General features: G+C 56.5%; 57 protein-coding genes (1 of these 57 cut by a window edge). 14 read left to right on the top strand and 43 right to left on the bottom strand.

Features of this window, described 5'->3' with window-relative positions; genetic code table 11:
- Positions 1-198: 198 nt before the first annotated feature.
- A complete protein-coding gene (locus AC2IBB_RS32895) occupies positions 199-561 on the bottom strand; it encodes a helix-turn-helix transcriptional regulator (protein WP_083769846.1) in 363 nt (120 codons plus the stop codon).
- Positions 562-767: 206 nt separating this feature from the next.
- Between AC2IBB_RS32895 and AC2IBB_RS32890 the strand changes: the two genes are divergently transcribed.
- The 3 genes from AC2IBB_RS32890 to AC2IBB_RS32880 all read left to right on the top strand — a co-directional run bounded on the left by AC2IBB_RS32890 (position 768) and on the right by AC2IBB_RS32880 (position 5071).
- Complete coding sequence (locus AC2IBB_RS32890; RefSeq protein ID WP_486330835.1) at positions 768-1682, top strand: LysR family transcriptional regulator; 915 nt, start codon at positions 768-770, stop codon at positions 1680-1682.
- 345 nt (positions 1683-2027) lie between these two features.
- Positions 2028-3530, top strand: a complete 1503-nt coding sequence (locus tag AC2IBB_RS32885; protein WP_486330834.1) for an AMP-binding protein — start codon at positions 2028-2030, stop codon at positions 3528-3530.
- Positions 3527-5071: an amidase gene (locus AC2IBB_RS32880; RefSeq protein WP_486330833.1), complete on the top strand. Its 1545-nt coding sequence runs from the start codon at positions 3527-3529 to the stop codon at positions 5069-5071. Before AC2IBB_RS32885 ends, AC2IBB_RS32880 begins: the two co-directional genes overlap by 4 nt.
- Positions 5072-5093: 22 nt before the next feature.
- On the opposite strand, the gene AC2IBB_RS32875 is transcribed toward AC2IBB_RS32880, so the two are convergent.
- From AC2IBB_RS32875 to AC2IBB_RS32825, 11 genes are all read right to left on the bottom strand, one after another.
- On the bottom strand, positions 5094-5759 hold the full coding sequence (locus tag AC2IBB_RS32875; RefSeq protein WP_486330832.1) for a ChrR family anti-sigma-E factor: 666 nt from the start codon (positions 5757-5759) through the stop codon (positions 5094-5096).
- Complete coding sequence (locus AC2IBB_RS32870; protein WP_486330831.1) at positions 5756-6409, bottom strand: sigma-70 family RNA polymerase sigma factor; 654 nt, start codon at positions 6407-6409, stop codon at positions 5756-5758. The genes AC2IBB_RS32875 and AC2IBB_RS32870 overlap by 4 nt, the downstream gene beginning before the upstream one ends.
- 104 nt (positions 6410-6513) lie before the next feature.
- A complete protein-coding gene (locus AC2IBB_RS32865) occupies positions 6514-7350 on the bottom strand; it encodes a LysR family transcriptional regulator (RefSeq protein ID WP_486330830.1) in 837 nt (278 codons plus the stop codon).
- Between the two features lie 38 nt (positions 7351-7388).
- The gene (locus tag AC2IBB_RS32860) at positions 7389-8321 is read right to left on the bottom strand and encodes an MBL fold metallo-hydrolase (protein ID WP_486330829.1); all 933 of its coding nucleotides are present in this window, start codon (positions 8319-8321) and stop codon (positions 7389-7391) included.
- Positions 8322-8431: 110 nt separating this feature from the next.
- Complete coding sequence (locus AC2IBB_RS32855; RefSeq protein WP_486330828.1) at positions 8432-9820, bottom strand: ATP-binding protein; 1389 nt, start codon at positions 9818-9820, stop codon at positions 8432-8434.
- Positions 9820-10479: a response regulator gene (locus AC2IBB_RS32850; protein WP_486330827.1), complete on the bottom strand. Its 660-nt coding sequence runs from the start codon at positions 10477-10479 to the stop codon at positions 9820-9822. The genes AC2IBB_RS32855 and AC2IBB_RS32850 overlap by 1 nt, the downstream gene beginning before the upstream one ends.
- Positions 10480-10501: 22 nt before the next feature.
- Complete coding sequence (locus tag AC2IBB_RS32845; protein WP_486330826.1) at positions 10502-11146, bottom strand: tetratricopeptide repeat protein; 645 nt, start codon at positions 11144-11146, stop codon at positions 10502-10504.
- 49 nt (positions 11147-11195) lie between these two features.
- Positions 11196-11996, bottom strand: a complete 801-nt coding sequence (locus AC2IBB_RS32840; RefSeq protein ID WP_486330825.1) for an SDR family oxidoreductase — start codon at positions 11994-11996, stop codon at positions 11196-11198.
- Positions 11986-12678 (bottom strand): iron-containing redox enzyme family protein, encoded by a 693-nt coding sequence (locus tag AC2IBB_RS32835; protein WP_486330824.1) that lies wholly within the window; start codon positions 12676-12678, stop codon positions 11986-11988. Before AC2IBB_RS32835 ends, AC2IBB_RS32840 begins: the two co-directional genes overlap by 11 nt.
- On the bottom strand, positions 12675-14174 hold the full coding sequence (locus AC2IBB_RS32830; RefSeq protein ID WP_486330823.1) for an AMP-binding protein: 1500 nt from the start codon (positions 14172-14174) through the stop codon (positions 12675-12677). The genes AC2IBB_RS32835 and AC2IBB_RS32830 overlap by 4 nt, the downstream gene beginning before the upstream one ends.
- Positions 14167-14847 carry a thermostable hemolysin gene (locus AC2IBB_RS32825; RefSeq protein WP_486330822.1) on the bottom strand — a complete coding sequence of 227 codons (681 nt, stop codon included), beginning with the start codon at positions 14845-14847 and terminating at the stop codon, positions 14167-14169. The genes AC2IBB_RS32830 and AC2IBB_RS32825 overlap by 8 nt, the downstream gene beginning before the upstream one ends.
- A gap of 190 nt (positions 14848-15037) precedes the next feature.
- Between AC2IBB_RS32825 and bufA2 the strand changes: the two genes are divergently transcribed.
- The 3 genes from bufA2 (at position 15038) to AC2IBB_RS32810 (ending at position 17060) form a co-directional block, all read left to right on the top strand.
- Positions 15038-15298, top strand: coding sequence for a BufA2 family periplasmic bufferin-type metallophore (bufA2, locus tag AC2IBB_RS32820; protein ID WP_486330821.1), 261 nt, complete (start codon positions 15038-15040; stop codon positions 15296-15298).
- Positions 15299-15421: 123 nt separating this feature from the next.
- Complete coding sequence (gene bufB, locus AC2IBB_RS32815; RefSeq protein WP_486330820.1) at positions 15422-16285, top strand: MNIO family bufferin maturase; 864 nt, start codon at positions 15422-15424, stop codon at positions 16283-16285.
- Positions 16278-17060, top strand: coding sequence for an HvfC/BufC family peptide modification chaperone (locus AC2IBB_RS32810; RefSeq protein WP_486330819.1), 783 nt, complete (start codon positions 16278-16280; stop codon positions 17058-17060). The genes bufB and AC2IBB_RS32810 overlap by 8 nt, the downstream gene beginning before the upstream one ends.
- Positions 17061-17123: 63 nt before the next feature.
- Here the strand turns inward: AC2IBB_RS32810 and AC2IBB_RS32805 are convergent, their stop codons facing one another.
- From AC2IBB_RS32805 to AC2IBB_RS32745, 13 genes are all read right to left on the bottom strand, one after another.
- Positions 17124-17606 carry an FKBP-type peptidyl-prolyl cis-trans isomerase gene (locus tag AC2IBB_RS32805; RefSeq protein WP_486330818.1) on the bottom strand — a complete coding sequence of 161 codons (483 nt, stop codon included), beginning with the start codon at positions 17604-17606 and terminating at the stop codon, positions 17124-17126.
- Positions 17607-17897: 291 nt separating this feature from the next.
- Positions 17898-18647, bottom strand: coding sequence for a substrate-binding periplasmic protein (locus AC2IBB_RS32800; RefSeq protein WP_486330817.1), 750 nt, complete (start codon positions 18645-18647; stop codon positions 17898-17900).
- 216 nt (positions 18648-18863) lie between these two features.
- On the bottom strand, positions 18864-20267 hold the full coding sequence (locus tag AC2IBB_RS32795) for a TRAP transporter large permease (RefSeq protein ID WP_486330816.1): 1404 nt from the start codon (positions 20265-20267) through the stop codon (positions 18864-18866).
- Positions 20264-20824: a TRAP transporter small permease gene (locus AC2IBB_RS32790; RefSeq protein WP_486330815.1), complete on the bottom strand. Its 561-nt coding sequence runs from the start codon at positions 20822-20824 to the stop codon at positions 20264-20266. The genes AC2IBB_RS32795 and AC2IBB_RS32790 overlap by 4 nt, the downstream gene beginning before the upstream one ends.
- A 103-nt stretch (positions 20825-20927) precedes the next feature.
- Positions 20928-21908, bottom strand: a complete 981-nt coding sequence (locus AC2IBB_RS32785) for a TRAP transporter substrate-binding protein (protein WP_486330814.1) — start codon at positions 21906-21908, stop codon at positions 20928-20930.
- A 382-nt stretch (positions 21909-22290) separates the two neighbouring features.
- A complete protein-coding gene (locus AC2IBB_RS32780; RefSeq protein WP_486330813.1) occupies positions 22291-22479 on the bottom strand; it encodes a DUF6316 family protein in 189 nt (62 codons plus the stop codon).
- Between the two features lie 112 nt (positions 22480-22591).
- Positions 22592-23755 carry a glutathionylspermidine synthase family protein gene (locus tag AC2IBB_RS32775; RefSeq protein ID WP_486330812.1) on the bottom strand — a complete coding sequence of 388 codons (1164 nt, stop codon included), beginning with the start codon at positions 23753-23755 and terminating at the stop codon, positions 22592-22594.
- A 3-nt stretch (positions 23756-23758) separates the two neighbouring features.
- A complete protein-coding gene (locus AC2IBB_RS32770; protein ID WP_486330811.1) occupies positions 23759-24388 on the bottom strand; it encodes a DUF1190 family protein in 630 nt (209 codons plus the stop codon).
- An 11-nt stretch (positions 24389-24399) separates the two neighbouring features.
- The gene (locus AC2IBB_RS32765; RefSeq protein ID WP_486330810.1) at positions 24400-24816 is read right to left on the bottom strand and encodes a DUF350 domain-containing protein; all 417 of its coding nucleotides are present in this window, start codon (positions 24814-24816) and stop codon (positions 24400-24402) included.
- A 70-nt stretch (positions 24817-24886) separates the two neighbouring features.
- A complete protein-coding gene (locus tag AC2IBB_RS32760; RefSeq protein WP_486330809.1) occupies positions 24887-25531 on the bottom strand; it encodes a YjfK family protein in 645 nt (214 codons plus the stop codon).
- Positions 25524-26570, bottom strand: a complete 1047-nt coding sequence (locus AC2IBB_RS32755; protein ID WP_486330808.1) for a potassium channel family protein — start codon at positions 26568-26570, stop codon at positions 25524-25526. The genes AC2IBB_RS32760 and AC2IBB_RS32755 overlap by 8 nt, the downstream gene beginning before the upstream one ends.
- A 17-nt stretch (positions 26571-26587) precedes the next feature.
- Complete coding sequence (locus AC2IBB_RS32750; RefSeq protein ID WP_011400284.1) at positions 26588-27271, bottom strand: PspA/IM30 family protein; 684 nt, start codon at positions 27269-27271, stop codon at positions 26588-26590.
- Positions 27268-27672: a YjfI family protein gene (locus AC2IBB_RS32745; protein WP_486330807.1), complete on the bottom strand. Its 405-nt coding sequence runs from the start codon at positions 27670-27672 to the stop codon at positions 27268-27270. Before AC2IBB_RS32745 ends, AC2IBB_RS32750 begins: the two co-directional genes overlap by 4 nt.
- 148 nt (positions 27673-27820) lie before the next feature.
- Between AC2IBB_RS32745 and AC2IBB_RS32740 the strand changes: the two genes are divergently transcribed.
- Positions 27821-28111: a DUF6471 domain-containing protein gene (locus AC2IBB_RS32740; protein WP_041600068.1), complete on the top strand. Its 291-nt coding sequence runs from the start codon at positions 27821-27823 to the stop codon at positions 28109-28111.
- A 19-nt stretch (positions 28112-28130) separates the two neighbouring features.
- Here AC2IBB_RS32740 and AC2IBB_RS32735 read toward each other — a convergent pair whose 3' ends face one another.
- Entirely contained in the window at positions 28131-28964 is an 834-nt protein-coding gene (locus AC2IBB_RS32735) for a helix-turn-helix domain-containing protein (RefSeq protein ID WP_486330806.1), read from the bottom strand.
- Between the two features lie 148 nt (positions 28965-29112).
- On the opposite strand from AC2IBB_RS32735, the gene AC2IBB_RS32730 reads away from it, so the two are divergent.
- Together AC2IBB_RS32730 and AC2IBB_RS32725 are read left to right on the top strand one after the other, a co-directional pair.
- Positions 29113-29688: a class I SAM-dependent methyltransferase gene (locus AC2IBB_RS32730; protein ID WP_486330805.1), complete on the top strand. Its 576-nt coding sequence runs from the start codon at positions 29113-29115 to the stop codon at positions 29686-29688.
- 186 nt (positions 29689-29874) lie between these two features.
- On the top strand, positions 29875-30972 hold the full coding sequence (locus tag AC2IBB_RS32725) for an EAL domain-containing protein (RefSeq protein WP_486330804.1): 1098 nt from the start codon (positions 29875-29877) through the stop codon (positions 30970-30972).
- On the opposite strand, the gene AC2IBB_RS32720 is transcribed toward AC2IBB_RS32725, so the two are convergent.
- Both AC2IBB_RS32720 and AC2IBB_RS32715 read right to left on the bottom strand, forming a co-directional pair.
- Positions 30950-34066, bottom strand: a complete 3117-nt coding sequence (locus AC2IBB_RS32720; protein WP_486330803.1) for an efflux RND transporter permease subunit — start codon at positions 34064-34066, stop codon at positions 30950-30952. The two genes, AC2IBB_RS32725 and AC2IBB_RS32720, sit on opposite strands and share 23 nt — an antisense overlap.
- A gap of 24 nt (positions 34067-34090) precedes the next feature.
- Positions 34091-35128 carry an efflux RND transporter periplasmic adaptor subunit gene (locus tag AC2IBB_RS32715; RefSeq protein ID WP_486330802.1) on the bottom strand — a complete coding sequence of 346 codons (1038 nt, stop codon included), beginning with the start codon at positions 35126-35128 and terminating at the stop codon, positions 34091-34093.
- A gap of 236 nt (positions 35129-35364) precedes the next feature.
- On the opposite strand from AC2IBB_RS32715, the gene AC2IBB_RS32710 reads away from it, so the two are divergent.
- From AC2IBB_RS32710 to AC2IBB_RS32700, 3 genes are all read left to right on the top strand, one after another.
- Entirely contained in the window at positions 35365-35637 is a 273-nt protein-coding gene (locus AC2IBB_RS32710) for a YiaA/YiaB family inner membrane protein (protein ID WP_486330801.1), read from the top strand.
- A gap of 42 nt (positions 35638-35679) precedes the next feature.
- Positions 35680-36387 carry a PspA/IM30 family protein gene (locus AC2IBB_RS32705; protein ID WP_486330800.1) on the top strand — a complete coding sequence of 236 codons (708 nt, stop codon included), beginning with the start codon at positions 35680-35682 and terminating at the stop codon, positions 36385-36387.
- Positions 36388-36538: 151 nt separating this feature from the next.
- Entirely contained in the window at positions 36539-37456 is a 918-nt protein-coding gene (locus AC2IBB_RS32700) for an alpha/beta fold hydrolase (protein WP_486330799.1), read from the top strand.
- On the opposite strand, the gene AC2IBB_RS32695 is transcribed toward AC2IBB_RS32700, so the two are convergent.
- Positions 37453-38430, bottom strand: a complete 978-nt coding sequence (locus tag AC2IBB_RS32695) for a zinc transporter ZntB (protein ID WP_486330798.1) — start codon at positions 38428-38430, stop codon at positions 37453-37455. The two genes, AC2IBB_RS32700 and AC2IBB_RS32695, sit on opposite strands and share 4 nt — an antisense overlap.
- A 132-nt stretch (positions 38431-38562) precedes the next feature.
- Positions 38563-40851: a DUF255 domain-containing protein gene (locus tag AC2IBB_RS32690; RefSeq protein ID WP_486330797.1), complete on the bottom strand. Its 2289-nt coding sequence runs from the start codon at positions 40849-40851 to the stop codon at positions 38563-38565.
- A 164-nt stretch (positions 40852-41015) separates the two neighbouring features.
- Here AC2IBB_RS32690 and AC2IBB_RS32685 point away from each other — a divergent pair, with 164 nt between their 5' ends.
- On the top strand, positions 41016-41447 hold the full coding sequence (locus tag AC2IBB_RS32685; RefSeq protein WP_486330796.1) for a DUF3429 domain-containing protein: 432 nt from the start codon (positions 41016-41018) through the stop codon (positions 41445-41447).
- On the opposite strand, the gene AC2IBB_RS32680 is transcribed toward AC2IBB_RS32685, so the two are convergent.
- The 3 genes from AC2IBB_RS32680 to AC2IBB_RS32670 all read right to left on the bottom strand — a co-directional run bounded on the left by AC2IBB_RS32680 (position 41448) and on the right by AC2IBB_RS32670 (position 43262).
- Complete coding sequence (locus tag AC2IBB_RS32680) at positions 41448-41741, bottom strand: hypothetical protein (protein ID WP_486330795.1); 294 nt, start codon at positions 41739-41741, stop codon at positions 41448-41450.
- Positions 41742-41853: 112 nt separating this feature from the next.
- Entirely contained in the window at positions 41854-42405 is a 552-nt protein-coding gene (locus AC2IBB_RS32675; protein ID WP_486330794.1) for a nucleotidyltransferase family protein, read from the bottom strand.
- 158 nt (positions 42406-42563) lie between these two features.
- Entirely contained in the window at positions 42564-43262 is a 699-nt protein-coding gene (locus tag AC2IBB_RS32670; protein WP_486330793.1) for an alpha/beta fold hydrolase, read from the bottom strand.
- 649 nt (positions 43263-43911) lie between these two features.
- Here AC2IBB_RS32670 and AC2IBB_RS32665 point away from each other — a divergent pair.
- Positions 43912-44301 carry a hypothetical protein gene (locus AC2IBB_RS32665; RefSeq protein ID WP_486330792.1) on the top strand — a complete coding sequence of 130 codons (390 nt, stop codon included), beginning with the start codon at positions 43912-43914 and terminating at the stop codon, positions 44299-44301.
- Between the two features lie 119 nt (positions 44302-44420).
- Here the strand turns inward: AC2IBB_RS32665 and AC2IBB_RS32660 are convergent, their stop codons facing one another.
- The 10 genes from AC2IBB_RS32660 to AC2IBB_RS32615 all read right to left on the bottom strand — a co-directional run.
- Positions 44421-46175 (bottom strand): glycoside hydrolase family 16 protein, encoded by a 1755-nt coding sequence (locus AC2IBB_RS32660; RefSeq protein WP_486330791.1) that lies wholly within the window; start codon positions 46173-46175, stop codon positions 44421-44423.
- A gap of 306 nt (positions 46176-46481) precedes the next feature.
- Complete coding sequence (locus AC2IBB_RS32655; RefSeq protein WP_486330790.1) at positions 46482-47285, bottom strand: 2,3-dihydro-2,3-dihydroxybenzoate dehydrogenase; 804 nt, start codon at positions 47283-47285, stop codon at positions 46482-46484.
- Positions 47278-48135 carry an ABC transporter ATP-binding protein gene (locus tag AC2IBB_RS32650; protein ID WP_486330789.1) on the bottom strand — a complete coding sequence of 286 codons (858 nt, stop codon included), beginning with the start codon at positions 48133-48135 and terminating at the stop codon, positions 47278-47280. The genes AC2IBB_RS32655 and AC2IBB_RS32650 overlap by 8 nt, the downstream gene beginning before the upstream one ends.
- A gap of 3 nt (positions 48136-48138) precedes the next feature.
- A complete protein-coding gene (locus AC2IBB_RS32645) occupies positions 48139-49245 on the bottom strand; it encodes a FecCD family ABC transporter permease (RefSeq protein ID WP_486330788.1) in 1107 nt (368 codons plus the stop codon).
- A gap of 16 nt (positions 49246-49261) precedes the next feature.
- Complete coding sequence (locus AC2IBB_RS32640) at positions 49262-50287, bottom strand: FecCD family ABC transporter permease (protein ID WP_486330787.1); 1026 nt, start codon at positions 50285-50287, stop codon at positions 49262-49264.
- A 20-nt stretch (positions 50288-50307) separates the two neighbouring features.
- Positions 50308-51321 carry an ABC transporter substrate-binding protein gene (locus AC2IBB_RS32635; RefSeq protein ID WP_486330786.1) on the bottom strand — a complete coding sequence of 338 codons (1014 nt, stop codon included), beginning with the start codon at positions 51319-51321 and terminating at the stop codon, positions 50308-50310.
- Between the two features lie 397 nt (positions 51322-51718).
- A complete protein-coding gene (locus tag AC2IBB_RS32630; RefSeq protein ID WP_486330785.1) occupies positions 51719-52927 on the bottom strand; it encodes an MFS transporter in 1209 nt (402 codons plus the stop codon).
- A 40-nt stretch (positions 52928-52967) separates the two neighbouring features.
- Complete coding sequence (locus AC2IBB_RS32625) at positions 52968-54530, bottom strand: amidohydrolase family protein (RefSeq protein ID WP_486330784.1); 1563 nt, start codon at positions 54528-54530, stop codon at positions 52968-52970.
- A gap of 8 nt (positions 54531-54538) precedes the next feature.
- A complete protein-coding gene (locus AC2IBB_RS32620; protein WP_486330783.1) occupies positions 54539-55822 on the bottom strand; it encodes an aminotransferase class III-fold pyridoxal phosphate-dependent enzyme in 1284 nt (427 codons plus the stop codon).
- A gap of 2 nt (positions 55823-55824) precedes the next feature.
- Positions 55825-56276 carry the 3' end of an amino acid adenylation domain-containing protein gene (locus AC2IBB_RS32615; protein WP_486330782.1) on the bottom strand. It continues 3889 nt past the right edge of the window, so 452 of the gene's 4341 nt are visible here — the last part of the coding sequence; the start codon falls outside the window, past its right edge; it ends in the stop codon at positions 55825-55827.

Genomic DNA, 56276 nt, shown 5'->3' with positions numbered 1-56276 from the left:
GGAGCCTGTCGCCCTGAATGCGCCGGCGAAATCGATCCGCCGCCTTGATCAGGACGCCTTAACGCTGCGTTTTCCCTCGAGTGCGGCAGTCTAGGGAGAAAAGCGCCCCCCTGCATCCGTAAAGGATACGGACATCGGAGGGGCGTCCTGACGGGAGTTTATTTTTATTCTGTCCCTTGGCGGGGCGTACCGGTGGGGTTATCCGGTAGCCTGCAACGGCTGATCCTGGTGGTTTGACTGATACTCGGTGATGTAACTGCCTCCCATCAACACGAGCGGTATGTGCAGTTTGTTGCGTATCAGCAAATCAAAGAACTTGATTTTGTTGGTGATGGAAAACTTGTTCTTGATGTTTTCCCGGTAAGTCTCCACCGTTCGTGGCGACAAACCCAGCACCTGGCTGCTTTCTTTCGCGGACAAACCGCATAGCCAGAGACCGATGGTCTGCGCTTCTCGGATGGAAATTGGAACGCCGCTCAGCCGCGCAAGCGACGGCAGCAGATCGTCTTCCGCGGGCGCGCCGCGGTACACAGTGGGGAGGTCATTTCCTTTTGTAACCATGGTAAGCACTTTTACGTCCTATCCTTACATCCATTACTGTTTAACATGTCCCTTTTTGGCGCCGTCCTTGATCGGGAATCATTCCCTATCTGCGCCCAGCGAGTGCTCTATAGTTATCTTATGATGCTAACTGATTAAAAAATAATGATTAATTTTCATTTTGTGTTGCCGTAAAGTAATCATGTTGTATTAAAGGGAAATTTTACATGACTAGGGAACAGCTACGCATATTCGCCGCCGTGGTGAGCGAAGGCGGGTTCAGGGCGGCGGCCAAAAAATTCTACCGCAGCCAATCCGCGATAAGCAAAACCATACGCGCGCTGGAGGAGGAGATTGGTTTCCAATTGTTCCAGCGTGATCGATACCGTCCCAAACTGACCGAAAAAGGGGAAGCGTTCTCCGGCAAAGTGAACGAACTTCTGCTGAAATTCTCCGATCTTGACTCTTACACCCGTGAATTAGCCATGGGATACGAGCCAGTCATCCGTGTCGCCGTTAATCATATTTGTCCGTTGGAGAAAGTGCTGCCGTCATTGCGTGAGTGCGCGACGCGCTACGCCAATACTCAGGTGGACTTTTACATTGAAACCCTGGAAGGCGCCATGCAGCGCCTGCAGGAAAACCATGCGGATATCGCCATTACTTACCAAGAGAGGGTGCACGCTTCTTTGGAAGCGTCTCCATTCAGCCAGATTGTATTGAAGGTGGTGGCGACGCCGGATTATCTCGCCAACCTGCTGCGTTGCGACAATGGCGAACCAGATCTATGCCGAAGCACCCAGATAGTGGTGGAGGACAGCGCCATCAAGCGCCTCGACGAACGCTATCTGCTGGTGGATAACGGCGGAAAGTGGGCGGTCAACGACCATAATCTGAAAAAACGCATGATTCTCGCCGGTCTGGGTTGGGGTCGATTGCCTTTGCATGAAATCAAAGAGGAGCTGGCCCAGGGGGCGCTGCTGCCGGTGCCCCATATCCCCTGTGACGCCACTGAAAAAGTGGATCTTTATGTGTTGCGCAAGCTGGAGAAGCCTCATGGCCCCGCCGTGCGCTTTTTGTGGGAAAGTCTTACCCGGGCGCCGCAAAGAGCTGGCCTGACGGAGCCAGTCGCTGCTATTTGAGAGAAATATGCCGGTAATGTCGGGGAAAATATAAGCATCTTCCCTGATAACCGTATTATTCGCGGATACTGACCAGCTGGGCCTGCTGCTAAGTTTTGCTGTGCACACCGGCCCGCCGCCCCTGATCAGGGGAGGGCATAAGCGGCAGGGCGGCGCGCAACAGGCAGTTGTCGCGCATCTATGGTCATGACCGCGTCCGGGACCATATTCCAGGGAAACGTAAGTAAAGGAAGATGTTATGGACGCTGAAAGAGCTTACACGAGCGCTCTCTTGCGGGTATTGCTGTCATTCGCCTCGTCGCCTAAAAGCGCCGGGAGTGACGCAACCGTGGAGGGGCGCGACTCATGAGTACCCCTCAGTTTTTAGACACGACTCAGGGCGACGCCCTGATGACCGCCCGCGAGCGTATAAGCTTCGCCAGACTTCGTCAGGAGGCGGATGCGCTTGTCATTCGTCTGCAAAGCTATTCAATTCGCCGGGTGGGCATATTGGGCGACAATGATGTCGCCTGGATAGTCGCCGATCTTGCCGCCTCTCGCGCTGGCGCGATGTGCGCCTTATTACCGCCGATGCTAGGTGATGAACAACTGCGGCGCGCGATTCGCCAAGCCGGCCTGGAAGCGGTTATTTGCTATGGCTCCACCACTGTGCGCATGCGTAAGCTATGGCCGGAAAGCCAGCTGCTATCGGTCGGCGGCCATCAATTGGCGTTGACTGGACTATACAGCGATGCGATGGAATTGGTGGATCGCATTGCTTTCCATGTGGATGACGAAGACAAACTCCGTGGCGTCTGCCTTAACCGTCAGACGTTGGATGCGGTGACGGCCTCGGTGTCTCTCAATATCAAGATGACGGCGGAAGATCGCCACTTCTGTTTACTCCCGCTGACTTCGTTGGCGGAGCTGGTGGCTGGAACCGGAGCCGCGCTGGCGTCAGGCGCCGCGACCATCATGCTTCCCGCCGAACAGTGCGGGCTGGGGGCTGCGACCTTTAATCCCGCTGAACTCTATCGCAGTCTGGTGGACTATCGCGCCACCACCATGCTGATCACCCCCGAATTGTTAAAGCCCCTGCTCAGTTACATGCAATCCCGTTCTCTGACGCTGGACGCCATGCGCCATATGACGCTGATCGGCGCTCCGGCTTCCAGACGTTTGATCAATACGGCGCGAAGACAGGGCGCGCCGGTGTATGCGGGATATTGTCTGAACGAAGCTGGCTCAATGGTGTGTCTGAATACGCCCAACGCATATAAGCCAGGCTCTGTGGGAAAGCCTTTGCCGCACTCGCGAGTGCGCATCAACGAAGAAGGAGAAGTCGTGGTGGGCGGGGCGTTGTGCCTCGGCTATCTGGGCGGCGAGCCGCGTCGCCCCAATGCACAATGGAACAGCGGAGACCTGGGATATATGGACAACGAAGGATATTTATTTATACGCGGGCGCAAAAAAGATGTGCTGGTGACCGCTGAGGGGCGCAGAATTTCTCCAGACTGGATCGAAGCGGAGCTGACTGGAGACCCACAAATCCGGCAGGCGGCGGTGTTCGGCGCGGGAAAGTTCTATCTGGTGGCGGTTGTCGTATCGGGTGATGCGGATGAGCTTACCGCTGTCGTGGAGAGAGTAAACCGTCGCTTGCCGGAGTTCGCGCAGATCAAGGCGGTGGTCGGCGCAACGCAACCGTTTAATGTAGCCAACGGGATGCTGCATTCGTCAGGTCGTAAAAATCGCGAAGCAATTCAGCAAACCTACCAGGAAGATATTGATGCGGTATATGAGCTTCTGGACGCCACCAAGCGCATGACCTCGCCGAAAGAGGACAGCGAGACAGGGGAGGCGCTGTCTTGATCCCGTTTCCTGAATATGAAAGCTATGACGCCATCGGACTGGCGGAGCTGGCGCGTGCTGGAGACATAAGTCCTGAGGAACTGCTGGAAGCGGCGATCGCCCGCATTGAATCCCGTAATCCGTTGGTGAATGCAGTGATTAACAAGCTATATGATCAAGCCAGAGTCCAGCTTGACCAATTGGACCCGCAACAACCTCTGTACGGTGCGCCGTTCTTGCTGCAAGACCTGAATGCGGAGGTGCGTAAGACGCCGACCTCCGCAGGCTCGCGTCTGTTTTGTTCGCGTCCGGTGTTTCACGACTGTGAACTGGTGCAGCGCTATCGGCGAGCGGGACTTGTGATCGCCGGTAAGACCAACACGGCGGAGCTGGGGCTGGCGGTGACGACGGAGCCGCAATTATTTGGCGCTTCCCGTAATCCCTGGGATTTGAGTCGTTCGCCGGGAGGGTCCAGTGGCGGCGCAGCGGCGGCGGTGGCGGTCGGTATGACGCCGGTGGCGCATGCGGTGGATATTGGCGGCTCTCTGCGGGCGCCCGCGGTGTCCTGCGGCTTGTTTGGTTTTAAACCATCCAGAGGACAGGAGCCGGAGCGAGGCGTTTGGGGACGGCGGTTGCAAGGCATGGCGGTGGACCATGTGATCTCACGTAGCGTACGCGACAGCGCTATGTTGTTGAGCGTGAGCGCCGGACTGGAGAACTCAGAGCAGTGCTATCGCCGGGCGCTGACAGGACCTCGCCGGCCATTGCGCATCGCTATTTGCGAAAAACCTTTCTTCAGCGCCACGCTGAATAATGACAGTCTGCTGGCGCTGGACCGCGCCGCCATGATTTGCGAGGACCTGGGGCACGAGGTGATCCCGCATACGCTAAGTCTGGATGAGGAAGAGCTGACCCAGGCCTATCTTACTATCGTCGCGGGAGAAACCGCGCAGATGGTGCGACAGGTCAGTCCCAGCGGTCGTCCACGTCGAGGCGATCTGGAGTTGGCGACGCACCTGTTGTTCAATTTGGGTTTAAGCAAGACGGCGGCGGAATTCGCCTGGGCGACCCAGGTGATGAACCAGGCGGGACGGAGGCTGGAAGCTATGTTCCATCAGTTTGACGTATTACTCACCCCGGCGATGGCTGGTCCGCCAACCCGTCTTGGCGAATTGGCTCCGTCCCAGCAGGAGAAACTATTGCTGGAGCTGGCTCGCAGTATTCCGATGACGCCGTTATTGAACCTGCTGGCGCAGAATATTCGCGCTAAGAGTTTTTCGCTGTCGCCTTTCTCGCCTCTGTTCAACATGGGAGGGCAGCCAGCCATGATGTTGCCGGTGTGGTGGAATCAAGATGATTTGCCGATAGGCGTTCAGTTTGCTGCAGGCATTGGGCAGGAGCGTCGCCTGTTCAGTCTGGCGGCGCAGATGGAGCGGGCGCTGCCCTGGTTTCAGCGGCGACCGCCTCTGTCAGAACCTGAGTCGTTGGCGTCTTCGGCGCATCTGGCGTGGCGCAACGCGGTGGGCTATGACCTGGGAACTCCCCTGGCGGCGGAAGGGTGAGGCCTTGCCGCCAGGGTAAGACTCAGCTGGCGGGCGCGTCGAGATCTGGCATAAACAGTCGTCTGAAGCGTTCAATCCAGCGTCCGACAGGGCCGGCCAGACAAACCGGCGCATCGAGATAGGCGAGACAGATACAGTCTTCATTTTCCAGGGCGCGAGGACGGTGACGTTGATCCCCGCTGCGAATGACGAAGTCTCCTTCTTCATAAACGCCCAACTCGTCGGAAAAGCCTCCTTGCAGCACTACGGTCACTTCCTGGCCGTAGTGCGCGTGCAGCGGCGCGCGGCCGCCCGCAGAGATCTTTTGCAGGCTGAGGCGCTGTCGTCCCTTGCGTGAGACCTCCAGCGCGTACTCGTACACTTTGAACCACTGCTTGCGCCAGCTGACGGCGCTCAAACCGTCGGGTAGCCAGCGTTGTAACAGGTCTTCCACTGGCTTTTGCGGTGTGACTGGCGCGCTTTCCTCCAGTTCAATTCGCAGCATGATGCGTTCGAATAACGCTTCGCTAACGTCTTCCTGCGGCAGTTGCTGCAGCATTTCTCCACCCAGCGCGTTGAGACGCTGGACGCTGGCTCGGCAGAGGGGGCAGTACTGCAGGTGAACGGCTACGCACAGGGCCAGATGCGGCGATGCGGAACCCGCGGCGTACTCCATCAGAATGTCATCACTGGGGTGATGTTGGCTCATACTGCTTTTTCCCGTTCCTGCAAAATCACCTTCAGTTTCTGCAGAGCCAGACGAACTCTGCTTTTTACGGTGCCCAGCGGCAGGCTGAGCTCTTCCGCTACCCGTTGATGAGACTTATCCTCCAGATAGACTTTGGCGATGACGTCTCGTTGCTCCTGTGGAAGGTCGCCCAGAGACTGGCGGATGTTGCGTACGATAACCGCCTGCTGGAACGCGCCGCTGGGCTCGTCGGGTCCCGGCAGGCTCCACAGGTAGTCTGTTTCCACCTGGGTTTCCTGGCTGGAGCGTCCCAGTTTGCGCAGCAGGTCGATGCGCGCATTACGGGCGATGGCGAACAGCCACGTAGAAGCCGCGGCCTTTTCGCGGTCGAACTGGGCGGCGCGCCGCCACACGTTGACCATGACTTCCTGCACGAGTTCCTCTGCGTGTTCCAGCATGCCCTGCTTGATGGCGTATGCCTTCACTTTGGGGGCGAAGGCCTGGAACAGTTGACGGAACGCGTCCCGGTCCCGCTGCGCGGCTACCGCTTCTATCAAGGGCGTCAGGACATCTTTGGCGGAGGCGGAGTCTCCGCCTGCGTCCTGGTCCTGTTGGTTAGGGTCCATCTTTCGATTAATCGGTAGCACTATGACGTTGTTACTTACCTGCATAGCGTAGCAGCTCCAAAATAAACCGGGCAAATAATGTTCTAATTACGCTGCTAGTGGAGTTTTGGATCAGTTCAGTCGAGTGTTGATCAAGTATCCGTCGAATATCAATCAAATAAAGGAAGCAGCGCTTCTTTTATCTCAGCACGAAGCAGAGGGGACCAGGCGAGTCCCAGCTCCCGTTTGATCTCCGGGAACCCCTCAATCTGCGACAGAGGGATAGCAATGATCCCATCTGGGGTAAGGGCGTCGAGCCCCTGCGGCGCCAGACAGGCGCCGACGCCGGCGGCGACCAGCGCCAGGGCCCATTCTTCATTGTCGGTGCGGGCGGTGATGGCGAAGTCCAGTTGATGCTGCTCCGCGAAGGCCCGCCATTGTCCGGACAAATCGCAGAAGGAGCGCTCCACCAATCCAATGCCGTTCAGGTCGTTGACGCCAAGCTGGTCTCGCAGGGACAACGGATGATCAGAGGCTAGCAAGAGACAATACTCATCCCGCCAGAGGGGACTGAAATGGTAGTTTTGCGGGCAGCGGTCGCGGCTGACGATGCGAATATCCGTGCTCTCATCACCGCGCAACAGTTCTAATTGCATCCGGGATTGCAGCGGCGCCAGGCGCGCCAGCAGTGCTTTGACGCGCTCCAGGCTGACCACCAGATCCAGACCGATGCGCAGCGGCGGCAACGGGGCGCTCTGCTGGAAATGCTTCACCAGGGCGTCGCTTTGCGCCAATAAACGCCGGGCCATGTGATGCAATTCGCGTCCGGCGCGAGTGGTGCGTACGCCCTTCTTGCCTCGTTCCAGCAACACAGTATCCAATTCGCTTTCCAGTTTACTGACGGCGAGGGAAATGGACGGTTGCGCCACATGACATCGTTCCGCCGCCGCAGTGATGCTGCCGGTTTCCACAGCGGCGACATAGTAGCGCAAGGCTCTCAAATCCATACTGGCTCCGTTGTTAGAAAGTTAAGCCATTGATCTCTTTACTGTTGCGAAGAGAACTCAGGGTAATGGGGCAGGCCGGCGGCGATCAACTCATCATGGGCCGGCACAATGGTCAGATCCGGTTCCCGCTCCTGCAAGGCGTGTAGCTGAGTCACCATACGCTCCGCCAGGGTGTCGTCATCGTTTAGATTCGCCATCCAGCGCACGAATCCTGGACGCGGACTCTTATCCATAACTCCTTTCAGAGTCCAGGTGGCGTCACCGATGAAGAAGTACCGCGTTTGTGGACTCAGGGTCAAATACAGTCCCAATTGACCGCGGGTATGACCGGGAATCTCCACCAGGACGACAGAGCCGTCGCCGTAAACATCCAGACTGCGTTTGAAGCCTTTGAACTCAATGTCCTCCAGTGTCAGGAAACGCAAGTCGGTATTTGGGCCCTCCAGTTGTGAATGCAGAAAGGCCGGCGGCTTGCCTTGCAGGGCCGCATAGTACTCCTTTTGCTGCACCCAGATGGGAACGCCAGGGAAATCCACTACGCCGCTGGCGTGATCCCAGTGCAGGTGAGACAGCACGATCGCCTTCAGACGCGTGGCCTCGTAGCCGTTCGCCGCCAACTGATCAACGACTGGAACGCCTTTTTCATAAGCGAACAACGAGCGCGCCCACCAAGGGTTTATTTCGAACTGCGCGTCCACCTGACGTCCCAGTCCGGTGTCATAAAGCAAATCGCCGTCTGGATGACGGATCAGCACTGCGCCATGGGATAACTGGCGTCGGGTGAACCAGCTGCCGCTGGCCACTACCATGGCTTCCTGGGCTCCGCTGGAGGCTCCGGTTTCGATATAGGAAAAGGCAATTTCCTCGGCGCGCCCAAGTGACGCAATTAAAAGTTGTAACACCATAGCTGCGCCAACCGCGTGTAGCCGGCTGACGATAACTTTGCGTGAGAGAGGACTCCAGAACGTCATGTCTTATTCCTTTGGGTGGGTGTTCCTGCAGAATATGACAGACGTTTATATAGTTAAAATATAGAGTATTTATGTTAAATAAATAAAAAATATATGGATAAAGAGGCTCGTCAGGGGAAGGAAATCTGTACCCGCAGCCCAGGCTGCTGGTCCTGTCGGTCGTCCAAAGAGATGCGCGCCCGATGCAGATCCGCAATACGTTGGCAGATGGAGAGGCCAAGCCCGCTGCCGATCTCATTCTGCTGCTTGCCGCGGTGAAAGCGCTCCATCGCCTGCTGCCGTTGCTCAGGAGGAATACCGGGACCCTGATCTTCAATCACCAGGGTTTTATCCTTCACTTGCAGGGTGATCTGGGAGTCTTTGGGTGAATAACGCAAAGCGTTGTCCACCAGGTTGCGCAGTAAGATACTGAGTGCGGCGGGATTGCCCTGAATCGGCGCGCAGCCGTCCGTATTGAATTCTGTGCGGATATTTTTCTCTTCTATCAAAGGTTGCGATTCCCGCAGGATATCCTGACACAGCATGTCCATCTGCACCGGCTGGGCGTCGCTGAGGGCGCGTTCGTGATCAAGTCGGCTGAGCTGCAACAGCTGCTCCACCATATGAATCAGACGGTCCAGGCCGAGCAGGGCTTTGCGCAGACAGTCGGACACCGGTTCGGAGCGCGCTATCTCCTGAGCGTTCTGCAGATGCACTTTCACTCCGGCGAGAGGAGTGCGCAGCTCATGAGCGGCGTCGGCGGTGAATTGTCGTTCGCGATCGGAGGTGGCTTGTAGACGCTGGAACAGGTCATTGATGGCGTCAACCAGAATCGAAAGCTCAGAGGGTAAGTTGGTGTTGTCCAGGATTTGCAGGTTGGCGTAATCCCGCTGTTTCAGTTCTCTGGAAATGGTGGAAAGTGGTCTCAAGGCGTGCGTCACCGCCCAACTGACGCCCAGCAGAATAATGGGGATCAGCAGCAGCGACGGCCATATCACATGCTCGGCGATTTCTCCCGTCAATTCACTGCGTACGTCTTCCTGCTGCGCTACCTGAATCCAGATGCGCAGGTTCTCATCGAATAAAGTAAAGGTGCGCCACAACTCGCCATCGACCTGGTCGGAGTTGAAACCGGCCTGATGGCGGGTGAAGCCTTGTGACGCGGCCTTGGTCTGAATCAGCAGCTTGCCGCTTTCACTCCAGACTTGAAACGCCAGCTTTTTCTCATATTTGTGGCCCAGCGGGGTATATTCTTCGCCCTCGCTCAAGTCTTCCTCATCACTTTCGTTGAGGGCATAGTCCTCGTAAACCAGCGCGTTTTGCAGTTGATCCAGGTTGGTTCGCTTCATCTGGCTGGCCAGCAGGCTCTGCAGCATGCGGGCCATTTGCGCCAGTTCGGCGTCGAACAACTCCTCCACCTGTTCCTGGGAATCATGGTAATTGGCCACGGCGGTGAACAGACCGCCCAGACAGATAATGGAAATCAGTGAAATCAGCAGAAAACGTTTAATGGAGCGCATTATTCCTTCTCGATCATGTAACCCATGCCGCGAACGGTTTTAATCAGGTCGGCGTTAAGCTTTTTGCGCAGGTTGTGAATATGGACTTCCATAGTGTTGCTGGAGACATCGTCGGACCAGCCATAGACAAGCTCTTCCAATTGGTCTTTGGACAGCACCCTGCCGCGATGGGTGGCGAGCTCGTACAGGAGCGCATACTCCCTGCGCGACAGGCGCACTTCCTCATCGTTTTTATAAACTTGGTAGGAAGAGGGCAGAATGCGAATGTTAGCGAGCTGAATTTCCGGGTGCGCGTTGCCGGAACCGCGTCGGCTCAGAGCGCGCAGACGCGCTTTCAGCTCGCTCACGTCGAAAGGCTTCAGGAGATAATCATCCGCCCCGGCGTCGAGACCTTTGACTCGATCCTGCACCTGATCGCGAGCGCTGAGAATTAACACGGGAATCTCATCGCCGCGGTCGCGCAGGCGCTTCAATACCGTGAGGCCGTCGATATCGGGCAGCCCCAGATCCAGAATGACGAGATTGAATTTCTCCAGCTTCAGAGCATGAAGAGCGGCCTCGCCAGAGGCCACCCAGTCGACGGTATTGGCCTGTTGGGTCAAACTGGTTTGGATGCCGTCGGCCAGTAACTCGTCATCCTCCACCAATAAAATGCGCATTGCGCTACATCATGCTCCGTGGTTATTTCATTTTCTTCAGTAACGCCTGTATTTCGCCGCGACGACCTGCGTCGGCGACTTGGCGATCAGGACGTGGCGTCGCCTGCAGGGCTTTTTCAAGATATAGCTTAGCTTGTTTGAGGTCGCCTTGCTCTCGCAGATAGTCTCCGTAGAAGAAGTTGGCGTCAATACCATCCGGATTGATTTCCAGGCCTTTGCGTAAGAGTTCGCCGGCTTCCTTGTCGTCGCCGAAGCTGAGCGGCCAGCCTGGCGCTTGATAGTACAGCGCGCCCAGACTGGTATAGGCGGAACCGCTTAAAGCGCTGGCGTCGATAGACATGGCTCTTTCAAAACAGGATCGGGCTTCTTGCACCAGGGAAAGGGCGGTGAGCCCCCCTTTGGCGCCGGCGTAGGTGCTGGTTATCACGCCTTTCCAGATCCAGGCGTTGGCGTCTTCCGGGTGCGTCTCCACCGCCTGATCCGCCTGACCTTTCAAGACCTGGTAACCTTTCTCCTGTTCTTTGGCGTCGACTTCATAACGCACGTGCGCCCAGCCGTGATAAAGCTCTTTGACGTAGCCCGCGACCTCTTCCGCCTGCGCTGAGGCTGCTCCCAGGGACATGGCTCCGGCGATGACCAGCGTGCGGGCGATAAGTGTATATGACATGAATATTCTTCTCAGGTCCTCAGATGTTATTGAGTTGCGATCTGGCGAGTCAGGCGTTTTGGCGCGCCAGATATTTGCGAATTATGGGAAGCTGCTTGCTGATGGATGCCGCCACCAGGGACGGAAATATGGCGTTGAGACGCACGAACAGCTTTTCCGGCCAGCCCAGATACACCCGAGGAGAGCGTCGAATAATGGCGGCGCAGATTTGCTCCGCCACCCAGTCTGGTTCGTCCATGCGATTACCCAGTTCAGCATTCATGGACTCGACGGCGGTGCTGTTGATGGCGGTGCGGGTGGCGCGAGGCGCCATGTAGAGCACCTGTACTGGCGAGTCCGCCAGCTCCCGCTGCAGGGCTTCGCTAAAGCCGCGCATGGCGAATTTGCTGGCGCAATAGGCGGCGAAACCGGGATAGCCGATGGAGCCGAACGTAGAGCCGATATTGACGATCATGCCCTGCTGAATGCGCAACAGCGGCAGCAGGCGTTGGGTCAGCAGCATGGGGCCGGTGACGTTGGCTTCCATCAGGGTGCGGAGGCGTTCCGGACGTTGGTCTTCAAGCTCATTGAAATCGCTGACGCCAGCGTTGTTGATGAGCATATTCACCTTGGGCTCCCGCGCCGCCTCTTGAGCGACTATAGAGATTCCGGCCTCTTGGCTGATATCCGCCACGACGCTGCGGCAGCGTCCGCCGTCGCGCTGAATGCGCGCCTGCAGCTTTTGCAGTTTATCTGCGTTTCTACCTGTGATGACCAGCGCCGCGCCCTGTCTGGCGAGCCGCAAAGCTAAAGCTTCGCCAATGCCGCCGGTGGCTCCGGTGAGCAGAATGGTTTTATCTTTAAGCTGCATGATGGCTCTCCTGATTAAGCGCTTCACGCTCATGGTTTTGAGGCAGGGCTCGGAACATGGCGCCGTACAGTTCATAGAAGACCTTGCTGGCGTGGATGATGGCCTGCTGGTCTTCGTGGCCTTCGATTTTGTTCATCAGGTCTTCGAAAAAGCAGATATGGTCCTGATCCAGAGTGCCGTGGGAGAACAGGTAGCTGAACGCCGGATTAGGCAGTCCCAGCGTTTTCTGAATGATTTCGCCAGCCTGCGTGGCGGTCGTGACGCTGGTTCCTTCCAGCACATGCACCATGCCGAAGAAGCCCAGTGGATTGACTCGCATGACGGTGTCGTAGGCGTACGCCACCATCAGTTCCGTGGTCAGATGTGGACGACTGCGTCGCACCTCTTCCTTGTCGCCGCCGCAAACGGCGATGTCGTTCAGTATCCACTCTTGATGGCCGCATTCTTCCTCAATGTATTCCGCCACCGCTTCCCGCAGCCATTCGTAGTGCTCCGGCAGGCGTCCACCGCAACTCATCAACAAAGGCACAGTGTGTTTAACGTGGTGGTAGGCCTGTGTCAGAAACGCGACATACTGCTTCAGGGTAATTTCGCCGCGCAGCGCATCCTGGATAATCGGGCTGGATAGCAGACGGTTGCGTTCCTGTTGGGTTTCCGCCTGCAAACGTTGGTAAAAGCTCATGGCATGCTCCTGGTGAAAGGCTGGGAAGATTGAAATAAGTCGTTGAGACGGTCCTTGTACCGGGCGGCGATGGCGCTTCTGCGCACCCGGCCGTTGGCGGTCAGTTGACCATTGGCGGCGCTGAAGGGCGCGTCGCTGATAATGAGATTGCGCACCTGGGCGTAATCCGGCAGACGCTGGTTAATCTGCGCCACCGCCTGCATCAGCAGGTCATGACTAATGTCGGGTCTGGCGGGCGTGGCCACGGCGACATTGAAAGGTTCGCCATCGCCGAATAAAGCGGTCTGGGCGATACAGGGCGCGGATAATAGTTCGCTCTCCACCCATTCCGGCGACAGATTGCGGCCAAATGCGGTGACGATCAGGTTCTTCTTTCTGCCTTCGAGGTAAAGGAAGCCGTCTTCGTCCAGCCTTCCGATATCACCGGTGTGAACCGCCTCCGAGGTCTGTAGCGGCTCTCCCAGGTAGCCGCAATAGGCGGCGCCGGCGACGATGATTTCGCCGTCGTCGGCGAAGGACAGACTGACATGAGACAAGGGCTTGCCAACGCTGCCGGGACGTGACGCCGACGGGCGGTTGAGGCTGACCACGGACGCGCACTCGGATAAACCGTAACCTTCATACACAGGAACGCCCAGTTGCGTCGCCTGGGTGAGCAGAACGGGCGATACTCTGGCGCCGCCGACGGCGACGAATTGCAGTCTTTCCAGGCGCAGCTGTCCGGCTGCGATGAGAAATAACAGGGCCTTCAGCAACTCTGGCGTAAGGATCAGCGTTTGCGGGTTCCAGCGTTGCAGCGTCTGCGCCCACTGCGTCAGATCCAGGCCGCTGGAGCCGCTCAGTCCCAAACTGGCGAGCCCGGGGACGATAACTCTGCCGCCTTTATACAGAGCGACATAGGCTCCCGCGATGTTTTCCAGCAAAGTGGCCAAAGGCAATGTGCACAAGTGACCGATGGGTTCATTGATTTCAACGGCTTCCGCCAGACTCAGCATCACGGACTCCAGTGCGGCGGCGCTTAAACGCGCGCCTTTGGGCTGACCGGTGGAGCCGGAGGTGTAAGTGACCTTGATGATGTTTTCGATGGATTCCTTCGCGTGCGATGGTGTGCGGGCCGCTATCGCATACAGGCCCAGATCCGCATCCAGGACCACTGCATCCGCAGTTGGCGACTGTGCGGACTGTATGATCACCGTTTCAATGGCGGCGTCGTTGAGTAAGTGCTCCCGCTGGGTTGCGGAGAAAAACAGAGGCACGGGTATCAGTGTGACGCCAGCATGTAAACAAGCCAGATCGGCGCATATCCAGGCGGGTCCGTTGTCCGCCTCCAAAGCCAGACGGCGAACGCCCATAGTGTGAATTTTGCTGGACAGGCGCTCGATGATTCGCCAAAGCGTTTCATAAGTCAGCGTCCCTTGTTCACTCTCCAGCGCAATGTGGGTGGGCGTGGTCTGCGCGTATTCGCGCAGGCGGTGTAATAGTGCGTTTTCAGTCATGTAAGCTCTCCGTGCGTGAGTCTTCGTGTTTGGGTTGGGGACAGCGTTCCAGAACTTTCGCCATCACCGGTTTGCTGATCAGATGCTGGATGCCTTGTGGAATCGAAATGGCCATTACGGTTGGGGATTTGTCGTAGTAGCTGCCCCAATCGGCGGCGTCCTGGCTCAAGGCTTCAGGATTCGCTTTAGCGAGTTCGATCATGGGTACATCCAGGCGTCGGAAGCTGTTCAACATCTCCGGAATAATGGTCAGGGTCAGCCACTGATATGGGCGTTCGGAAAAATAGCGGCTCAGCACCAGAATCAGGCGGCGCAGCGTTCCTTGAGTGGTGGAGGCCAGATTGCCCACTTCGATAATCCCGCTGCGTGAACAGGGAGCGCCCTGAATCCGGGCCAGAACCTGTTCGATCGGCGCATCCAGATATTGCTCCAGAAACAGCGGCTGGAACTGGGCGCTTTGATAGCCCAGGACGGAGATCAGTCTGTCCCGCTCGTAGCAAAGAACGAAATTTTCCATGAAGTAACGGATGTTGGCGCCGTATTCCTGATTGAAACGTTGACGGATGAATGATTCGGCGACGGCGCGCGAACGATGTCCCGGTCCGACATGGATATAACGGTTGTCGATAGCCGTTGTCGCCTCAGGGGCGGGAAGTGTGTCCGGTTGCTGCATATAGCCTCCTCGTGGATGTCTGTATGCAGATTAAGTTGGCGAGCTTAAGGAACCCTTAAGTGAAAAATATTTTTCTTTGAGTAGAGACCCCGTGAACTTTTCAAAAAGCGCCCGGTCAAATCAATCGTTGTCGCAATACTGGGACGACGAAAAATTCTCAATCACTATTTTTCTGCTTAAGGATACTGTTATGAACCCATCACAAAAGAAACTGACTGGCGCTGCTCTGGCTATCGCTGCTGCTGGATTTTTCGGTACTGCCGCGCTGACTTCCACGACTGCAGTCGCCGCGGAAGCGCAGGTTCATTGCTGGGGCGTTAACAGCTGCGCCGGTCACAATGACTGTAAAACCGCTAACAACGATTGCAAAGGCATGGCTAGCTGTCAGGGCCAAGGTTTCCTGAGCATGACGGCGGACGAGTGCAAAGCGAAAGGCGGCACAGTTAAGTAATCGCGGGCGCCTGTTGACCCTTGATATGCGCTGGTCCGGCGGCGACGCCGGACGCGCCTTTTCAAGAAAACGGTCTACTATCTTCTGTTAATCTCCTATTACATCGTTATGCATTGAATCTCTATGAATACCCGTCCCGCTTTTTCCGGTTTTGGTTTAGGGCTCAGACCCGATTACTACACCCATATTCTGGAAACCAGACCGCAGGTGGACTGGTTTGAGATCATCAGCGAGAACTACATGGTTGAGGGTGGCAAGCCGCTGTATTTTCTTGACCGCATTCGAGAAATTTATCCTCTGGCGATGCATGGCGTGTCTCTGTCCATTGGCTCGACCGCCGCGTTGGATATGGGTTATTTAACTCGCCTGAAAACTTTAATTGAGCGGGTGAACCCGCTGTGGGTGTCCGACCATCTATGTTGGACCGGTCTCAGCGCCCATAATTCCCATGATTTGCTACCCTTGCCTTATAACGCCGACAGCGTGCGTCATGTGGCGGAGCGGATAAAGCAGGTGCAATCTTTTTTAGGGCGTCGCATCGTCTTGGAAAACTTGTCCAGCTATGTGAATTTCAGTGAGTCCGACATGACGGAGTGGGAGTTTGTCGCCGCCGTCGCTGAAGAAGCGGACTGCTGGTTGCTGCTGGACATCAATAACATATACGTGAGTGCGCGCAATCATCAGTTTGACGCGCTGACTTATATGAACGGGATTCCAAAAGACCGGGTGGTTCAGTTTCATGTCGCTGGTCATTCAGATTACGGCGACTACATCGTCGATACCCATGACGCGCCGGTGGCGGATCCGGTATGGGAATTATATCGACAGGCGGTGCGTCGCTTCGGCAAAGTGTCGGCGATGATCGAGCGAGATGACAATATGCCGGAATTTTCAGAACTGATGAGCGAGCTCGCGACATTACGCAGCATTGCGGAAGCAGAATTCCCACGACTGGACGCTGCGCGGGACGAGGCGATCTATGGCTGATTTATCCCGTTTGCAACACGACTTTCTGACGGCCATTAGTGCGGGAGATGGAGGCGTGGTCGACTCTGCGCTGAGCGCAGGCGCATTAAGCGCGGCGCAACGTATTGAGATTTATAGAAACGCTTACTTTACGCGGCTGACTGGCGTGTTATCGGAAGATTATCCCGCTGTGCGAGGGTTATTGGGCGATGACGCTTTCAAGCAGATGAGCCGCGACTTTATTGTTTTGCACCCCTCTACGAATACTTCGGTGCGCTGGTACGGTGAACCTCTGCCTGAATACTTGGCCGCCGCTGAACCTTACAGTCGCCACGGCGTCCTGGCGGAATTGGCTGAGTGGGAGCGTTTACTGCGGCTAATGTTCGACGCAGGAGATGCGCAGCCTCTTGATATGGCGGTATTTCAGACCGTTCCGGCGGAGGCCTGGCCAACCTTACAGTTTGAATTGATCCCTGCGTTGACCTTGCACCAGCATCGTTATAATACAGCGCCCATCTGGAAAGCCTTAAAAGAGGAGCAAGCTCCGCCTGCGCCTTACGTCCTGGAACAGGAAGAAACCTGGTTGTTGTGGCGTGCGGAATGGGTGACCCTGTTTCGCTCTTTGACGACGGATGAAGCGGCGGCCATGACGGCGATAAATGAAGGCGCTAATTTCGCTGAGTTGTGTGAACTGCTGTGGGAGTGGCATGGCGAGGCGGCGGCGCAAAGAGCGGCGCAGTTGCTGCAAAGCTGGACGCAGGCGGGATTGTTACGGGGACTGTCGCAAGGCGTTTGAACCTGGCTGGCTTAGAATCAAGAAAGGCGACCGAAGTCGCCTTTCTTAGTTGCAGATCACCGCTTAGTGCTGGTGTCCGCCGGCTCCGTGAACGTGGCCGTGAGATAACTCTTCTTCAGTAGGCTCGCGCATTTCAACGACTTCTACGTCAAAGTGCAGCGTTTGGCCAGCCAGAGGGTGGTTGGCGTCGATGGTGGCGGTGTCGTCGGACACTTCCATGACCACGATGACGCGCGCGCCGCCTGCAGTCTGTGCATGGAACTGCATGCCTGGCTCAACTTTTTCGACGCCTTCGAAGGCTTCCAAAGGAACGACCTGAACCAGCTCCGCGGAGTATTCGCCATAGGCGTCGGCGGGATCTACGGATACTTTCTGTTTGTCGCCAGCGGACAATTCACGCAGAGCGTTTTCCAGTCCAGGGATGATGTTTTGCGCGCCCTCCAGATAGGCCAACGGCTCACCGCCGGCGGAGCTGTCGATCACTTCGCCATCGTCGTTAGTCAGTGTGTAGTGAATGCTCACAACCCGGGGTTTGATATCAGACATAAAAGCACCTTTAAGGTTTGATGAGGTGGTTGAGCGCGCCGCTGTGGGCGTTCCCTCGTTTATTGCCGCCTCGTTATCGTAAAACTCAATCGGACCGGGGTTAAAAGCGCAGGGCGTTAAAACAAGGGAACGATATTAAGAGTTAAGTTGGAGCGATCCCATCCTCAAAAAGGGACCGCCTGCCGTACCCGCCAGTCTAGTGAGGTTATGCCCAGTTCTCAAGGGTCGCCGGACAATCCGCAGAGGTTGGATTGCGGTGGGCGTTGAGCTGTTTTAACCAGCGCCGCTCACTTACATGGACGACTCCAACTGATATTTATCCAGAACTTTCTGCGCCTCGCCGTCTTTATATAACTGGCGCAGAGTCTTGTTGAATTTGTTGATCACTTTACGCGATGTATGCCCCTTCACGAAGCCAACGTAATAGTTGATCGATTTGTGGTTCCAGGCGAAGCGAATATTCTTGAGGTCCAACTGGCGTAAAATCTCAAAACCGACATCGCGGTTGGAGTATACCGAGTCCACTTTCTTGTCACTCAACATACGGAAGGACAGTAAGTCGTCTTTCGCCAGAACGATTTTCATAGTGGGCATGGCGGCGCCAATGGTCTCCAGGGTTTTGGAGGTATTGGAGGGGCCGAAGACGCCGACCTGATGCTCGGAAAAGTTGTACAGGGTGGAGTACTGCCGGGTGTCGCTTTCGTTAACAAAAAAACCGTAACTGGTTTTCAGGATGGGCAGGGAATAATGCAGCCATTCGCTGCGCTGTTCGTTCCAACCTATGACGTAGAGACCATCGACCTGTTTTTCCTTGGCCTGCTGCTGCGCAACCGTCCAGTCCAGTAAATTGAACTCGCATTGAATCTCGGATGATTTGCAGATGAGTTTGACCAGCTCAGTGCCAGGGCCGGCGACATCGCCTTTTTCCAGATAAGTGAAAGGTCTGAAATCCTGTGTGTTGAAGATCAGCTTGTCTTCGGCGGAAGCCAGCGTCGTTGCTCCCATGCACAGTGCGGTTAGGGCCGCAGTTAGGATTTTCATTATTGCCTCCGGGTATGTGAATATTGCTTGTTATTATTTCATGTTATTCCCGATGGTTGTATTTCCTTGTTTTATATGATTTTTTGTTATGTTTTTCTGTCTCATCAGTCAGCAAAAAAAGGGGTAGTGGGTCCTACCCCTGAATATCCGCGAGAGTATGCGGACGTTTGCGAATCTCGTTACGTTGTTTAAACGCCTCCGTTATTTATGCGTCGTTTAATTGTATCCCTGTAGCTTGTCGATATATTCCGGCAGGAACAGAGATATCTGCGGCACATACGTAATCAGGATCAGGAAGCCCAGGAGGAGGCCCAGCCAGGGCAGGGCGGCGCGAATGACCCAGCCCATAGAGCGATTGGTGATGCCCGCCGTCACAAATAAGTTTAGACCGACTGGCGGCGTTAGCATGCCAATTTCCATGTTCACCACCATAATAATGCCAAGGTGTATCGGGTCGATGCCCAGCTGCGTGGCGATGGGGAACAGAATCGGCGCCATGATCAGCAGAATGGCGGAAGGCTCCATGAAGTTGCCCGCCAGCAACAGCAGAATATTCACTACGATCAGGAAGCCCCATGCCGGTAAGCCCCACTCCACGATGGTCGCAGCGATGGCCTGAGGAATGCCTTCGGATGTCAGAACATGGGCGAACAGCATGGCGTTGGCGATGATGAACAGCAGCATCAGGCTGACCTTTGCGGCGTCCAGCACCACATGACGCACTTCCTGGTCAGTTACGGACTTGGGCAGCGCCAGTACGCACTGCAGAGAGTTGCGAATCACAGCGCTTGGAATCGCTTCACCCTGGTTACGCCAGGCGACATTTTTCAATGGACCTATATCGCGGTAACCGATTACGGCGATCAGGTAAGCGTACACCGCGGCCACCGCTGCTGCTTCCGTCGGGCTGGCGACGCCGCCGTAAATGGAGCCCAGTACGATAACGATCAGCATGATGCCACCCATTGCAATGACACCGGTTTTGACGAGTGTCTTGACGCCAGGGAAGGGCTGAGAAGGCAGTTTCTTGATGCGTGCGGCGATATAGATGGCGATCATCAGAATGCCGCCCATCATCAGGCCGGGAATCAGGCCCGCCATAAACATGCGCGCAGCGGAAACTTCCGTCGCAGCGGCGTATACCAGCATGACGATAGAAGGTGGAATGAGGATGCCCAGCGTGCCGGCGTTGGCGATAAGACCGGCTCCGAAGCTTTGCGGATATCCCGCCCGCACCATGCCGGCGATGACGATGGAGCCGATCGCCGCCACAGTGGCGGGAGAGGAGCCTGAAACGGCCGCGAACAACATACAGGCCATAACGGACGCCATGCCCAGGCCGCCGCGAATATGGCCGACGCTGCTGACGGCGAAATCAATCAGTCGACGCGCCACGCCACCGGTGGAAAGAAACGCTGAAGATAAAATAAAGAACGGAATCGCCAGCAGCGTATAGTGGCTGGAAGTCGCCTCAAACATCTTCAATGCAATGGACGCCAGTGAAGTGTCCGGGGCGAAGAACAAAATCGTGACAATACTGGATAAACCCAAGGCGACGGCAATCGGCATACCCATCAGCATGCACGTGAACAGCAGAATAAAAAGTACGGTAGCGGTCATGGGCGATTACCTTGCGCTGATGTGGAAGCTCCCGCCGTCTCATCGGCGAGATGCATACTTTCTTTGGCCTCATCTACGAATTCGAAGCCGTTGGACTTACCGGCGATGATCCCCCACAGCAATTGCAGGAAGCGAATGGCCAACAGAACGAAACCAATAAGCAGGATGCTTTGCGCGACCCAGCGCGGCACAGGAATGTCGCTGAGCTCGATGCCGATCTTGTACATCTTGGCGAGGTAGATCCAACCGCCATACAGGAACAACCCGCAGTAGACCAGACACATCACGACAGCTAATGCGGCGACGGCGCGACGGGGTCCTTTGGGTAAAAGTTTCACGAAAGCGTCTACGCCAATATGGGCGTTAACCCTGACGCCGTAAGATGCGCCGAACAACACCATCCAGGCTCCCAGATACAGGGTGGCCTCTTCCGCCCACAGCAGGCCGGTGTTGAAAAAGAAACGAAGCATGGTTTCCGAGAACACCAGCAGGGTCATGGATACCAACAACAGACACAGAACGCTTTCTTCAAAGCGATGGACGATTCGACCAAACATGATGGGACCTAATTCTGGTTATTGTGCGGCTTAAAACAGTTCTACAACTTGGGCAACAAAACTATAGGAGCAACCTGAAGGCTGCTCCTATGCCCGGAAAGGGCTATTGATTGGAGGCTTCAGCGGCTTTGATCAGATCCGCGCCGATTTCCTTCTCGAACTTTTTCCAGACGGGCTTCATGGCGTCAACCCACTGCTTGCGCTCTTCCGGAGTCAGGGAGGTCACCTTGGTGCGGCGGGAAGCGATGATTTCTTCTTTGTCGCTGCTGTCCTTCTCGGCGGCGATGCTGTTGCCGTAGGCGATGGACTCATCCAGGCTCTTCTTGATGGCGTCGCGCATGTCATCCGGCAGGTCCATCCAGAATTCTTTGGAGGTCACCACCAGGTAGTCGAGCAGACCGTGGTTGGATTCAGTGATGTGGTCCTGAACTTCATAGAACTTTTTGGAGTAGATATTAGACCAGGTGTTTTCCTGACCATCGATAGCGTTAGTCTGCAACAGTGTGAACACCTCAGAGAACGGCTTTTTCACAGGGACTGCTTTAACCGCTTCGAATTGCGCCGCCAGTACGTCGGAAGTCTGGATGCGGAATTTCTTTCCGGCGATGTCCGCTGGGAGGCGAACAGGGCTGTTGGCGGACAGTTGTTTCATACCGTTATGCAGGTAACCCAGGCCCACCAGACCTTTACGCTCCAGTGCGGACAGCAGTTCCTGGCCGGCGGGACCGTTCTGGAAGCGCTCCACCGCCGCCATATCCTGGAACAGGAAAGGCAGGTCGAACACTTGCAGTTTTTTTGTGTAGTTCTCGAACTTGGACAGGGAAGGCGCGGCCAGCTGTACATCGCCCAGCAGCATGGCTTCCAGTACGTTGTCGTCGCCGAACAGCTGGGAGTTGGGGAATACTTTCACTTCAACTTTGCCGGGCAGGCGTTCTTCCACCAGCTGTTTGAATTTAATCGCCATTTGTCCTTTGGGGGTGTTTTCCGCCACAACGTGGGAAAACTTGATCTGGATGGGAGCGGCGAAAACGGAGAAAGAAAGGGTGGCGCCAACAAGGGCGGTCAGGAGTTTTTTGAAACGCATGTTATACCTCGCATGTTGTTTTTGTTGGGATTAGGCGAAAGCCATAGTCGATTACATAACAGCAACCTCTGGGCCAATTTGCGTTTAAACGTGAATTTTTAGTAATAACAGTGTGTTATCGGTCTTAGAAGAAAAAGAGAAATTTTCAGATGGGTGGATATCCACCCATTTCAGCAGCAGGGAGTGGGCGGGAATCCGCATATTTTTCTCAGGTCGAAATGCGGAGCAGTGTTGTTTGGCGAACTCTGGAGTGTCAGTCAGCAAAAAAAAGCAGGGCGGAAGTTCTGTAGTTACGTCCGCCAGGACTCTCACTACAGAACTTGTTGATGGGAAAAACTGGGTTTATAGAAGGAAATATATGTGGGCGGATAAGGTCGCCGCATCAGCCTGCGGCGTGAAGGTAACTGAGATAGGCGGATAAGCCTTCCTGCGCCTGTTCTCTTCGATCATATGGTCCCAGGGGGATTTGCTCGCGAGTCATGTAATACCACTGACCGTCCTGCTCATAGAAGCGCTCCTTGCGCTGGTGATGTAAAACCTGCTCGTCATTGCTACGCTGGATTCTCGACATAAACTACTCCGTTAGAATCTTTCTGGTACAGATTTACAAAACGGTCTGCAGTGTAATTAATGATTGATCAGATAGTAATCAGCGTATCCATACAGAGACTGTGAGATATTTCTCACAGAATCACATGAGGTAAATAGCGGGAAAGGTCCTGGGTCACCAGGGCTTTATCCTCCCTGACGGAGATGCCCGCCGGTTGGTCATCCACTAGCCAGGAGCCCACCAGCGTGTAGTTTTCACCGAACTTGGGCAGTGGATGATACGCCTGGAAGATAAAGCCTTCCTCCCCATAAGGGCCATCCGTATCGAAAAGCATTTCGCCATCGCGATAGAGCGCCACATTGGCGCCTTCGCGGGAGAAAATCGGCTTTTTCACCAAATCCACCCCTGGCGCATGCTCGACTTCATCTTCGAAATAAGCCGGCAGTAAATTAGGATGGTTGGGGAACATTTTCCACAGCATCGGCAACAGGGCTTTATTGGAGAGCACGGACTTCCATAAAGGTTCAATCCAGCGTGTGGGGTTCTGCAAAATCAGCGGCGCGAACTCTTCCCGTTGCATGAACTCCCAGGGATACAGCTTGAACATCAACTCAATGACCCGGTCATCCAGATCCGTGAATTCGCCGTTTTCGCCTTGCCCGATATCGTCAATATAGATAAAGCGGTTGGGGATGCCTGCCTCTGCGGCGCAGTCCTGCAGGTACTGAATCGTCCCCCGATCTTCTTCGGTGTCTTTGCAGCAACTGAAGTAGAAATCCGGCCCATCGGTTTGCGCATAGATTTCCGCCAGTCTGCGCACCAACTTTTCCTGCAGGGAATTGAACTGGTCGCAGGCGCGGGGCAGACGACCACTGCGAACATTCTCCTCCAGCCACAACCATTGCCAGAAGCCTGACTCATACAAACTGGTGGGCGTGTCGGCATTGTTCTCATACAATTTGGCCGGACTGCGGCCGTCGTAAGCAAAGTCCAGGCGCGAATAAAGGCTGGGCTGGTGATCGCGCCAGGAAGCGCGCACCGCTTCCCAGAATATTTCAGGAATGCTGAATTTCCTTAATAGGCGCTCGTCCTCGACCACCCGGTCGACAACCTCCAGACACATCTGGTGGATCTCTGCGGAAGGATCTTCGAGCCCGGTTTCTATCTGCTCCAGAGAGAACTGATAGTAGGCGCTTTCATCCCAATAGACTTCTCCATGCATAGTGTGAAACTGGAAGCCGTATTCGTGGGCGAGATCGCGCCAATGCGCCCGTTCCCGGATTGGTATGCGCAGCATGGCTTAACCGCCCCAACTACTTCTTGAGCTGGAACTGGACTTGGAAGAACTACTCCAGGAGGATTTTGCGTTCACCGTCGAACCGAAACCGCCCCGGGATATGGTCCGCGTTACAGCGGGTTTAGGCTTAAACGCTTTGTTATCCACCGTGACTTTGCGGTTATAGGTGCTGCCATAGCGATAGCCGTCGGAGGTCACCCAGCTGCCATAAAACGGCGAGCCGCGATAATAGGAGGTGAACACCGGCTGATAATCATAACGGCGGTTCGAGTCCAGAATCTTGGCGAACATGAATCCGGCCATGGCGGGCATGAACCAGCTCTGGCCTGAGTTGCCCTGGTAGCTGGTGCAGGCGTTGGCGCCAAACTCCGCTTCACAGTCTCGCATGGACATGTATTTGGGCGCAGTCTCATTTGCCCGTTTCAGCGCTTGCTGATACGCAGCTTCACACTCTGAGGCATAGCTTGGGTTTTCATTGATGCACTCGCTCATGTCTTTGTAAACCTGAGCTTCGCGAGTATCCGAGCAGGCGGTGAGCGTGACGCCGGCGACAGCGACAGTGATGGGCCGCAGCAGAAAGCTCTGGCCGTTCTTCTTCATCCTGTCAAGGTTGATCTCTTTTGTACGCTTCATTCCACTGCTCCTTAGTAGGTCATGCAAGCCGCGTTCAGAATGCCGACCGCCACGGAAAATCCACCCAGCACGATGCCTGCGGATACTTCGCCGTCGGTGATGCGCTGCACGATTTTTGGCATGAATATGAAACGAATGATGGCGAAGGCCAACACCTGAGCAATCAAAGCGACCGCCGCCCATACCCAGAAATCAAGCAGGGAAACAGAGTTGGAGGCAGCTCCGGCGAGGGCGATGGAAAAGCCTATTACCGCGCCGATAAGGCCTGTCGCAGCGGCGACGCTTTTGCCTTCTTTGACCAGTTTCCACTCGTCGTGAGGCGTAACCAGGGTATACAGGAATTTAAACACCAACAGCAGGACTAATGAGGAAGAAAAGTAAATCGCAAAATTCGTTAGGCCTAACAGCGAATGTGCGATAGCGTCCATGGACAGCTCCTTCTTTTATTAATTATGGGTAAATTGCGTGGGTTGAGGGGATAAACGCGGCTGACCGCATTTATCCGATGATTACGATGTCCGCAGGTCGCAGATTGATGCCGGTGGACAGCACCAGGCAACGGTCGGCGCGGTTGTCGATGATTTTTTCTTCGCCACAGACCATGAGAAACTCGTCCAGGTCCTCATTCACAGATCTTTCATACAACATCGAAAACTGGTCTGTTTCTGTGACTTCGCCCGCTTCGGTTGTGGTTTTCTCTGTCATGGCCACGGGAGGAGATGACTCTCCGACGCTTTCCCAGACCCGCTGGAAGCGGTGGCCTTCAATGCTGTATTCAGGCTGGCTGATTTGGGTGTTTATCAACATGTCCCAATCCGACTGGCTGCCGACGGCGCGTGTTTCATAGAAATACCAAAGCTTGACGTCTTCTATGTGATTTTCCGTCATGCCGCCGTTCAACACTACCTGAATAAAGCCGTCATCGTCGGTATAAAAGCGCAGCAGAGTACTGCTGGCGTCCAGCTTCACCTGGCCTACCGCCTGAATTAACTGGGTTTTGGCTGCGCCTTCGAAAATCACAGAGGGCTCTATCAATCGCAGTCTGAGTTGATCCAGTTCAAATGCGCCGCCGAGGCGTAAGCCCATGATTTCCGGGGCGGAAGGGGACTTAGGTTCATCTTTTTTGAAAAACTTGCTAAACACAGAGTTTCTCCCAGTCAAGTCCATCGATGCGTTCGTCCGCGATGTAGTAAATCATGGTTCCGGGCGCAACGGTATGGCTCATAGGTGGATTCAAAGTAACGGCCCCTTTGCCGTCGCCGACGGCAATCAGGATCGCATCATAACGTTCTTTTAGCGGCAGAAACAAATCCCGCAATGGGACGCCTTTGGCTTCGGCCGGATATCTTATGGAGTACTGGGTCATGCCGTCCTGCACGTTCAGCAGGTCTTGATGTAAGGCGCTGGAGCCAGGGTGCATGGCGGACTTCGCCAGCAGCTCAACGTCCACTGACGGCGTGCATTCTATGTTGGGGCAATGAACTTTCAACAGGCGGCTCAGGTTATCGTCGTTGAAATAGGCGATCATGTGAGCGTCTTTATTGCGGCTGGCGCAGTAAAGAGCGGCAGTCATGGTGACATCATCTTCCGGAGCATCAATGATAATGGTGGATGCCCGTTCCAGACAGGCCATGCTCATTTGCGCGTCATTGTTGTAGCTTTCAACATTGACGAAACCGATCTCTTCCGGCATCGGGTTTTCGATGTCAGCCTTGGCGCAAAGGACTATCTGGCGGGTCTCCTCACTGCCCAGCTGTTCGCGCAGCAAGAGACGGATAAGGTGCAGCGTGCGTCTTTCGTTCCAGCCGATAACAAGAATATGGTTGGCGCAATCGAGTTGTTTCAAACCTTTCACTCCCTTTTTCCAGTGGTACGAGGCGAACACAGCGACTCTACCTATGAATAATGCGAACAGACTCAAGCCGAATGGAATGACAAATATGGAAACGACGAGTTTGCCTGCAGGGGTTTGCGGCGAGAGATCGCCATATCCGACGGTGGAAGCGGTGACGACCAGCCAATAAGCAAAATCCGGCAGAGACAGTAAATCCGTCTCGCCGGACAAATATAGGAGGAAATAGCTCAGACCCACATAAGAAAGCAACGCGACGGCGACTCCTTGCCATCGCAGCTCCATAAAATGTCGGACAAAGATTCTCTTGATCTTATTTATTATTGGCATCAGACAAGCTCTTAAACTCAGTTTCCTCCGAGTATACGCGCCAGCTCGTCGTCTGCGTTAGCGTTGGAGCCGTTAATGCCAGCCGCCTTCAGTTTTGCGTCCAGAGAGTCACCGCTCTCTTCGGAGGCAAGCTCTTCCGCTGCATCCAGTTCGGCTGAACGCTGGTTCTGACGACTCTGAATGCGCTGCAGGGATTCCGCCGCTGTCTTCATTTTGCTGTTGGCGCCCATGTGTCTGGAAGATACCGCGACCTGAGCTTTCTGTACGGATTCAGTCGCCTTCACCATGTCGATCTGCTGCTCCATGCGACGCAGGTTGGACTTTGCTTGCGCAATGTTGCGACGCAACGTCTGCTCAGACTGGTTGAACTGATCTACGTACTTCTGCTCAGCGTCCATCTGGTCGCGCAGCTCCACCACTTTCTGCGCGCATTCCAGCGCCAGATTACGGTCGCTGTCCGCCGCCTTGCGGGCGTGGCCTTCGTATTCGGCGACAGATGCTTTCAGGCTCGCTACTTTCTGGTCGGCCAGCTTTCTTTTCGCCATGATCTGGGTCAGTGCGTGATCGGACTTACGCAGTTCTTCTTTGGCTTCACGGATTTCCTGGTCCAGGATGCGCAATGCTTGACTGTCCACAACCGCTTCCGCCGCTTCGTTGGCTCCGCCTTTGATGGCGGTCACTAATTTTTTCCAAACGCTCATAATTCAACTCCGTTAACAAGATGGTTCTGGTACGCGTCCAAAAACGCTTCAACGTTTTGGAACAACATATCAACCTCGATCAGGATGCTTTCTTCTTTGGATTGGGCCGACAGGGCGCCGAAAGCCATGTAATAGTCCTCGCCTTCCACATTGGTGATGCCAATGGTGGTGAGAGGGAATATTTGATGCGTCTTCAGAATGTCGTCATTCAGAAGTGCGTAATCTTTAACTTGGCCTTTTGCAAACAGCAGAGACTCGACAATAATTTGTTCGCCGCTGATCGCGAGATAGGCGTCGATGCCGTCGCTATTAGTAATGCACAGGCAGGTCGCTTCTCTGGTGACTGCGTAGTCATCGCGTTGACTCAAAAGGCTTTCCAGCTTTAAGAGATCCCAGCTCATTTTGTTCTCCTATTAATTTTTACCCCGATTGAAGGCTTGTAGAAAAATGTACACCAAGAATTTTATTTGCACAAACCTTTTTTTGCTCTATAGTAAATTTTAACTCATAAACGTAAATTATCTTTTACATAAAGAAGAAATGGACGCCATGGAAAACGAAACCAAACCGTCAATGAACTCCTGGAGAGAACTGGCTTCGCGCATCATTAAATTCGAAATGGCCAAACGTGGCGTTAAGTATAGCGACCTTAGCGACAGACTGGCCCGAATCGGAACCCAGCAGAGTGCGGATAATCTCCGCAACAAGATCAATAAAGGCATTCTCGGCGCGGATCTGTTTCTGCAGATCATTCTGGTTCTGAACGTCAGAAAGCTGGCGCGAGAGGAGTTAATGGACATTCTGCATGACCTTGGCGTGGACCACTCTGATTTGGAATAAGGATAGAGGTGATTTGCTATCACTTCACTTCCTCCGGTCGATGGTTCGCCCTGACCTGCCTGCGCCAGGCGGAGGGCGTTGAGCCATAATGCTTCTTGAATTGCCGAATGAAATGGGTGACGTCGCTCCATCCGACGCTTAAGGCGATTTTTTCCACTGACTCTCCTGTGTGAGCCAGCTTCAGACTGGCCGCCTGCAACTTGTTGCGGGTAATCCATTCTCCAACAGCATAGCCGGTGGACTTCTTCACCGCCGCCGCCACATGAGCGGGCGTGCGGTGCACTGCCGCGGCGACATCCTGCAGCGATATTTTCTCCAGACAGTGGTTTTGAATGTATTCCAGCGCCCGTGTTGTCAGGCTGTCAGTCGGCGGCGCGGTGTGTGGAGAGTCTGTCCGCATAGCGCGGTTAACTTCCGCTAGTATCAACAGAAGCAGGCAGCGGGTGACAATGCCGGTTTCGGGCGTGTTGTTTTGGCACTCCTCACGCAGATTCGCAAGCAGAGAAAGCAGACGCGCCTGTCGCATCTGCTCGATGACGATCATCGGCGGCATGCCGGAGCGGACCCGCTTGAAGGGGGACATTAGAGGGTGCGTTTCGTCAATATTCAGACAACCTGCGCAAAAGCCGAGCCACCATGCTTCCAGATTATCCGCCGACAGCAGGCGGTGGGGCATTCCTGCAGGGACCAGGGTGATCACCCCCGCGCCCAGCGTGATCTCGTCGCCATGCCGGATACGCGCGCTGCCGTCTAGAATCAGGGATAACACGTGCTCGGCGTGGGAAGCTTCTTCATTGTGTTCGTTAAAGCTTATGACGCCGTGCTCGACGGCGATGGGTTGAGTTGCATGCATGGATCGAATATAGCCGATTTATCTTTTTGCGGCGTAGTCCCAAGAAGAAAAAATCTAAACATCAGCCGATTTAATCCCATATTCCACTCTGCTTCGAAGCGCTTACGGGGGATACCATCATGCAAGTGTTCAAGCTGAGGAAAATGTTATGTCGGAGAGAAATCATCACCCTGAATGGGATGAGGCGGTCACGCGCTGGTATTGCGAAAACTACAGCGAATGGCCAAGCAATGAGTTTGTGGTGGAAGCGGCCGATTTAACGCCGGACAGCTGCGTACTGGATATAGGATGCGGAAGCGGACAGGCGTTGCGATTGGCGTCGGCGATAGTATCGAAAGGACGTCTGGTGGGCGTGGAGCCAACCCCTCTGATGTTGCAATTCGCCAGGAAGAAAAAGGGAAATGCGCAAACGATTGAATATCTGTCGGGCGCTGCGGAATCGCTGCCGCTGGCGAACGCCTCCGTGGATATCGCCTGGGCGGTGAATACTTTGCATCACTGGCGGGATGTGGCGGAGGGACTTGCCGAGGCGGCGCGAGTGGTGCGCCCGGGTGGTCAGTTGATCATAGCGGAGGATGCAGACGTTACGGATCGCTCCGCACTGAGCGAGGAGGCGTTGCTCTGCGCTTTGGAGCAGGCGGGGTTTACGGACTTTCAGGTGGTTCCCACACAGCGTGGGGACGTGCTTTGCTATTTATATCAATGTCGTAGACGACTGCGCTGAATACCTTCCAGACTGGGCTTTTAGCAGTTATGACAGCGGTTGGGAGGTTTACACTGTTTCACTATTATCTCCTTTACTAATAGGGATTATGGGCCACAATTATGATAACCGCGTTCAAGCATTTCGCCCGGGGAGGGCGTGTACGTGCATCCGCTCGGAAGCCTGTTGTTTGTGAGGTAAACACCGGTGACACGTTGGTATCTGGAATGTTATTCAGGCCAGGGCAATCAATTAAAGCGTCTACCGGTCAGGGAGTTTCCGTTTGTTGTCGGTCGCAGTGACAATGTCAGCTTCACCATAGACGCCACTGACGTATCCCGGCAGCACGCTGAATTCCATCAGGATGGAGGGCAACTGTTCGTCCGCGATTTGTCCTCCACCAACGGGACTTTCGTCAATCACTGCCGCATCAATCAAGTGACCCCGGTTTGTAGCGGAGATGTCATCCATTTCGCTCACATCGAGGCGCGGTTGGTGGACGAAGAAGACCGTCCACCGACACCGACTGAGTCGACCTATTCCACTATGGTGATGCAGGGCGATCTGTCGCAGCGTATTCCTCTGGGGGCCAGGGATTTGAAGGAATTGATATCCCAGACGCTGGTGAACGCCGTCTTTCAACCCATCGTAAATATCAAAGGTAAAACCGTCGCCTACGAACTGCTGGGGCGGGGCGCGCATCCGAACCTGCTCCCGAGCCCGGGTCCATTATTCACTATCGCTGAAAGCGTCGATCTGGCCGTGGAGCTCAGTGAATTGTTCCGGGTCATTGGCATTAAGGATGCTGCCGACCATAAACTGAAACTGCCGCTGTTCGTGAACACCCACCCGCAGGAACTGTTGGATGGTCCGCGTTTGCTGGCGACGTTGGAGCATGTGCGTAAGACGCACCCCAATGTGGAGCTGGTGCTGGAAATCCATGAACAGGCGGTTACCAATTTTATGGTGATCCAGGCCCTCGCTAAGGAAATCCGCACGATGGGGATTGGTCTGGCCTATGACGATTTCGGCGCCGGGCAGGCGCGTCTGGTGGAATTGGCGGAAGCGCCGCCGGATGTGGTGAAGTTCGATATCGCCCTGATTCGCAATATTCATAAGTCGCCCCAACGGCAGGAGCTGCTGGAGCTGCTGGTGTCCATGGTGCATAAAATGGGAGTGAAAGCGCTGGCGGAAGGCGTCGGCTCCAAAGAAGAAGCAGTGGTATGCCAGCGCATGAATTTCGACCTTATTCAGGGGTTCGCCTTCGGTTACCCCATGCCCATCACGGAGTGGCTGAATAAGTAGCGGTTTCTTTTCCATCCGGCAGGGGATTAGGCGCATTGTTTGCGTTCTGCGCCTGTCGACCGCTCCCTTCAAACAGACGATACAACACCGGCACGACAAACAGCGTCAGTAATGTTGACGTAGTCAGACCGCCTATGATCGTCCAGCCCATAGGCGCCCACATTGAAGATCCAGTGAGGGTTAGAGGGAGAAGCCCTCCAATTGTGGTCAGCGACGTCAATAAGATGGGTATCAGTCGAGTGCGGGCGGACTGCGTCATGGCCTCGCTCACACTGAAGCCTTCAGCGCGTATCTGGTTGGCGTAATCCACCAGAATAATAGAGTTGTTGACGACAATTCCCACCAGTGAAGTGAGTCCGACGAAGGCGGTGAACGAAAAAGTATTGCCTGTAAAGTAGAGCCCCAGTATCGCGCCAATGATGGCGAAGGGCAGGGCGGCGAAGATGATCAGCGGCTGGGAAAAGGAGCGGAACTGCATCACCAGCACAGCGAAGATGCCCACCACCGCCACCAGCAGGGCCTTCGCCATGCCGCCGAACGACTCTTTACGGTTTTCCTGCTCTCCGCCTACGGTATAGTGAACCCCTTGGGGCCAGGAGTAGGCGTCCAGTTTACTCACTATGGCATTGGTCACTGCTTCGGTCTGATAGCCAGGTTTAACATCCGCCGTCACCATCGCCATGCGCTCCAGATTATAATGCTGAAACTTGGGCACAGCGGTTTCCAGTTCAATATCCGCGACCTGAATGAGCGGCGTCAGTACGCCTTCCCCATTGGCGACCATCATGTGCTGAAACTGGTCCAGTTCCGGCTCTGCGCGCTCTCTGGCGGTGACGATAATCGGGTAGTCCTCACCTTCGTCATCCCGCAGCGACCCAACATTCAGCCCCACCAGACCGCCGCGGACGGTGCGGTCGATGGCGTCCAGACTGACGCGATGAAACGCCGCTTTGTCGCGGTTAATGTTGACGCGAAGGTCCACTTTGTGACGACTGATCGGGGCGTCCACGTTAATGGCTCCATCCGTGTTGGCGATGATGTCGCTGACATCCTGGGCGGCTTGGCGCAGGCTTTCAATATTGTCGCCGGTAACGCGAATGGTGATGGGCGCCTGCACGGGCGGACCTTGATGAAACTCCTTAAAGCGCACCTGTGCGTCAGCGAATGTCTTGTAGTGTTCACGTTGTTCGCTCACCCATTGTTCTATTTCCTGGTAAGGACGTGGCGCCAGCTGCACCAGTAGTTGCGCGTAATTGGGCTGCTGTTTGCTGTCCATGGTGTTGTAGTAAACCCGCGGGTTGCTCTTACCGATATTAGTCGCGACCGCGGTGACTCCGGGCTGCGCCATCAAGTTTTTCTCCACTTCCTGCGCCGCTTTGCGGGTGGATTCAAAAGTGGAGCCCTCTGGCGTTTCCACGTTCACCAGAATCATGGATTTCTCCGCTTTTGGAAACAGACTCACTCCCACATGACCGAACAGAGACATGGCTCCAGCCAGAAACAGAATTGAGATGACCAACACGAGCCATGGCCGGCGAAGACTCCATGCCAGGCCTTGAGCATAAGGACCGGCCGCGAAAGTCGTAAGCGACCGTAGCAACCAGCCCGGATTAGCGGAGGCGGCGCCGCTTTTCAAGACTCGGCTGGCCAGAAGCGGTGTAATGGTAAGAGCGATCAGTAGTGAGGCTGCCAGCGTCAGGATGACGGTGACCGGCATGGAGCGGATGAAGGTCCCGGAGCCGCTCTGCAGCAACAGGATCGGCAGGAACGCCAGCACGGTGGTGACAGTGCCGCTGATCACCGCCCAGCCAACTTGTGACGTCCCCTTGATAGCGGCGTTTTCCCGGCTGTCGCCCTGACGCAGATAACGCTCCACGTTTTCTGTGACGACTATGGCGTTGTCCACCAGCAATCCCAGAGCGATCACCAGCCCTACGATGGACATTTGCTGTAAGCCAAATCCGGTCAGGTCCAGCCATCCTAATCCGATGAGGATGGAAAAAGGGATCGCCAGTACGATGACGAATGCGGCGCGTGCGCCCAGCGACGTCAGTACGACTACGGCGACCAATAACAGGCCTTGCCAAAGGTTTTCGAAGAAGCCATCGACCCGTTCGTTGACGCTGATGCTCTGATCATGGGCGAGATGGGTTTGGAAATTATCTGGCAGCTCGCTGGCGAAGCTGTCGAGAGTGGTTTTCACGCCCGCCATGACATCGAATATATTGCTGCCCTTACGCTGAACCACCGTGATGAATACAGCAGGCTCGCCTTGATAGCGGGCGCTATAAGTGGGCGCGCCGTCTTGCAGGCGGATATCCGCCAAGTCGCCGATGTAGACCGCATGACCATCGCGGGCGCGGACAACAGTGCGGGCGAGCGTTTCTATGTCTTTATAATCGCCGCTGGTGCGAACGTTGAAGCGGCGGTCGTCGCCGTTGACATAGCCGCCGGGAAGATTCTGCGCCGCCTTGCGCGCGACTTCCGCCAACTCGTCCAGAGAAACGCCATGGCGACGCAGTAACACCCAGTCCGCTTTTACCTGCACTTCAAGGTCCGCCAGTCCCTTCACATCCACGCGTTTGACGCCAGCGACTCTCTCTAAGCGGGTTTCCAGACGCTCAGCATAGTATTTGAATTCTTTGGAGGACGCGGAACCGGAGACCAGGGCGATTTGTAGAATATTCACATCCGCCGGCGATAGTTTTTCTGTCTTGATACGGGCGAGGTCGGACGGCAGCTCGCTGCGTATGCTTTGGATGGCGCTCACAACATCCTCAAATTTGTCTTCCGGGTCGCTGCCGTACAGAAATTCCGTGCGCACCAGCACCAAGCCGTCTTCTATCTCGGTGTAAACCGACTTCAGGTCCTCCAGTTCGTTGATGGCGTCTTCGATGGGGTCCACCACTAAACGCTCCATGTCTACCGGTGTGGCGCCAGGGTAAAGAACGGTGGTCAGGGTCGTGGGAAAGTCGAATTGCGGATCTTCCGAACGCGGCATGGTGAGAAAGGAAACCAGTCCGAGTCCGAGCAATAGTAAAGCGGCGACCCAGGCGAAAGCATGATTGCGAATCGCTAATTCCGGCAGGCGCATGACGGGTTACTCCGAATAGATTTGTCAGGGGTTGGAAGCCAACGTGGCGGGGGTCGCCAGCATGCCTTCCACCAGTCCGGTGGCGCCGCGAGTAACCAGCGTTTCCCCTGCCTTCAGACCATGGGCCACAGCGACATGGGAGGCGGAAAAGTCACGTAATATGATATGGCGACGGTGAGCGCGATTACTGGCGTCAAGGACGAAAACCTCCGCATTTTTACCGCCGGCGCTGATGATGGCGCTGAGCGGTATCATCACCAACTGTTCTTCCGCTTTGGGCGTCAGGGTTACTCGCGCAACCATGCCTGACAGCAGGCGCGCTTTAGTGGAATGCAGGCGCACTTCCACTTCGAAAACGCCACTGTCAGGACTGGCTTTCGCTGCGGTTTCGTAAACGTCTCCACTCAGGGCCTGACCGGGATAGGCGTCCAAACGCACCTCTGCCTGATCTCCCTCTCTCACACGAATGATCTCTTTATCACTGACGCCAACGCGAATGACCCAGCCGGCATTTTCCTGGGCGAAGACAAATGCGGGACGCTGTGCGCTGACCAGTTCGTTGGGTTCGATCAAGCGGCGCAGTATGACGCCATCGCTGGGGGCGAGGATTTCAGAATGCTTGAAATTGAATTGGGCGACTTTGAGGCGAGCGCTCGCTACCCGCAAGGCGGTTTCCGCAGACTGTACTTGTTCAAGAGGCGCTACTTTGCTGGCGTAGAGCTTTTTGAATCGCTCCAGGTTGCGGCGGGCGTCGTCGCGATAAGCCTCCGCCTGAGCCACTTCCGCAGCGGTTTCTTCTCTGTCCAGGATGGCGATCAGCTCACCGGCGCGGACTCGTTGTCCTTCTTTCACTGTGATATCCGCCACGATCCCTGGTGTTTTGAAGGACAGCGTCTGTTCTGACTGATTAGCGAGGACGCCGCTGGTTTCAATGGGGATGGTATAGCTCTCCAGACGGACAGTCGCCGTGTGGACAACGGGTTCGTCCGCACTGGCCGAGGACGCGACGCCATAAATTAACGTCGCCAGAGAGAAGGTCATAGCACGATAGAGGGGGCGCATGGAGGTGAACCTTGTTTATGTTTTAAGTGTAAACATATTAGGCAGGCAAAATAATCAGTGTCAACATCTGGGTGAGTGAAGGTGTGATATCTGCGTGAGAAGACAGGTTTTCTGGTTATGGTATTGAATAATGATACTCAAGGGCGGTCATTCAGCACCCATTCAGTTTTAGATTCAAAAATAGCGGGGGCGAAAGCAGAGTGAGCGAGACATCGGATCACACAGAGGGACAACTCATGACAGTTGCAGAAATCCAGAGTAATTCCAAAGGTTGGTTGTTTTACGTGAAGTCTTCTTTTGTTATCGCGCTGGCCGCCGTGGCGGCAGGCATCTTTTTTATGCCGGTGGATTTGCTTATCAAAGGGTACTTCAGCATCAGTACGCTGTTTCTCATCAGCTCGACGATCACGCTTTCCAAGACCATGCGCGATGAACACGAATCACATCGCCTTATCCACAAAATCAATGAAGCCAAAACCAACCAAATGCTGCGGGACTATGCAGAGTAACGGGATGAACGCAGGCCGCTTTCAGTCCGCTAAGGACGATTTATGAATCACGAGGTGCTTTATATGTACTACATGCAAAAAATGATGACCGCCGTACGCGGCGTGACGCGTGAGAATGCGGAGCGGGTGGTGGATGCAAACGCTATCCGAATATTTGAACAGGAAATCTACGACTGCGAATGCGCCATGGGGCAGGCCAAACATGATCTGGCGAAGGTCATGGCGGAAAAAATGCGGTTAGAGCGGGGCATCGCCCGGCGCACCAGATATCTGGAGGAAAAAGAGTCGCAGGCGGGTATGGCGCTGGAGAAGGGACTGGAAGAGCTTGCGCATGATCTGGCGACCGTCATCGCGGACCAGGAGAAAACGCTTGCGGATGAACGCAAGGCGGCGGAAAAACTGAATGAGCACGAGAGAAAACTGCGCCTGAGCCTGCAGTCTGCTGCGCAAAGCATTCAGAATTACCGACGGGAGTTGCGCATGGTGCAGGCTACTCAGAGCACACAGCAGGCGACGGCGTCGCTGACGGTGCGCGCTAACTCCATGGGGTCGCGCATCAGCGATATGCAGGATTCTCTGCAACGTATTCGAGACCGTCAGGAGCGATTCGATGACATGAAACGCGCCATGGAGCAGTTGGATGAAGGGCTTAAAGACGATGGGCTGGAGGATAAGCTGCGAAAAGCAGGCATTGGCGCAAAAACGGAGGCGGACGCCGTATTGGACCGCATCCGGAAAAAATCCGCCTGAAAGTTCGTATCAATAACTTGATTAAACCGCGCATTTTGCGCGGTTTTTTGCGTTAAAACTTGGAAAGTTAATCAATTGCCCTTAATTTCCCGTATATGATGGCCTGACCTTTAATGAAGGCTGAGACAGCGGCTTTACGATTGTACGGACCATGACCCACGCGTATTACCACCCCCGGGAGCAGTACCTCAAGGTAAACTCCATTCAAATTTGTTACGAAGAACTGGGCGATCCTGATGGTGAGCCGATGCTGCTCATCATGGGACTCGCCTGTCAGATGACGGCCTGGCCGCCGGAATTTCTGGAGCCATTGATCGAGGCGGGATACCGTCTGATCCGGCTTGATAACCGGGATATCGGCCATTCTTCTGAAATCGATTGTCCGCATCGGGTTCCGGTGCCGGTGGATTTTGTGCGCTCCAAGCTGGGGCTGCCGGTAACGGCTTCCTATACGCTGTACGATATGGCGGACGACGCCATCGCGTTGCTCGACGCCCTGAATATTGAGCGCGCGCATCTGGTGGGCGTTTCCATGGGAGGCATGATCTCGCAGATTGTGGCCGCGCGGCAGCCGCAGCGGATTAAATCTCTGACCTTGATGATGACTTCCAACAACAGCCCCAAGCAGCCAATGCCGGATCTGGGCACATTATGGCGCATCAATGGCGGCGGCGTACGCGGCCATCATCAGGAAGCCGCGCTGAGACGGGGCGTCGCGTTCTGGGAAACCGTGCAAAGCCCATCTTTTCCAACGCCGAAGGAGCGTATCCTGCAGCGCATCGCCAGGGACTATCAGCGCAGTTACCGGCCCAAAGGCATTGTTCGTCAGATGCGGGCGATTCTCGCCACTGGCAGCCTGGAAAAACTGGCGCGTAACATCACCATGCCCACGCTGATTCTGCATGGCTCGGCCGATCCATTGATGAAACCCAGGAACGGACACATGTTGAAGCAGAGCATCGCCAACGCCAAGCTGGAAATGATTCCCGGCTGGGGACATGATCTGCCATTGCCGTTATTGCCTAAACTGGCGCAAAAAGTCATCGAACACGCGCGATCTGCTGGCTAAATCCAGCCCTTTTTACGCAGATAGACGATTTCCAGCACCAATAGCGCAACCAGCAGGATCGAGAACAGCCAGAATGCATTGCCGTCATCTACGCCCGGCATGCCGCCGATGTTGATGCCGAACAGCCCCGTGAGCAGGCCCAGCGGCAGGGATACCGCCGCTACGATGGAGAGCAGATACAGGTGCCGGTTAAGGCGGTCGTTCATGGCCGCCGCCAGCTCGTCCTTGATGACCTGGGAGCGTTCGCGAATAGCGTCAAGGTCTTCCACATAGCGGGTCAGCCAGTCCATCACCTCCGTCAGGCGGCGCTTATCATTGGCGCTGATCCAATGCAGTTCGGAGGTTTGCAGGCGGGTGATGACATCTCGTTGCGGCGAGATATAACGGCGAAAGACAATCGCACGTTTGCGGGTGGAAATGATGGACTCCCGAATGGCTTCATCCTGGGACACCAGCACTCGGTCTTCCAGCTCGTCGGTGGATTCATTGAGCGTAGTGACAGCGCTTTGCATGTGATCATAAAGCTCCACGCACATTTCCGTGAGCCACTCGCCAGCGCCGCAGGGACCCATGTTCTGCTCCAGCTTTTCGATAATGTCCGCTGTGGCCTTCAGTTGCCTGCGTCCGGCGCTGATGATGCCTGACTCGGTGATCCAGGCGCGCAGCGACACCATATCTTCCGGCTCGGCGCCCTGATTCATGTTGACGCCGCGCAGAATGATTAGAATTCCTTCGTTCAGCTCCATCATTCGAGGGCGGGTCTCGTCGGCCATCAACGCCTCGGCGATCAGCCAATCCAAGCCGAGTTGATTTTCCAGCAAGCCCAGCGCGCCCGGATGCAGTACATTGATGTGTAGCCAGGTGAGACGGGTTGTGTCCTGCGCCGCTTCTGCGGCTTCCTCTGCTGGAATGGGCGTAGCGCTGCCTTCGCCATCCAGGTGAAATGCATGAATGATGGGGTGGGATTCAGTCACCGCCTCTTCCTTTTGTTGAAGTTGATCGGGATTTGTTGATCAAAAACATCGTAGTATCGCTTTGGCTAAGACTAGATGCACTCTGCATCAGGCGCAATCGGCCAAGATGCCTGCGTCATTTCACCGGACGGCTTACCAAAGGCTGAAGTGAAGCGTATGGGGACAGTGGCAAACTTGTTCATTGCATGTCTGGAAATGCAGGGCCAACCGTATTGGAGAACGGGTGGAGCGGCGCAAGGTCAGCTCAATTCGGCAATGATCGTCATAAACTTCCAGAATGTTGCTTGCATTCGGGTCCGTCCATTTACTCCCTGTGGGGTAGCGTATATCCAGTAAATCGTGATCGGTTTGTGATAACAGCTCCACTTGCGTTCGCCGCCCATCCGGCCCCGGGCTGTTATGGCTTTGAATGCGCCAGCCCTCACTCATGTGGATATCCAGCTGAGCCTCCAGCAGGTTGTCTTCCTTGCATTCCTTCACCTTGGCGGTGGCCCACATTTGTCCAGACGCCGCATACTGCAGGTTGACCGGATTGGGCGTCAGCCATTCGTTCAAACCTTTCAGAAATACCGGCGCCGACAATGGGTGGCGATTGATTTGTCCGGTGAAAGCGGCGATCTGGTTTTCCGCCATACGTTGCACATTCAGATCGCCAGTGCGCAGCCGCAATGCGGCCAGTACGGAAGCCAGCTGTGAATTGCCGCTGACGGTGGCGTTATCGCCGCAATGCTTGCTGCGCACCAGCAGGGGGCCCTGCGCGTTTTTTGGGGTGATGAAGAATCCGCCTTGCTCGGTATCCAGAAACTGTTCTTCCAGCGTGGTCGCCAAGGCTTCCAGGCGCTCCAGCCACAGGTGGTCGTGGGTGTAGTCGTACAATTGCAGTAACCCTTCCATGTAATGCGCGTAATCTTCCAGCAGGGCGTCGTCACTGGGCAGGTTATCCAGGCTGATGCGATGGAACAGGCCGTCTTCGCCACGCTGGCTGCGCCATAAGTGGTTCGCGGCGATGACCGCGGCGTCTCCGTAAGCGCTAATGCCTGTTATCGCGGCGGTTTCCGCCAGGGCGGCGATCATCATGCCGTTCCATTCCGTTATCACCTTATCGTCGCGCAAGGGAGGAATACGGTCGCTTCGAGCCCGTAACAAGGCTGCCTTCAGGCCCGTCAGTTGCTGCAGTAACTCCTCATACGTCAGACCCAGCGATGCGGCGCTTTCAGACAACGAGCAAGGCAAGTGCAGGATGTTGGCGCCTTCGAAGGCGCCTTTACGGGTGACGCCATACACCTGCTCGGCGAGGGCCAGAGCGGGCTTGTCGAGAAGTTGACTCAGCTCTCGATATGTCCAGATGAAATACTTTCCCTCCACGCCTTCGCTATCTGCATCGGTGGCGGAATAAAAGACTCCCTCTGGAGCGCGCATTTCTCTGAGGACATAATCCAGGGTTTCCCGGCACACCCGTAGATACTCAGGGACCTGACACAGGTTGTAGGCGCGGGCGTAGCAGCGCGCCAATTGCGCCTGGTTATAGAGCATTTTTTCAAAGTGAGGGATTTGCCAGCGCTGGTCCACTGCGTAACGGTGAAAGCCGCCGCCTGCCTGGTCGTATACGCCGCCAGCGAGTAACGCGTCAAGGGCGGACTTCACCAGACTCCAGGCTGGCTGGCGATCAAGCGGTCGGGTGTCGCGTTCGATGACGTCGAGCAGGAATAGAAGGTTGGGCTCCTGAGGAAATTTTGGCTCGCCGCCGAAGCCGCCCCATTGGGGGTCGCTATATCCAATCAGTTTATCCACCGCAGTTTCGATCAGATTCTCCGCCAGACTTTCCGAGATCGGTTTTGGCCGGAGATAGACACTGACCGCGTCGGACAGACGGCGTCCCTGTTCCAATAAATTATCCTGCTGTTCTTCCCATAGTTCATGCACTTTTTGCAGGAGATTAATGAAACGAGGGCGAGGGAAATAGGTTCCACCGAAAAAGGGCTTTCCCTCTGGCGTGAGAAAGGTCGACATGGGCCAGCCGCCATGGCCAGTAATGATTTGCACGGCGGTCATATAAATCTCGTCCAGATCCGGGCGTTGCTCCCGGTCCACTTTGATGGGAATAAAGTGGCGATTGAGCGCCTGAGCCACCTCTTCATTATCGAAGCTCTCATCCTCCATGACGTGGCACCAATGGCAGGTGCTATAGCCAATGGAAAGAAATATCGGTTTGTTCTCCGCTTTGGCCAATGCGAAGGTTTCGTCACTCCAGGCGCGCCAGTTCACGGGGTTGTGGGCGTGCTGCAGCAGATAAGGCGAACCTTCCTGAATCAGATGGTTGGTATAGACGGGGGTTCCGTCCTTATGCCGGTAACGGGTGCGCACGGCGTAACTGCCCTGTTTGCCGGCCCGGGCGAGTTGCAACGGATCACTGGCGGACATAGATCTTTCCTTCTATTGCAATGAGTGCGTACTGCCCTGCAGTACTGAACATAATGCATATTCTCCGTTTCATGCAAAATAATCCCTGATCTTTCCCTGATTTTTGAGCGTAGAAGCTGAGGGGGAGGACGGTGATCGTCCGTCTGGAGGCAACGGGGGGAGGCATGATCGCCAGAGATAGTGAGAAATATGTGCGAATGAGCGCCATCTTGGGGGCTGCGCCGCTTTTAATCCTCGGCGTCGCCTGCGTGCTCGGCGGTGAGGCGCGCTCTTTGCTGCGGCCGATGTTTGACTATTACAGCATGGCGCTGTTGGCGTTTATCGCCGGCGGCGTCTGGTTGATTGGACTGCGGGGTGAAGGCCCGGCGACGCCTTCGCGGCTGTTGTGGGCCAGCATCCTGTGTCTGCTTGTGGCGTGGGCGGCGCCAGGGTTGCCTGCCGCCCTGCGCTCAGTGACGCTGGCGGTGGCGTTTCTGTTTTTCTATGGACTGGATCGCTTCGTACTGGAGGATTACTGGCGCGCGGACTATCAGCAAATGCGCTGCCAGCTGACGCTATGCGCTGCGGTAATGCAGGCGTTGGTCATGCTCGCCTGATCAGTGGTTCAGAATATCGATGATTTCCCGGGTGGACTTGATAATTTTGATGATCTTGTCCTCGACGTAGACGGTTTCGACGCCATCGTCATCGTGGTAAACCACGCCGTGGTCGTAAACGGACTGATCCAGGATATCGCCCTTATGCAGTTTCTTTTGCCAGCCCGGCGGCAACTGGCCGCCACGGTCCACTTTTTTCTGTAATCCCGGCGGCAGATCGTGCTTTTTATCATCCTTGGCGTAGGCGTTGAAAGAGAGAGCGAAAACGGAAATTAACAAAAGAAGTTTGCGCATGGAGCATACCTTGGGTCTGGCCGTGAAAAATGACGGTGTCCGGGCGACGCTTCAGTATAGCGGGCCCTGGCGGAGTCAGGCCAGGGCGCAGCGCAGGTAATTAGAGCAGGTATTATTGCAGGGCGGAGATCTGCAGCATTGGCCAGATGCGGTGCCAGCGCTTGCCGTACACCCGGGAAACGAAGATGTCCTCCGCATAACGCACGTCTGGATTTGGTCGCACTTGCATGGACCAGTTTTCCAATAGTCCGAATTTGGCGGTGAACTTGAACTTGTCCAGATGCTCCAGTCTCACGCCGACGCAGGTGGGCACTTCGACCCAGTGAGAAATGGCGTCGGCGGTGTCCTGATAGGGTTCATGCTGGTTATGCAAGTGCATTCTGGCCTGGTTTTTCACTTCCCACCTCACGCCGGGGACCATTTTTTTCAGCTTGGCTTCGATTTCCTTATCACGTTCTTCGGAGGTGTCGTCAGCATCGAAATACACCAGATCCACATCATTTAAAGGAGTGGCTTGAGCCAGTTTGTGGAGGTGGTCCCAGATGGCGTTGCGCAGAAAACCTGCGGCCAGATACCAGTCTTTCAGGCCCAGCGATCTGGCGGCGGCCAGACAACGCATGCGCAGTAAATCTTTTTTCAGCAGTACAATAGTGTCTTGTTCCATATGACAAACTCCATTCCTGTTTATTGTTTGATATCGGGACGTTCGTACAAACGCGTTCTGCGAATTGTCTCTCCAGATGGTCCCTTTCGTCCGTGAAAGTTTCGCACAGCAGCGTGAGAAATTATCCATTGGGAACCATTGCAATCTACGCGACCGCTTTAAAGCGCCCGTCGGGCGTCCGCCAGCACCCGATTGATCTCCTCCACCACAAAATCCGGGTGGGATAACGGAAGATAACGGCGGGCGTTGGCGATCACCCTGAATCGCGCCTGCGGCATGTGCCGCAGCCATTCGCGGTGGCTTTCAATCCATTGTTTGCGGTCGCGATGAGTCGGCTTCGGTTGTTGCACCGAGGATTCCGGCGGATTGTCGCCCACAAGGATACTGGTTGGCGCGTTATTGAGAAAGGGTACGGATTTCTGTAAATCCGTTGTGGGTGGCGCAGTGTGATTCATTGCTTCGTCTGAATCGACAGCGTTTTCATAGCCGTCCACGAATACCTGGCCGACAACTTCGTTGGGGTACTTGTGCGCGAAGTAGCGAATATGGGCGGCGCCGGCGCAATGACCGACCAGGATGTAGGGAGGCTTGATGTCGGCGACCTTAAGCAACTTGCGCAGATCGGCCACCATGTTTGCGGCGGTTCTGGGCGTATGTCCGGCGTTGGCGTCCTGCGGGTCGGCGCGGTCGTAGGAAAGTGTGCGAGTGAAGAGGCTGATCAAGGGTTGCACTCTTTCCCAGGCATCAATGCCGCCGCCCAGGTCAGACTCGAAAATGACAGTGGCGTTACCCGACCCCTCCGCCAGATAACGCAGGCTGACGTCACCAATATCCGCATAATCATAGGATCGTTCCATCTAAGTTCCCTTTATCCTATTAATCAGGCAGATAAATAGCTTCCTTCTATTTGTCTGCAACGACAGGGCCTGCATGTCAGGCCCTGTCTCCCGCGGCCAGCCGCCGCGCAGGCGCATCCATGCGCCTGATTATTAACAGGCCAATATTATCGCCATGTTAATACTGAGTAGTTTTTTTCGATTTTTTGACGTGACGCACTATCCTGACTCCGCGTCATCCAGGCCATTGAGGGCGATGGCGCCGGTGATCTCCAGCGTACGCCTAGGCATAACGGCCATCGCGTTCCGGCTTGTCTTGGCCGGTCGCGAAAAGCAAATATAATCAACGGGATGTACTAAAACAAGAGCGCCGGCTCAAGCGCTGTCTTTCCCTATGGAAGGGCGTGCCCCCCCCGTTTTTTCAGCGCCTGGATTATCCAAGTGTTAAGCCTTTTCTCCCCTGCGCTAGGCGCATTGCTCTACACCCTTTAACCGAGTGTTTTCCCTAAAGACAATCGCTATGGTAAGCCTGTGGACCAACGCCACGTAGAAGCTATCTCATCGCCAGTCGCGTTCCTGGTGGCGATGACGGTGAGATAGTTTTTCCATCTCTTTTCATCCCGCGTAGGGGGCGAACACAGTGAAGTGCTCTAGAATTCTAAAAAGACGTGTGCTTGTAAAGAAAACATCCGCTCATATCCCGGCGTTTTTAGCGTCGGTATTCGCCGCCGGCCTGTCCCTCACCGCCTATTCCATTGCGCCTTCGGATTCAGCGCGTAGTTCCGCTTTTGTATCCAGTTCCGGCGCCGGTGTGGTGGGAACAGCATGGAGTCAGTCCGATCCGTTCATCGGCTCCGGCGATTTTTTTGGTTATCAGCAGTTGTCCGACTGGCGCGGCGCTTTGTCCGCGCTGGCCGATAAATCCTGTGTTTCCAGTCTGTGGTATGGGCCCGTGCGCGCAAGCGATGCGGACTGTGCGACGGAGCTGAACTGGCTGGGGCGTAACGCCGGTTCTGACAGTAGTAACTCCACGCACGTATTTGACTGGGAAAGCTTGTAAGTCAGGGTATTCACCGCCACCCCTTTAATCCTGTTCAAATGAACTAAAGAAATAATAACTACAACCTCAACCAAGACGCCTCGCGGAGCGAATAGCTCCCCGGGGCGTCGCCTTTTGGATCAGAATGGCGTGAAGCGGTAATAATCCACTTTCATTTCCGCATTGGCGGCCGGGTAGTCCGCCGGACCATAGTTAAACCAGTGCCAGGGCGAATGCCATAGGTTCAGCATGAAGATGGCCGGGCGCTGTGGAACCATCGCCGCATCGCGCATATCCCACAATGTCACTTCTTTGCCGTCCAGCTTGATGTACCAGCGGATGCGGTCGGCATGCCAGTCGAAGCCGACCGTGTAATAGGTGTCGGCGCGGGGAAAGTCCGCCAGTCTGACATTGGGCAGGGCGCCTGCGGGAACGGTTTCATAAGTGCCCTCCATGCCGGTCGGGGTTTCGCGATAAGCGCCGGTGGCCATGTTGATGGCGCGGCTTTTCTTGCGGAACTGGTTTTCACCGTCGCCGCCGTAATCGGTCCAGGTGGTCAGCCAGAGTACATTGGGCTCGCCGCACAGCAATTCGATATCGATTTCCGTATTGTCAGCCAGTCCGTTGCCGTTCTTGTCCGTACCGTCGTTGTCGTAGATGAAGATGCCGTTGACGGCTTCTTCGCCGGGGCCGCAGGAGGCGAACTTCACCCGGGTCTCGTAGCGGCCGTAATGGGTTTTATGGTTATAGCCCACTTCGGATGCGTAGTATGGCGATGCGTTGTCGCCGCTGTTCAGATCCGGATTGCCCGGGAACAGCAATGACAGCGCGGCGTTATCCCCCGCCGCGGCGTCGGCGGCGCCGAAGTCCACGGCGCCGTTGGGTTGCCGGCGTGAATACCATTGGCCCTGATTGGCGGTGAATTCATCGTTGATCTGCGGAACGCCCGGATCGGGATCGCCACTGTCGTCGCCGTCGCCATCATCGCTATCGTCACGGGATACAAGACTGATGTCCGCGATGTCGTATTCCACCCCGCTTTGCAAGTGATCCGCCACCAGCGCATGCACTTTACTGAGGTCGGAGAGCTGGAAGTCCTGCAGGGGAATCAATACCTCTTGGTTGTCTGGCTCCACGGTTACATTAACGGCCTGTGAGGCTCCCTGACGGGTGGCGCAGCTATCGTCGCGGGTATGCAGGCTGAGTGACAGATCGGCGCGCTGAGAGGCGCTCAGGGAGAGCTTCAGGTGTGTATAGGGTGAAGCGTCGAAGCAGGTGTCGGTGGCGAGCACGCTGTACCAGTAGCCGCCGCCTCCGGATATCAACCTGAGTGCGCCGTTGCTGACCTGATCGCTTTGCAGGCTGCCGTCGTCGTCGGTCCAGCCGCCGAGCAGATTCTGGTGCAGGCCTTCGTAGCGGGACGCGTCGGCGAAGGCGTCGATGATCAGGTCATCCACTGGGGCCTCAGGTTCCGCCAGGGTCAAAGTCGCTGAATCCTGCTGACCGGGATAGAGGCTATTACCGTTGAAGAAATCCCCTGCGTGAATGCTGCCCGCTTTGGCGCGTATGAAATAAGCGCCCGGCTCATCAGTCTGGAAGTCGCCATCGCAACGGAACTGGGCGCGTGAGGCCAGCTCCGGCGTTCGGCATTGAAAGCGATGTGCGGGGTTTTCCTGTCCCTGTTTCATGACGTCCACATACAGCGTGAAGGTTCCAGTATCACGTAAGTTGCGCAGCTCTGCGTAGGGGTGCAGATTCACGCCGGTTTGCGCCTGTTCCGTATCGAATCCCGCGGCGGCGACGCCAGCGTTGTAGGCTGCGGCGAATGTGGTGGGCGCAAGCAAGGCGCTTGCGCCCAGGGCCAGCGCCCCGATAGTCAGTGTACATGTCTTCAAGGCCATCCTCCTGAATTGCTCTGCGGCGGAGTCGGTGCGCGTTAATGGGCGACCGATCCGGCGTCTTTCCGGTAAATTTTTGAAAGCGCTTTCATTGTAGCCGCGTCTGTCCGGGAGGGGGATTGGCGAATTGAGTTAGGCCATGTGGAATAAGGCGTAGAGATAGAAGACTGTTAGAAGTCAGGCGCATGGATGCGCCTGCGCGGCGGCCAGCCGCGGGAGACAGGGCCTGACATGCGCAGGCCCTGTCGTTGCAGACAAATAGAAGGAAGCTATTTGTCTGCCTTGTTATTATCGATCGCAATTTCAGACGCCGAGTGTAGCGCCGCCGTCGATGCAGAGATTATGCATGGTGATGTGGCGAGCCTTGTCTGAAGCGAGGAACGCCACGGCTTTGGCGATGTCTTCCGGCGTGGCGATACGCTTGAGGGGGATGCCGGTGCGGTAAGAATCCAGAGAACCATTCAGCACGGCCTCCATCGCTTGGTCATCCGTCCAGAATTGCCGTTGCATGGCGGTGTCGGTGGAGCCCGGTGAGACTATGTTGCAACGCACGCCGTACTCCGCCAGCTCCAGCCCCAGGCATTTGGTGAAATGGGTCGACGCCGCCTTGGACGCTGCGTAAGCCGCCATTTTGGTGCGGGGTATGGCTGCGGCGTTGGAGCCCACGGTGACGATGGCGCCGCGACGACGTTCTTTCATCAGACGCCCAACGGCGCGGCTCAGAAAGAATACGCCGTGAGTATTGACGGCGAAGGTGTCCAGCCAGTCGTCGGCGGTCAGTTCCGTGGCGGCCGCCAGACGCAGAATGCCCGCCACATTCACCAGCACATCCACGTCGCCCAGACCGGCTTCAATATCGCCGACCACCGCTTCTATAGCGGCCGCGTCGCTGATGTCCACGACGAAAGGACGCACCTGCAAGCCGCGCGCAGTCAGGGCGGAAGTGGTTTCACGCAATCCTTTTTCCTGAATGTCGAGCGCGGCGACTTTAGCGCCTTGCTCCGCTAACGCAGCGACTACCGCCGCGCCGATGCCTTGCGCCGCGCCAGTAACGATGGCGACCTTGCCGGCGAACTCTCCGGCGGAATTGGGAGTGGAATCAGACATAAGATTGCTCCTTGCTGTTGGAGGGGGACAGGGAAGAAAAAGCGCCGCCTACCGCTGGCGTGACCACCGGATTGCCGTCGGGATCGCTGAGAATATGCGCATCGACATTGTAGAGATCACGCACCATTTGCCGGGTCAGAATCTCCCGGGGCGGGCCACTCGCCACCAGGCGACCGTCGCGCATGGCGGTGAGGGTGTCGGCGTAGCGTGCGGCGGCGATCAGATCGTGCAGCACCATCATGATAGTGATGCCTTTGGCGGCCAGGTCGCGCACCAGATTCAACACTTCCACCTGGTGCCCCAGATCGAGCATGCTGATGGGCTCGTCCAGCAGTAACAGGTTGGTTTCCTGGGCCAGCGCCATGGCCAGCCAGCAGCGTTGACGTTGTCCGCCGGAAAGGTGATCCAGAGGCGCGTCCATCAGATCCGCGGTGTCGGTGGCGAGCAGAGCGCGACGTACGGCGTCTTCATCGGTGCTGGTCCACTGGCGGAACAATCCCTGATGCGGGTGACGACCGTGACGCACCAGATCCGCCACGCGTATGCCCTCGGGCGCGGTGGGCGTTTGCGGCAGCAAGGCCAGGCGTGTGGCGGCCTGTTTTCTGCTCAAGCTCCAGATGTCCTCGCCCTCCAGCAGGATGCGGCCGGAATCCGGCCTGTGCAGACGCGCCACCGCCCGCAGCAGGGTGGACTTGCCGCAGCCGTTGGGGCCAACGATGATCATCAGTTCTCCCGGCCGGGCCTGCAGGCTGACTTCTTTCACTGTCGGCGCAGAGTCTGCTTTCGCGGGACCGCGCCCGTTCGCGTAGCTGAGGGAGACGTTCTGAATTGCGAGTCTTGGCTCGGACATCAATCAATTACCTTGCCTGGATTGAGGTTGAAACAGAATGACGGCCAGCAGGAACGGTCCGCCCATCAGAGTGGCGATGACGCCCATGGGCGTTTCCACCTCGCCATACATGCGGCCGATGGTGTCCGCCACGATCACGAACAGGGCGCCCAATAAAGTGGAGCGCAGTACGGGCGTCTGATCCGGGCGCGCCAGAATGCTGGCGGTCACGGGCGCCATTAACGCAATGAAATTGATAGGACCGGAAACCGTCACCGACAGTGCGGTCAGCACCGCCACAGTCAGCACCACGGCGATCTTCAGGCGCTCAGGGCTCAAGCCCAGAGACGCGGCGGCGTCTTCGCCGAACTGCAATAATGTCAGGCTCTTGGCCAATACTATGGACACGGGCAGCAACAGGCAGAGGCCAATAAACGCGGGAGTGGCGATGGCGTAGTCTCTGCCCAGCAGCGTGCCGATGCTCCAGGTGTACATGGCGCTGGCTTCATGCAGGGGCAGGTAGGTCACCAGTACTTCGGTCATGGCGCGCAGCAGGTAAGTCAGCCCCAGACCGATCACCAGAATGCGGTAGCCATTGGAGCCGAAGCGTCCACTGAACGCCAGTACGCCCAACAACGTGGCGGAGGCGCCGATAATCGCCGCCCACCAGGTGTCCAATACGCTTCCCGCTCCCGCCAACATAGCGATGACCACCGCCAACGTGGCGCCCTGATGTACGCCGAGGATGTCAGGGGTCGCCAGACGGTTGCGGGCGAGCCCTTGCAGCAGACAGCCGGCGGCCCCCAGGCACGCGCCCACCACCAGTCCGGCGGCGATGCGGGGCAGGCGAATCTGCATGGCCAGCAACTGATGAGCGGGGCTGCCTTCCCCGAGCAGGGCTTGCCACACCTGTGACAATGACAGACGGGTGGAGCCCAGCATCAACGAGGCGCAGACCGCCAGTAGAATTACCAGCAGGATAAGCAGGGCGCTGATCAGATCATGCAGGTTGAAGGTCATGGATACGCGACCAATACGAACCACTCGGCTGCCGGCAGGGAGGAAAGCGGCGGCGTCAGCAAGCCTGATGGAGGGTGCTGTCTGCTCGACAGTGGGCGATATACGGCTCATCGCGGGTATCTCCGGGCTAATTGAACATACGATTGGAATGCACGATGCGAATGATGATCGGCACGCCAATAAACGCGACTACAGCGCTGACCGGCGCTTCGAAAGGACGGTTGACCACCCGCGCCAGAATGTCCGTGGACAACAGCAGAAACGCGCCGGCGGCGGCGGAGTACAACAGTTGATTGCGCAAATGATGCCCGGCCAGGGTGCGGGCGATGTAGGCGGCGATCAGGCCCAGCAGCACGATCGGGCCAGCCAGCGCCACGGCTGCCGCGCTCAACAGGGTGACGCTGAGGGACAGCAGGGCGCGAATCAGATTGGGGTTGTGTCCAAGGGCTTTGGCGGAGTCATCCCCTAATGTCAGCGCGGAAAGCGGCCGCGTCAGCGCCGCCGCCAGGGCCAGCGCCGCCAGTACCGCCGGAGCGATCTGACTGACTGCCTCCATGGTGATGCCGGACAAAGAACCCAGAATCCAGTAGCGGTATTGATCAAAGGCGGCGATGTGGTCGTGCAGGAGCAGGGAGGTGAGGCCCTGGAACGCAGCGTTGATCGCCACGCCCGCCAGCACCAGACGCAATGGCGTCATACTGGCCGCGCCCACTTGAGCCGCCAGCATGACGGCGCCATTACCGACCAGTGCGCCGGAAATGGCCCAGATCAGCATGGAATAGGAGCTGCTGGCCTGGAAAAAACTGATGCCGATGACGACGCCGAGGGCGGCCCCGGCGTTGATTCCCAACAGACCCGGCTCGGCCAGCGGATTGCGAGTGACGTTTTGCAGCAGACTGCCGGCGACGCCGAGAGCGACGCCGATGATGAGGCCGGCGAGAGTTCTGGGGAGACGCAACTCCGTCATGACCATGTTCACATAGGCGTCGGCGTTGTCCGCTGGGGACAGCAGGAAGGCGAGGCTGTGGGCGGCGTCCAGTTGCCCGGACCCCACCAGCATGGAGACTAACACGACGCTGGTCAGCGCCAGCATCAACATGGCGACGGACGCCCAGTTACGACGGCTGACAGCCGGGCGATGCGCCTGCGACATCAATACTCCTTAAACCTCGATTACCCTTGCTTGTTCAACATAGCTTTTTCAATGTCTTCCAGCGCCTCCATGGCGGCCAGAGGTCCGCCGACGCTGGTCCACAAGGAGCCGTCGATCAGCACCAGGTGTCCGCTGTTGACGCCGGACAATTGTTTGAAAGCGGCGTTGTCGCGAATCTCGGCAAAGGTGTCCGCGGCGTCGCCCACAGGGCTGAGAGTGCCGACGAAAATCCAGTCGCCGTCGATTTCATGCAGGGCTTCCAGGCTCAAGGGCGCGGAGTGAATGCCGCTTTCCTGCTGTGCGGGAGGACGGGACAGACCGACATCCGCAATAACCTGGCTGATGAATACGTCGCGCAGCATATAGGTGGGGCCTTTGGGGCTCCAGCGTACGACACTGATGGACACATTTTCAGGGTTTTCCAGACTTTCGCGTAGTTTCGCCGCTTTTTCAGCGTATTTAGCCAGGAAGTCTTCCGCTTCCCGCTCTTTGCCCAAAGCCATGGCGATGCGCTTGAACATGTCCTGCCAGTTCTCGGAAGTCGCGGACGTAATCACGGTGGGAGCGATTTGTTGCAACTGGGAAATAAGCTTTTCGTCTTGAATGGTGCCGGTCAGTATCAGGTCGGGCTGCGCGGCGATCACCTTGTCGATGCTGGGTTGCGCCAGTCGACCGATGGATTCGACGTCGGCGCTGAGGCCTTGCAGATAACTCGGGGGTGTTTGCTGGCCACGCCCGTCCGTCACGCCGACCGGCTTCATGCCCAGCGCCAGCATGGCGTCCATATCGAACTCGCCCAGCGCCAGTACGCGCTTGGGCTCCACGGGGATGCTGACGCGACGCCCGGCGGCGTCGGTGATGTCTTTGGTGGCGACGGCGAGAGGTTGGTCTGCGGGCGCCGCGGATTCCGTTTGCGCTGTTTCCGGCGTGGCGTCCGGTTTCTGCATGGCCAACGCGGTGAAGCCCAGCGCCAGTGCGACGCTGATGCCTAATAATGCGAATTTTTTAGTCGGGGAGGAGTTTTTATCTGCCATAGTCACCTGCTTCCAGCATGCTGTCGCAATCAGGGTGGATTCCTTCGGCAAGAATAAGGACGGTTAGCGCAATCGATGGCGCAGCCTGGGAAACGAAAGGGGGTTTATCATCTCCGGCGAAAATTTAACCGGACTCTTGCCGTTATCGGAGCACACTCTACGATAGAATGAAATGCTTGTAAAATGATAATCATTATCGTTTGTGTTCAAATAATCAACACCTTTCTTATTTGGGTGCGTACAGACGAATCAAACGGGGGGGCTGCTGGCGGAGGAAAGAAGGTGACTTCCACCTCCTTAGCGGAGATGACTCTCCGCTCTGGTGGAACTCTTAGCAAGTAGAAATGGTTGATTGGTGGCGGAGAGTTTGGCGAGCCGCCTTTCTCTCCGTGAGTTATCAGGACTTAGCCGCAGCTGGCGCAGGGGCTGCTTTCAGGCTCGCCGCCAGCAGCAGGCACGCCACCGCCAGCGACAGGCCTCCGGCGATGGCGAAGGTGGCGAAAACGCCGTAGTGATCGATCAGCGGCTGGGTCAACAACGGACACAGAAACTGGCCGATAAAGAAACAGGTGGTGACGCCGCCGATAATGCGCCCGCGCAGCATTGGCGGAGTGTAGGAAAACAACCAGACGATCAGATTCGGACGAATTATCCCGAAGCCGACGCCCGCCGCCGCCATGCCAGCCAGGGCGACGCCGTAACTGGGGGCGAAGCCCAGCAGACCCCAGCCGATGGCGACCATCAGCCAACCGGCGCCATGCATAACTGGAAAGGAAAACAGGCTGCCGAATTTGCGGTAATACATGGAAACGAACGCGGTCAGCAATAACATGCCGGCGATGGCGAAGCCGATTTCTGAGCCGTCCGTCACGCCGAACTGCGCCACGTAAAATGGGTAATGCAACGGGGCCATATACAGTGCGAGTACTTCAAACGCCGCCAGGGCGTAACACAGCGCCAGGGCGCTTCCCGCAGGCGCCTGCGTCGGCGCGTGCATGTCCGGACCGGCTGCGGCGTTGCGACGGGTGGGCTCGTCCAGGTACAGCATGGCGCCTGGCAGCACAATGAATGCGAACAGATAAATCAGGAACGGAGTGGTCCAATCAATATCCGCCAGCAAACCGGCCATCGCCAGAAACAGTACGCCGCCAAAGCTGCCGAAAGCGGACTGCAGCCCCATGTAGCGGGCCAGGTTGGGGCCAGCGAAATAGTCGCCTGCTAGAGTGATGCAGGCGACCATGACTCCCGCCACCGCTATGCCCAGGGCGATGCGACCCAGCAAGATGGCGATCAGCGAATCATGCAGGAAATAGCCGGAGACGCCGGACACGCCGTACAGGCAGAGCGCCAGAATCAGCACCTGCTTTTTCTTCCAGTGATCCAGCAACCAGCCCACCATGGGGGCGCAGCAGGCGATCAGCAGGCCGGGGGCGGACAGGATCATCTTGACCCAGAATTCCGCATTTTCCTCTTGCGCGAAGGCGGCCTCCATACCGGGCAGCGCCGGGGCCAGAGTAGCGCCGGCCATTACCGTCATGGTGCTGGCCAGGAGTAGAAAAAGACTTCTGCCGTTCATGGCTGGCGTAGTCGCTGTGGACGTGGTCATAGCGGTTTTCTTCTCTGATAAGTTGCGTTAAACATCCTGTTTATTTGCGTTGTATGCGCGCACGCGCCGACGCCACCGCGAGGCGGTAATCCGTCAGTAGTTCGGCTTCGTCGAACATGGCGCTGCGGCCTTCCCGCACCACCATGCGGCCGGCCACCATGACGGCCTCCACGTCCCGGCTGCCGCCCGCCACCAGGAAGGTGCGCAGAGGATGGTTGCCGAGGCGGTAGCGCCAGTCGTCAATGCCGATGACCACCAGATCAGCCTGCTTGCCGACTTCGATGGAGCCGATGCGGTCGCGCCAGCCCAAAGCGCGGGCGCCGTTCAGGGTGGCCATGCGCAGCGCCAGGGTCGGCGGGCAGGCGGTATTGCAGTTCTGTACTTCGTTGTGGCCGAGATGCGCGGCGCGCATGGCTTCCGGCATGCCGCCGATATAGGAAATGTCGCCGTCCGTGCTGCAGGACACATGCCCGCCGTCTTTAATGAAGCGTCCGATCTGGCCAGTCTCGCTAACGGTGGCTTCACCCAGCATGCCGTAGTGCGCCGGGGAGTGGCAGATATTGACGCCGGTTTCCAGTAGACGTCGATACTCTTCTTCACTGGCGTAAGCGGTGTGCACCGCCAGCAGGCGATCGGTGAGCATGCCCAGGGCGTCGAAGCGGCCCACTGGCGTGCGGCCGAATACCGCCTGCACCGCGGCGGTTTCATTGCGCAGCGGCGCCAGATGCGTGGCGTAGGGCGCCTGATAACGATCGGCGATATCGCGCAGGGCGATCAACTGCTCGTCGGAGCTGCCGAAAGCACCCATGACGGAAGGCATACCGCCGATCAGGCCTGAAGCGTGGTCATTCCAGGTTTCCATCAACGCCGCCCAGTCGTCCGCCTGCGCCTGGGTGTCGGCGATGCGGCGAAATTCTTTGGCGCCGTTGGGAATCATGATGTCCGATCCCCAGCGACTGACGCGGATGCGCATGCCCAGATCGAGCGCCGCCTGCGCCATGGCGTCGGCGGTGTTGGCGGAACCCACGTCGCCCAGCGCCGTGGTTCCAGAGCGCAACTGCGTCCACATGCTCCAGCGCGCGATGGCGACGCCTTCCGCATGGGTCAGCTTCTGTCCCACGGTGGAGATGAAGGCGAACATGGAGCCCAGGGCTTCAATATCGCCGCCATTAGAGTAGGGGGTCGGCTCCAGGCCGGCGTCGTCGGCGCGCTCGAAGTTGGGCGCGACGAAACTTTCGTGCCAGTGCGGATTGATCAGGCCGGGCAACACCAGTTTGCCGGCGGCGTCGATGACCTGATCGCACTCCGGCGCCGGCTGCTCGGCGGCGCCGATGGCGGCGATACGGTCGCCCACCACCAGCACCCAACTGTTTTCAATTACCGTATTGGCGTCGTCGCCGGCGTACAGAAAGCCGCCTTTGATCAGAGTGCGCACGCCCTTGCCGGATTGCGGGCCGCCGTCACGGGCGCGGGGTTCCGCCGCCAGTCCGTTGAACGTTGCGCCTTGCGCCGGACCCGCCGCTTGGGCGGCGAGCGGCGCAGGGCGTGAGGACTGGGACAGCATCAGCTTATGCAGCCAGGACGCCGCCCCTGCGTGTTTCATGCAGCAGATCATTGACCCGCAGCTCCCTCTTCCGCCTTGGCGAACAGACCTGCGTCCAGCATGGCTTGCAGAGAGGCTTCCACCGCGTTGATGGTGAAGTCGATCTGTTCTTCCGTATGCACGCCGCAGATGAAGTTGACTTCACGACGCAGCAGGACGCCGCGCTTCGCCATTTCCGCCAGGAAAGGCTCGGCGAGCTTCACATGCTCCACTGGATTTTTGGAGAACAGGAACATGGGGATAGGGTCATAGCCCACCACCTGCAATGGCGTTCCCAGTGCGGCGGAGACTTTATTGACGCCTTCCTTCAGGCGTACGCCCAGTGCGGCGATACGGCCGACGAAATCCGAATGGCGATACTCGTTCAACACAGCGTCGCACACTTCCAGGGACAGCATTTCACCACCGAATGTGGTGGAAACCTGCAGCTCTTCCATGCGCTTCATGTGCTTGGTGGAGCCGACCACCGCGGACAACGGCATGCCGGCGGCGATGCCTTTCGACAGGGTGACCAGATCGGCGGAGACGTCGAAGTATTCCTGCGCGCCGCCCAGAGCGAGACGGAAACCGGTGACCACTTCGTCCATCACCAGCAACACGCCTTTGTCATTACAGGCTTTGCGCACCTGACGCAGGAACTCGCCAGTCAGCACGCGGTTGTAAGGAACCGACAGCAATACCGCCGCCAGCTTGTCGCCGCGCTCGGCGATCAGATCCAGCACTGGTTGTTCGTCCATGGGCGTGAACAGCGGCATGCGGTGGGTGTACTGACGAATGACTTCCGGCACGCCGGGGGTGTCGAACATGTACTGATCGTGCCAGCCGTTGTAGCCCACGGTGATGATTTCTTCTTTACCGGTGATGTGGCGGGCCAGACGCACGGCGGCGGAGTTGGCGTCAGCGCCGGTCTTGAAGAAACGCGCCATTTCCGCGCCGGGAATGATGTCGGTCAGGGTTTGCGCGGCTTTGACTTCCACCGGGGTGGGCAGGGAGTGAATCAAGCCCTTGGACAGGTTTTCGCTGATGGCGCTGACGACAGTGGGATGATTGTGTCCCAGCGTGTTGGCGGCCAGACCGCAGATAAAGTCGATGTATTCATTGCCGTCGACGTCAGTGACGATCGCGCCCTGACCGCTTTGGATGTATACCGGGAAGTGACCGGGAGCGAACTGCTCCGGCTTTTTCATCATTGATTGGGTGAATCCCGCCACCCGTTTCTCGCTCTCTTTGGCGAGTTCGAAGGACTTGGTCAGGTTTAGTGATTCCCCGTTGGAAGTGACTGGCAATGTCATAGTTATCCTCGTGATGAGATAAAAGAGTGTTTATTCACAGCGGACCGGTTGGCGGTGCGCAACAGGCCCGATTCAATGGCGTACTGCAGATAGCGGTGGAACAGTGGCTGATCGATGACAGGCATCGTCAGGCCCAGCTCCTCCATACGTTGTCGAAATTTGCCGTTGTCGACGCCGCCGGGCTCGAAACTGGGCGCGCCGGCGTCATGACTGCGTTGTTCAAAAAAGCCCAGGATCGCCTGATCCTCTTCCGCGCCTCTCTCTTTGACGCGCTGGCTCCACTGGGGCAGCGGCAGGGTGTCGAAATCGAACCCGTAGTCCCGCAACCAATCGAAAATGCGCGTCAGGCTGACGTCCTGGGGCGGGGTGACGTTGTAAACGCCGCCGCCGGGGCGGGACATCGCATCGGCGACAATGAATTGCGCCACCGCGTCCACCGGCGTCCAGGGCTCGC

Source organism: Hahella sp. NS-SX17 (genome assembly GCF_057367735.1).
The sequence above is the reverse complement of the archived record's forward strand: the minus strand, read 5'-3'. Positions and strand labels throughout refer to the sequence as shown.

Bases quoted from the DNA above. Each gene is read 5' to 3' on its own strand.
- AC2IBB_RS32895 (WP_083769846.1), bottom strand. From the start codon at position 561: ATGGTTACAAAAGGAAATGACCTCCCCACTGTGTACCGCGGCGCGCCC.
- AC2IBB_RS32890 (WP_486330835.1), top strand. From the start codon at position 768: ATGACTAGGGAACAGCTACGCATATTCGCCGCCGTGGTGAGCGAAGGC.
- AC2IBB_RS32885 (WP_486330834.1), top strand. From the start codon at position 2,028: ATGAGTACCCCTCAGTTTTTAGACACGACTCAGGGCGACGCCCTGATG.
- AC2IBB_RS32875 (WP_486330832.1), bottom strand. From the start codon at position 5,759: ATGAGCCAACATCACCCCAGTGATGACATTCTGATGGAGTACGCCGCG.
- AC2IBB_RS32870 (WP_486330831.1), bottom strand. From the start codon at position 6,409: ATGCAGGTAAGTAACAACGTCATAGTGCTACCGATTAATCGAAAGATG.
- AC2IBB_RS32865 (WP_486330830.1), bottom strand. From the start codon at position 7,350: ATGGATTTGAGAGCCTTGCGCTACTATGTCGCCGCTGTGGAAACCGGC.
- AC2IBB_RS32860 (WP_486330829.1), bottom strand. From the start codon at position 8,321: ATGACGTTCTGGAGTCCTCTCTCACGCAAAGTTATCGTCAGCCGGCTA.
- AC2IBB_RS32855 (WP_486330828.1), bottom strand. From the start codon at position 9,820: ATGCGCTCCATTAAACGTTTTCTGCTGATTTCACTGATTTCCATTATC.
- AC2IBB_RS32850 (WP_486330827.1), bottom strand. From the start codon at position 10,479: ATGCGCATTTTATTGGTGGAGGATGACGAGTTACTGGCCGACGGCATC.
- AC2IBB_RS32845 (WP_486330826.1), bottom strand. From the start codon at position 11,146: ATGTCATATACACTTATCGCCCGCACGCTGGTCATCGCCGGAGCCATG.
- AC2IBB_RS32840 (WP_486330825.1), bottom strand. From the start codon at position 11,996: ATGCAGCTTAAAGATAAAACCATTCTGCTCACCGGAGCCACCGGCGGC.
- AC2IBB_RS32835 (WP_486330824.1), bottom strand. From the start codon at position 12,678: ATGAGCTTTTACCAACGTTTGCAGGCGGAAACCCAACAGGAACGCAAC.
- AC2IBB_RS32830 (WP_486330823.1), bottom strand. From the start codon at position 14,174: ATGACTGAAAACGCACTATTACACCGCCTGCGCGAATACGCGCAGACC.
- AC2IBB_RS32825 (WP_486330822.1), bottom strand. From the start codon at position 14,847: ATGCAGCAACCGGACACACTTCCCGCCCCTGAGGCGACAACGGCTATC.
- bufA2 (WP_486330821.1), top strand. From the start codon at position 15,038: ATGAACCCATCACAAAAGAAACTGACTGGCGCTGCTCTGGCTATCGCT.
- bufB (WP_486330820.1), top strand. From the start codon at position 15,422: ATGAATACCCGTCCCGCTTTTTCCGGTTTTGGTTTAGGGCTCAGACCC.
- AC2IBB_RS32810 (WP_486330819.1), top strand. From the start codon at position 16,278: ATGGCTGATTTATCCCGTTTGCAACACGACTTTCTGACGGCCATTAGT.
- AC2IBB_RS32805 (WP_486330818.1), bottom strand. From the start codon at position 17,606: ATGTCTGATATCAAACCCCGGGTTGTGAGCATTCACTACACACTGACT.
- AC2IBB_RS32800 (WP_486330817.1), bottom strand. From the start codon at position 18,647: ATGAAAATCCTAACTGCGGCCCTAACCGCACTGTGCATGGGAGCAACG.
- AC2IBB_RS32795 (WP_486330816.1), bottom strand. From the start codon at position 20,267: ATGACCGCTACCGTACTTTTTATTCTGCTGTTCACGTGCATGCTGATG.
- AC2IBB_RS32790 (WP_486330815.1), bottom strand. From the start codon at position 20,824: ATGTTTGGTCGAATCGTCCATCGCTTTGAAGAAAGCGTTCTGTGTCTG.
- AC2IBB_RS32785 (WP_486330814.1), bottom strand. From the start codon at position 21,908: ATGCGTTTCAAAAAACTCCTGACCGCCCTTGTTGGCGCCACCCTTTCT.
- AC2IBB_RS32780 (WP_486330813.1), bottom strand. From the start codon at position 22,479: ATGTCGAGAATCCAGCGTAGCAATGACGAGCAGGTTTTACATCACCAG.
- AC2IBB_RS32775 (WP_486330812.1), bottom strand. From the start codon at position 23,755: ATGCTGCGCATACCAATCCGGGAACGGGCGCATTGGCGCGATCTCGCC.
- AC2IBB_RS32770 (WP_486330811.1), bottom strand. From the start codon at position 24,388: ATGAAGCGTACAAAAGAGATCAACCTTGACAGGATGAAGAAGAACGGC.
- AC2IBB_RS32765 (WP_486330810.1), bottom strand. From the start codon at position 24,816: ATGGACGCTATCGCACATTCGCTGTTAGGCCTAACGAATTTTGCGATT.
- AC2IBB_RS32755 (WP_486330808.1), bottom strand. From the start codon at position 26,570: ATGCCAATAATAAATAAGATCAAGAGAATCTTTGTCCGACATTTTATG.
- AC2IBB_RS32750 (WP_011400284.1), bottom strand. From the start codon at position 27,271: ATGAGCGTTTGGAAAAAATTAGTGACCGCCATCAAAGGCGGAGCCAAC.
- AC2IBB_RS32745 (WP_486330807.1), bottom strand. From the start codon at position 27,672: ATGAGCTGGGATCTCTTAAAGCTGGAAAGCCTTTTGAGTCAACGCGAT.
- AC2IBB_RS32740 (WP_041600068.1), top strand. From the start codon at position 27,821: ATGGAAAACGAAACCAAACCGTCAATGAACTCCTGGAGAGAACTGGCT.
- AC2IBB_RS32735 (WP_486330806.1), bottom strand. From the start codon at position 28,964: ATGCATGCAACTCAACCCATCGCCGTCGAGCACGGCGTCATAAGCTTT.
- AC2IBB_RS32730 (WP_486330805.1), top strand. From the start codon at position 29,113: ATGTCGGAGAGAAATCATCACCCTGAATGGGATGAGGCGGTCACGCGC.
- AC2IBB_RS32720 (WP_486330803.1), bottom strand. From the start codon at position 34,066: ATGCGCCTGCCGGAATTAGCGATTCGCAATCATGCTTTCGCCTGGGTC.
- AC2IBB_RS32715 (WP_486330802.1), bottom strand. From the start codon at position 35,128: ATGCGCCCCCTCTATCGTGCTATGACCTTCTCTCTGGCGACGTTAATT.
- AC2IBB_RS32710 (WP_486330801.1), top strand. From the start codon at position 35,365: ATGACAGTTGCAGAAATCCAGAGTAATTCCAAAGGTTGGTTGTTTTAC.
- AC2IBB_RS32705 (WP_486330800.1), top strand. From the start codon at position 35,680: ATGAATCACGAGGTGCTTTATATGTACTACATGCAAAAAATGATGACC.
- AC2IBB_RS32700 (WP_486330799.1), top strand. From the start codon at position 36,539: ATGACCCACGCGTATTACCACCCCCGGGAGCAGTACCTCAAGGTAAAC.
- AC2IBB_RS32690 (WP_486330797.1), bottom strand. From the start codon at position 40,851: ATGTCCGCCAGTGATCCGTTGCAACTCGCCCGGGCCGGCAAACAGGGC.
- AC2IBB_RS32685 (WP_486330796.1), top strand. From the start codon at position 41,016: ATGATCGCCAGAGATAGTGAGAAATATGTGCGAATGAGCGCCATCTTG.
- AC2IBB_RS32680 (WP_486330795.1), bottom strand. From the start codon at position 41,741: ATGCGCAAACTTCTTTTGTTAATTTCCGTTTTCGCTCTCTCTTTCAAC.
- AC2IBB_RS32675 (WP_486330794.1), bottom strand. From the start codon at position 42,405: ATGGAACAAGACACTATTGTACTGCTGAAAAAAGATTTACTGCGCATG.
- AC2IBB_RS32670 (WP_486330793.1), bottom strand. From the start codon at position 43,262: ATGGAACGATCCTATGATTATGCGGATATTGGTGACGTCAGCCTGCGT.
- AC2IBB_RS32655 (WP_486330790.1), bottom strand. From the start codon at position 47,285: ATGTCTGATTCCACTCCCAATTCCGCCGGAGAGTTCGCCGGCAAGGTC.
- AC2IBB_RS32650 (WP_486330789.1), bottom strand. From the start codon at position 48,135: ATGTCCGAGCCAAGACTCGCAATTCAGAACGTCTCCCTCAGCTACGCG.
- AC2IBB_RS32645 (WP_486330788.1), bottom strand. From the start codon at position 49,245: ATGAGCCGTATATCGCCCACTGTCGAGCAGACAGCACCCTCCATCAGG.
- AC2IBB_RS32640 (WP_486330787.1), bottom strand. From the start codon at position 50,287: ATGTCGCAGGCGCATCGCCCGGCTGTCAGCCGTCGTAACTGGGCGTCC.
- AC2IBB_RS32635 (WP_486330786.1), bottom strand. From the start codon at position 51,321: ATGGCAGATAAAAACTCCTCCCCGACTAAAAAATTCGCATTATTAGGC.
- AC2IBB_RS32630 (WP_486330785.1), bottom strand. From the start codon at position 52,927: ATGACCACGTCCACAGCGACTACGCCAGCCATGAACGGCAGAAGTCTT.
- AC2IBB_RS32625 (WP_486330784.1), bottom strand. From the start codon at position 54,530: ATGAAACACGCAGGGGCGGCGTCCTGGCTGCATAAGCTGATGCTGTCC.
- AC2IBB_RS32620 (WP_486330783.1), bottom strand. From the start codon at position 55,822: ATGACATTGCCAGTCACTTCCAACGGGGAATCACTAAACCTGACCAAG.